The sequence below is a fragment of the Leptospira kanakyensis genome (assembly GCF_004769235.1).
Lineage (GTDB): Bacteria > Spirochaetota > Leptospiria > Leptospirales > Leptospiraceae > Leptospira_A > Leptospira_A kanakyensis.
The window spans coordinates 1,325,248-1,382,918 of record NZ_RQFG01000005.1 but is presented as its reverse complement, the minus strand read 5'-3'; the positions used below and the strand labels follow the sequence as shown (position 1 = coordinate 1,382,918).

Sequence of the window (57,671 nt, the reverse complement as noted above, 5' to 3'; positions counted from 1 at the left end):
CTGAATTGATATAGGTAGAAACTTCCGTATATCCCAAGGATTCAAAAAGTGTTCGAAGTTTTTTCATTTCGACCTTTCTGTTCCCTCCGACATTAATTCCTCTGAGCAGTGCGATGTATTTCATGGTGGTTTCCGAGCGAGGCTGTAAATATCGAAGCAACGCGACAGTATTTGATTGAGAGTATATCACAAGTTTATACTCTCAAATCTCTTAAATGATTCTATTTCATAGAATTTAATCCAATCAAATTTCCCTCGGAATCTTCACATAAGGTTACAAATCCGAAATTTCCTATTGAAAATTTTGGCCGAATGATTTTCCCTCCAACTTTTTCTATTTTGGATTCACTTAGTTCACAATCTTCCACACTGAAATAAACCAACGTTCCCCCTTTTCCCGGTTTATAATGATTGGATAGAACCAATGCACCCGAGGAACCATAAGTATTCATTTCACCTGTAAAAACTTTCATTTTTGTTTCGCCTGTAGGATCGATAAGATCCTCTAACTTCTGGTTACAAATTTCCTCATAAAATTTCGTTGCCCGATCTAAATGATCAACATAAATGTCGAACCATCCTATTGCATTTGGTTTTAACATAAACTCACTCTCCTTCTTTCAGGTATATACTGTACTGATAGAAAAATTCTAAACGATTATGGAGAGTGAGTATTGTATAAATCAGACATCAAAATTTTTAAAATACTCTTTTGGGGTGTATCCTGTAATTTTTTTGAAATTATGAATGAAATGAGATTGGTCTACGTACAAATCTAAATAATGATTTCTAAACGATTGTTGTAGTCTTAAGATTTTTAAGAAGTTATGAGGTGAAAAACCTGTAGTCTCTTTTAATTTTCTTTGTAATTGGCGCGCAGATAGATTAACCGATGCAGCCATGTCTTCTACTGATTCAATTGTTTCCAAATCCGATAAAATTTTTTCTGTAATTGAATTTTTTCGAACAAATTCTTTTGAAATTAAAAATCTGACAAGTTCAGAAAAAATTGGATTAAAGTCATGAAACTTTGAATTTTTAATTTTTTTAGCCGTTTCAATCAGAGGTAGATTCCCCAAGTAAGGAGAATCAACGAAACCGAAAATCACTTCATTAAAATCCCCATGCCACACACCAGGATACAATTGAATTCCTGTATAATGAAAAGATTTACCTAGGTTTAATGCTACGTAATCAGTATGTCGATAGGTAATGGCAGCAATATTTGTGTTTAGTAAATTGAATAAAATATTGATACAAGCATCAGGGATTACATGTAAAATAAAATCATCCTCTAGTTTCACATGAGTTTTTATTTCCCAGTAAGAATGAACGTATTCTTTTAAATCATCTGGCGGACTTTGTTCATTATAAGTTACGGATTGGTATTTTTTATTAATTCCATCTTTTATTGGATTATACATTTTACTTTTCCGAATTAAAATTATTATTGGTGGTTGCGCATAATGAACTAGTTTTACCAAAGCCCCGAATATATTTCACTTAATATGTGTTATTTGTACAATTTCCGCTTACTTTACTCTATTTCAATAGAAAACTATTTCGGTTTTTTTCTGTCTTTGAATTTTCGTTTACCCAAAATACTCTTAATTTAGGAATCCATTGATTAGTCTCTATTGAATCCGTTGCATTTTTGTTTGCGAGTAAAGCATAAAAAGAATCTTTAATTAGGATAAAATCTGGATAAATAAGATAATTTGGTATATTTATTAAAATTGAATACTCATTGCTTTTCAACTTATTAAAGATAAAAACTGAAAATCCATAATCAGATGGGTGTATTTTGTTTTGGATTTCAACAATTCTTATTTGGTTTTCAAAGATATATTTATTCGATTTTGAATCATAATATTTAGAATATCCTTTATCTTCAAGGTACCTACCAAAATAGCTCTCGATACAATTTCGGTATTTTCGATTGGGATAAATGATATCAATGAGCCGTTTTAATAAAAACATATTTAATGAATAGATACGACAGCCTAACCAAGACCATCGTATCCAAAATCTAACTAAAAATTCTTTCTTTACGGCCTTGGGCAAACCAGAAGAAAATCTTCAAACACTTGGGAAATCAAAAGTTTGTTTTTGAAAACAAGAGCGGTGCTACCTGCAGAAATTTCGGCACCTTCGTTGGCGTAGACTTCTGTAACTTCTTTGTTTTCTGGATTGATTTTGAAAACACGAGTGGGTGCTAGATTCGTTCGATTCATCACATGACGAATGAATTTATAAGTAGAATCGTGAGCCGCAAGCCATAACATTCCATTTTCATCTTCTAAAATATTATCAGGGCCTGCACCAATGGAAATAGAATCCAAATACTTTAGATTTATCTTTCCGCTAGTACGATCCACTTTGTACACCCGAATGGCTTTCTCTGAAAATACAGATCGGTATAAAAGTTCTTCATTACCTTTTTTACGAATGTAAATTCCATTCCCTAACATCACAGGAACATTTAGCGCTTGGAATGTTTTTCCGTCATAATAAGATATGTCAGCCCGACCACTACGAATGATCATATCCCAATACTTTCGGAAGGCATTACTCGTTCCATTGTCATTAGAAGAAAAAATTTCTCCGGCTTCGTTCATAAAAATATCATTTGGACTTGTGAGAGTGGAATCACTCAAAGTTTTTGTATGTGTCCATTTGCCTGATGCAGATCTTTCAAAAATTTCAATGGTATGTGGATTTTCATCGGCTAACGTATGGGAAATGACCGCCAATGTATCTACACCTTTCACTTTCGCATAACTAATCCCATGTGGACGAAAGTTTTCAGGATAATTGGTTTCAATCTTTTTGGCTTCCAATTTTCCATTCGGGTTGACCAAGGAAACTTCAAACAGTGCACCAATGTCTTTGAGCCCATTGCGACGTTCATGAGAAGAAACAATCACAGTGGAAGTATCACGGATGAGATCCAAATCTTCGGGACCAGGAGTTCCTGAAATTCGTTCACAGCCAGCGATTGGTTTTTCCTGAATTTGACCGCCACAATCCAAAACGAAGAAAACAAGGGCGGAAAGGGAAAGGAGAGTCCATAGGGTTTTTACGCGCATCCGACCAAAATCACTTAGGATTTCATATTCCTCCAGAAAAATCTTTCTAGACATTATTGTGCACTGCAAAATAATGGAAACATAAGGAGTAACATCCGATGAGCAATGTGGAAAACAAGCTGCAAGATATCGTAAATGCTGGAATTGGCGCGGTAAAGACTTCCAAAGAAGTCTGGGAAAAACTCGTCGTCGACCTAAACGAGAAAAAAAGCAAATTCGAAACCAACTTTCAAAAGTTAAAAGAACAAGGCGAAAGTGATACAAGTGACAATGCCTTAAAAGTAAAAATGGGTGTTGCTTGGGGAATCGTGCGTTTTGACGAATTGAAAGATAACGTAGTGAAGTATTTGGACAAAGTTAAAGAAGGAAACGAAAACAAACCTTCTTAAGTTTTTTAGTTTTTTTTGTATCTCACCATCCTGAATTTTCTTCCGGCAGGTTTTGTTCGCAAGGCCTGCTGGGTTTTTTAGATCTGAACTTCGGAGTGACCGGATTTGAACCGGCGACCCCTTGCCCCCCAGACAAGTGCGCTACCGCTGCGCTACACCCCGTGTTCTGGAATCCAAAAACCTGACGATCCAAAACGGGTCAAGTCTTACTAACAATTAGGAATTCAAATGCCAAGATTGTCTGGTGAAATCGCCCAGATAATTTGACCATGCGCAAATTTTTCCCGAGCCACATTGATCGCGATCGTAGAACCAGGTTGAAAAATTAAATTTTCAGCAGCACTTGAATTTCCCAAAAGTTTTGCCGCAAAATATGTGATGTCTGGATTATGACCAACTAACAAGACTGTATCGGAGTTTGTAAAATTTACTAAACAAGAGATAATATCGGTACAACCTTTGCCGGCAACAAGGTCGTCTGAGGCTAACATTTGGCAGCCATATTTTAATTCTTCGGATAGAATTTCTGCCGTGTGTTTGGTTCTTGTATAAGGACTATAATAAACTTGTTTGACTGCCAAAGAAGAGTTTTTAATAAACTTTCCGATTTTATGAATATCACTGACACCTTTGTCGGTTAGATCTCGTTGCGAATCAGAAATGGTTGGAGTTGCGTTTTCAGCCTCACCGTGACGAACCAAAATGATCTTCATAATACTTCCTAAGTCCAAGATTGGAACCTCGGACTAGCGGAGAAACAAAAAATTAAGGAATTTCTTGCGAAAATGGATGATAGAGACATTCTAAGGATTATGACAGACAAACCCTACCGCAAAAACGTAGGCATGGTGGTTTTTAACTCTTCTGGAAAAGTGATTGTCGGAGAAAGGGTTCAGTTCCCAGGTTCTTGGCAATTCCCACAAGGTGGGATAGATGAAGGTGAGGATTATTTAGAAGCCGCTAAACGAGAATTATATGAAGAAATTGGGGTCAAAAAAGCAACCTATGTAACGGAATATCCTGATTGGATTCCTTACGACTTTCCCAACTCCCTCGGACTCAATTCCCACCTCCAAAAATTTCGTGGCCAATTACAAAGATGGATTTTGTTCTATTGGGATGGGACTTTGGAAGAATGTGATTTGCTCCACCACGAACAAGAATTTTTAACCATCCAGTTTATGGAAATAGAAGATACCATCCAATCGGTTGTGGAATTCAAAAAAGAAGTGTATGCGAAGTTTGTTCCTCTTTTTAAATCTGCCATCCAAAATTACATTGCAGAGAATTCAAAATCCAAGTAAGTTCTAGAAAGGAGACTATCTTTGGGAAAATCAGAAGAAGCAAGAGCGAGAATATTAGTACGGGGATTTGTGCAAGGGGTCGGATTTCGTTACTATATCCTCCAAAAAGCCCAAGAGATGAGACTCAAAGGTTATACTCAAAACTTACCCAATGGGGAAGTGGAAGCAGTTGTAGAAGGTGACAAACTTTTTATCGAAGATTTGTACAGAGCCATGCAACGGGGGCCCACAAAAGCAAAAGTAAAGGATCATGTCATTGAATGGAGTGATCCAAAAAATCAGTTCAGAACTTTTTTAATTAAAAAATAACATGAAAAAACGAAGACTTGGTAAAACAGGAATGGTGGTATCCGAAATTTGTATGGGTACCATGACATTTGGCTCCTCGTGTAACGAAGATGAGGCATTTCGAATTTTGGATCGTGCTTATGATGCCGGAATCGATTTTTATGACACTGCAGAAATTTATCCAGTCCCTCCACAAAAATCATGGGTTCACAGAACCGAAGAAATTTTTGGAAAATGGATCAAAACAAAACCTAGGGATGGACTGATCATCGCAACAAAAGTGGCAGGTCCTGGCCATGGTTGGTTTAGCCCTCCTCTTCGCGAAGGAAAAACTGCATTAGACAAATACCATATCCGCCGTGCGATTGAAGGTTCCTTACAGAGATTAGGTGTTGAAACCATCGATTTGTACCAAACCCATTGGCCAGACCATGACATGCACTATGATGAAACCATGGAAGCACTCACCGAGCTGAAAGAGGAAGGAAAAATTAGATACGCTGGTTGTTCCAATGAAACATCTTTTGGGTTGATGAAAAGTCTTTGGACTTCCGACAAATACAATCTCATTCGGTATGATTCGATTCAAAATAATTTTTCCATTCTCAACCGTCGTTTTGAGGATGAGTTAGCGCAAGTTTGTCGAAAAGAAGGGGTGTCATTATTACCTTATTCGCCACTTGCTGGTGGTGTACTCACTGGTAAATACAATGGATCTGTTCCTCCAGAAGGTTCTAGATTTGTTCGTTATATGGCAGAGGGCGATAGACAAAAGCGAATGGCCTCTCGTTTCCTAAATGAAAACACTTTGGCTTCCACTGCAGAATTAATGAAAATTGCGGAAAAATATGGAATGAGTTCTACCGTTCTATCTGTTGCTTGGAGCAAACAACATGACTATGTTGCCTCTACCATCATTGGAGCCAATACGGTCGCTCAACTAGAAGAATCATTAAAAGCAACTGATGTCATTTTGTCTGAGGAAATTCTTTCAGAAATCAATCTTGTTTCTAAGAAGATCCAATACCCAATGGGTTAAGGTAAATAAAAACCAATGAGTTCTAATTCTTACGATGATCATTTAGAAAAAAAATCCGATGGCGAACCAAATCCATCAGAGAAAAAAATTTCCAAGTTCGAAAAGATCACTTCGGGAATTTTTCGAAAACTTTTGATTTTATTTTTAATTACCTATTTATTTCCAGAATGTTCCAGTTTTGGGCCCAAAAATGCACAAAGTAGTCTTATTATTGTTCATATGACAATTGTTAAAGATGAAATGATTTTAGATGAGCTCATTGATCCGAGATTTCAAAAGGTTACTCTTAGAAAGGGTGAAAAGTCTTTTGAATACAATGAAAGTTCGGAACACTACTATTACTTTCAAAATTTAAAAGAAGGTCAGTACGAAATTCATGATGCCGTACATCTTTTGAATCGTGGTGCATCCGACTTTGCCTTTGGAAGTACCAAACAACCAACAAAAATTGATATCGATTTTGATAGAAAGGATATTGAAAAATCGCGAGTGGATCTACAACCGGGAACTGTTGTGTTTCTTGGAAGTTTTCATGTGACTGTCGATTTTAAATTCCAAGAAGAACCAAAAATTACAGTTCGGCAAAGTAAAACTAACGAAGAAGAACTAGCTGCAATGGAACATTTATATAAAAATTTTCCAAGAACTGGTTGGGGACAAAAAGCAAAAAATAGAATGAAACTCCTTTCTTCTTTTGCTCAATAGTTATACTAAAGTCACTAAATCTGGGTCTTGTAAATGAGGTGTGTTATTCCAACTCACAGGTTCCCAATGACCATTTTCTCTTCTAAAAATACTGAGTGAAGAATTAGTAATCGATTTCATAAACACCGGGAACTCAACCGGTTGCATTTTACAAGATAGGCCCATCATAATTGCAATGGGTGTACTGGAAGAAACAACGAGTGTACTTTTTACATCTCCTGGAATCTCTTTGGGTCCAAAAGAAACCTTCTCCACATATTCTTGGAAAGTATATGGTTCCACAGGATCCCAAACTCCGTGAACCCAATCATTCAAAACAATTTGGATGAGTTCCTGGAAATAATCCCTTGTTTCCTCTTTTCCTTCTTCCCAAGCTTTTTTATAAGATTCATAAAGATTAGCAAAATTATCATTCGCATGACGAATCTTAGCTGCAAGACCAAGCCACATTTTGGAATCAAATTCATCCCAAGCAGAATTTACACCTGGTTCCGGAATACAAAACCGGTCGTTAGTGAAACTTTCGATGATTCCTTGTGCAGTTTGTTTTTGTCGGTTGAGTGTACCTGTATAAACTGAATCAAATTCGATTCGTTGGCTTTTGAAATACTCACCTAGTAATTTTGCTTGTTTCCAACCATGTTCTGTCAGTTGGTCGTAGTTTTTTCCGAGTCGATCGGCCTGTCCGTGGCGCACCAAATACAATAAAGACATTTATGTTTGGAACCTCGGATTGGAAACACTCAGTGTTTCTTTTAATTGGTTTTTTGCAAAATTCCAAACAGTACTTCCTGGTTTTAAATCCAAACCGGAATTGTTCTGAGATTGTCTTCGAATTTCTTTGGCAAATTCTTTATTCCAATCAAGTAAGAGGTTGTATTTTTCTTTCCTACTCAATCTAGAAAACTGAATTTCGTCCAAGTCGGTTTCTAATTTAGAAATTTTTAAGTTTAGATCTAAGATGTTGTATCTATCTCTTTCAAATTCGGAGGATTCGGTTTCTCTTGCAATGACACCCAACATATTCCAAGAAACTAATGTTTTGTATGATAACAAATCATCTCCTTCCAACTTAGGAAGCAGGTCTTTCATTAAAAAATCCTGAATGGCTGAAATGAGTTCCTTTGTTTCTGGTCTATATTGCACAATTTACTCCCATAACATTACTTAAGCGACTGCCTGTAACGTTCCATATTTGAATAAAAAACCTTGTCCTAAATCAAAACCCGTTTTGGTGGCAATTTCCAAATCTGCCTGAGTTTCGATTCCTTCCAAAATACATTGGATTTTTTGCAATTTTGCAAAGGCCAAAAATCCTTTTAAAATCTCAGAATAGTTTTTGTCGGTGCGAAGTAAAGACAACCAACGCCGATCAAACTTTAAATAACTCGCACCTTCTAAAAATTCAAAACAAAATAAATTGTTTTTCCCACCAATATCATCCAAAGCAAAAGGAATGTTCATTTCTTTGAGATGATTCATACAAAACTTTGAATCCTCAACTGAGGCATAGTCTGTATTTTCAATGAGTTCGCACACGATATTTTTTTCCTTCTTAAAAACAGATTCCCAATGGTCTGAATGAATTTCCTTACTATAAACATGGGCATCCATATTCAAAAACAATGGATATCCTTCAGGGCGATTTTGGATTTGAAAGTTCTTCAATTTTTTCTCAAAATCGAAAAAGAATCCAGGATCGTTGTGTAAAATTTGGAAGGCTCGGTCGGGTGCAATTTTTCCACCATTTGTATAAAACCGCGCCAGTGCTTCATAAGCCACTGTTTTCTTCTCCAAAATAGATACGATTGGTTGGTATTCCGAAGCAAAACTACCATTCCAATAGATGGTTTCCAAAGATTGATACTCTTCCCAGTACCTTGGCAATTGGAAGACATCCATTCCTAAATCCAAAGTTTGTTCCATAAAAACCCCCCACTCTTTCCAGAAAAGTGCAGGAGAAGTTAGAGTCAAGATAATTGAGACTAATTCTCAATACAGTGAATGGACATAATATACGGAAATTTCCGTTTAGCTTTGCAGAGATTCAATGAGTCGCATGGCTTCCCATTCCATCTCTGCGGTTCGTCGGCCAATGGCTGCGAGTTCTATCCCTTTGTCTTTACCAGAAAGATGTCTCTCTGTTTGTTGGGCACTTCCAATGGCCCAACGAACATTACCCATAATTTCCCAGAAAGTAACTTTGAAAGGATCCACTGGGATACCGGAAGTTTTTTGGTAAGCGTCGTAAAAATCTTTGCGATCTCCAAAACCACCGACTTCTTTATTTAGGCGACCAAACCTCCAGTCGCGCATACACAACCAAGCAATGTCTTCATGACGATCACCAAAGTGAGCAAATTCATAATCTAAAATTCCTTGGAGTCCCTCGGCATTCATCATAAAATTCCCCGTGCGAAAATCTCCATGTACAAGGACAATTTCATCAATCGAAGGGGCATTGGATTCCAACCATAACAAACACAATTCAATGGCTGGGTGAGCTTCAGGAAGTTCGTCTAACGACTGTCTTAGATCGGAAATAGCAATGGAGATATAATTTTCTTTGGTAACAATTTTTAGTTTTTGTTTTAGTTCTTCATCGGAAACAGAACTGGGTTTTACTGTATGAAGTTTGGCTAAGTTTTCTGCCAGATCCGTTACCATCTGTGTTTTACGATAGGAATCTAATTCTTTATCTTTGGTGATGTAACGGCCAGTGGCTTTGCCTCCAATTTTTTCCATAAGAAAAAAAGGGGAACCAATGACCTCGGGAGTTTCTTCCAGAAATACAGGAGTGGGAGTTTTGACACCGGCTTTGTAAACAAGTTCGGCCACTTTGAATTCATCTCGTTTGGACAATGAAGAAAGCAAACTGGCACCTTTGTCAGTTCTTAGAACTAACGATTGTTTACCGGATCTGGAAACCAAGTCCAATGAATAATTATCTTGGCAAGCCCCTCCACTTAGATGGTGGATCTGGGAGACTTTTACATCATCTTTCCAAACCCTTGATAAGTGAAGTTCCACTTTTTCCTGTAGTTCATTCATTTCCATGGTTTTCTAAAAGTCCCACTTCTCGGATACGTAGTTTCGACCAATGACCATTTTATGCACCTCAGATGGCCCATCAGCAATCCTTGCCGCCCGAGCATCGCGATAAAACAATTCAAGCGGTAGGTCTCGGGAATACCCTTTGCCCCCACAAATTTGAATTGCCATATCAATGGTATTACAGAGGGATTCACTGACTTTCCATTTTGCCATAGAAGTTTCTTGGCGGGCATCCTTTCCGGTTTTTAATAACCAAGCCGCTTTTAAAGTGAGAAGAAAAGCCATTTCAATTTCTGTGGCACGTTCCGCAAACATCCATTGGATTCCTTGGTGGTCTGCGATTCTTGAACTAAAAACTTGTCTTTCTTTCGCATAACTTCGTGCAATCGAAAGAGCCCTTCTTGCCATTCCCGTCCAACGCATACAATGAGTCAAACGAGCAGGACCTAGCCTCTCTTGGGATAATCGGAAACCCTCTCCGATACGACCAAGGATCATATCTTCTGGAACTTCAACATTTTCAAAATTGAGTTCACAGTGCCCGCCTGGTCCATGAGAGCCCATCAGTTCAATTTCTCGAACCATTGTATAACCTTTCGCATCGGTTGGCACAAGAAACATTGTAGTTTTGCGGAAACTTCCATTCACCTTTGCCATCACAATCAAATACTTAGATCCATTGGCTCCTGTGCAGTACCATTTGCGACCATTGAGGATGTATTTATCCCCTTGTTTTTCAGCATTAGTTTGTAAGGTGGTGGGATCGGAGCCGGCACCAGGCGCCGGTTCTGTCATCGCAAAACCAGTTCGTAATTCACCTTTGATGAGTGGATGGAGAATGAGTTCTTTTTGTTTTTCTGTGGCTGCCAAAGAAAGCAAATGCATATTACCTTCATCAGGAGCATCACAGTTAAATATATAAGGAGCTATCGGTGAACGACCCAGTTCACTAAAAATAATACAAGTGCCGATTAAATCTAAACCCAATCCACCTTCTGATTTAGGAAGATGAGGTGTCCAAAAACCAGCGGCTTTTACTTTAGCGCGCGCTTGTTGGTTGATATCTTCTGGCATTCGACCTTTTTCATAATCATAATGTTTTTCCAGAGGAATGATTTCATTTGTGATGAAGTCTTGGATGTTTTTGCGAAGTGTTTCCACTTCTTGGGAAATTTCAAAGTCCATTGATTCCCAGAATTACAAGAATCAATAACTAACGTAAAATCTTTTTTTAGTGAGATCGAAAAATAGGTCTTTCACGTTTTGAATTTCTTCTAATTTCAAAATGCAAATGTGAACCGGTCGCTCTACCTGTTTGTCCTACTTCCCCAATTTTTTGTCCCTTTTTTACTTTCTGACCAACGTTTATACTAAAATCAAAAAGATGTCCATAACGAGTTTCATAACCCAAACTATGTTTTAAGATGATTAAATTTCCATAACCACCTTGTTTGCCTTTAAAAACAACTTCACCATCCATAGAGGCAAATACGTCTGATCCTTGTTCGGCGGCCAAATCAATCCCACCATGGAAGGTTTCTTTTTTTGTAAATGGATCTAATCGTTTTCCAAAACCAGAAGAGATACGAGCTTCCGTTAATGGAAACTGAAATCCGAAACCATAGAAAAAAGATTTTTCAGATTTACCCATAGAAATTCCAGGTAAAAACCATTTTCCTCTTTCTGAATCAAATTGTAATTTATTGGAATCAAGATTATATTTTTCGGCTAACTTTAATTTGGTTTTTTCATCACCACTTCCTTCTTCAGGATGAAAGGTTCCTCGCATATTGGGAATTTCTAAAACCATACCTGGTGATAAATCATGAGGAGAACTTAATTCATTCACAGAAGATAGAGTTTCCAAATCCATTCCAGTGCGTGCCATGATCCTAAAAAAATTATCTTCTTTGCGCACCTTGTATTCGTAGTATTTCAGAGGGATGAGTTCCTCTCGTTTCACACCAGATTTCGAAATCCTTAAGTTTTCCTTGATTTCCGAACGAAGATTTTTAAGGGATGGGTTGGAATATTCTAGATTTGCCAGTGTGATGGGACTTGCCGCAAGAGATGAAAAAACAGAGAGAGTGCTTAGAAACAAGGCCCATTTTGGAAAATCTACGGTTTTAGACATAATCTTCTAATTTGAATATCGGCCATTTTCTAAAAAAACGATGACGATTCTTGCCGAAATTGAGGAACTGTAAGGCAGATGCAGAATCGTTTTTTTGAGATCTTTCGGCTCACTGCCTATTCTTTAGGTCTCGTATATGTATGTTCCTTCTTTTATTCCGTTATTTTTTTAGCCTTCGTCAACAATTCGGTGCTTGGTGATCGAATCCCCGAAGACCAACTTCTCCCCCTTTACGAAGAGTATTGGGAAGGCAAAATGGACTTTTCCACGATGCTTACCGAATACGAAAAAATTGTGACACCCATCAAGGAACAATTCCAGAAAGAAATTACTGAAAACCCGAGTTTGTTACTCTCACAATTTTACGATAAGGTATTTTCTGAAAAACCCCACTACCTACTCGGGCATTCCATTCCATGGTTTTTATGTTATGTGGGATTAGGTTATTTGCTTTATAAAAAAGTATTACAAATTCCTGTCACAAATCTTCAAGACGAATTGTCTGTACCTATTTTACTCCGAGGCATCGCCAACGGATTTTTATGTTTTATTGTAGTGGTTCTCTTTGGACTAGCCTTAGAAAAACTTTCCGTACCTGTAGAATCTGGAGTTTTTGCCAAAAAACTTTATGAAGCCATTCATGGAAATGCATACCTACTTGCATGGGGAATTTATGTTGTGGGAATCATTACGGGAATTTTGGAAGAAATTTTCTTTAGAGGTTTTTTGTTAAAGGCCTTTATCGATAAGGGTCTTGCTCAAGAAGGTTTGTTCATCGTTTCTCTTTTATTTGGATGGCTCCACTACGGTGAAGGAACATCCATTGCCATTCCATTTATTATTTGTGGTGTGGGTATGTTCTTTGGATATATCTATATCAAAACAGGAAATATATGGATCGCTATGGCTTGTCATGCCACATACAACTCGTTAGGTTTAATCAACGCTTACCTTCAACTTCCTGGAGTGCAGTCATGAATTTCATTTTAAAAGGATTCCTATCCTTTATTGTTTATTTTAGTTTTCTTCTATTGTTTTCGACCTCTGGTTTTAGTTCTCTTTTTGCAGGAGAAACAGTAGAAGTTCTGGGTGGCCCCGAAGATGTTAACCTTCGCTTGGTGGCACTTTTAAACAAATTAGATCCTGATTTTTATGCACACGAAAAAACACAAGGGTTTGTTTACAGATATAGAAATCGTTGGAAAAACCCATACGATTTTGATATCTATGTAGGGAAGGTTGGAAAAACATCTCCAGATTCGATCATTCGTATTGAGTCACCAAGGCGTGGTCAAGAGAGAATGTGGAAAGAAATTATGGAACAAGAGTTACTCCAAAAACCTCCCCATGAATCTGCAGTGCCTTTGTCGGAAAAATATCATGCCATTTCGCAAGGTCTGAATTTAATCACACCAATGGCTTCTGTTGGTTATAACTCTTGGAACTCTCCCCTCTTTTCAAATCGAGATACATTTGTGAGTATGGGTATTTATCTTTTATGTGATTTGATTTTGGCAGGTGGTGCCTATATGTATGCCCAAGACAAATTACCTAAAAAAAATATTTGGGATAATATGCTAAATACAAAGGGTCCAGGAAATGTTTGGGAATCACCGAATGCCGTGGGTGTATTTGCTGCCCTTGCTGTCTCGAGGGCCGTTCGAGCTTTTGATGCTTGGGAAGATACAGCAGCACATAACAAAACTGCACAGTTTGGTTGGTCGTTTAAATTTTAATTGTTCTAATCGACCAACCATTTCCAAATTTTTATTTATGATTTGAATAGATCTCTTGCGGCGTCGGCAGCACTGGATCTTTCAAAGTCTTCTCTTTCAATTAAAGTTAAATCCAAACCTTCTTTATCAATTCGACTTAGAATCTTTCCAATATCAGCCACCTTACTCAATTTAGTTGCTAAATATTTAAAAGTGACTCCACAATCAGGGCATTTTTTATCTTTTAGATAATTGAGTCCTAATTTTTTACAATTCCCACAAGTTCCGTAGAGATCATCGATATAGAGTAGTTGTTTTTTTACATCTTCCACATTGAGTTGTCGCCAAACTCTAACAAATTTAGTATTCTTTCCGGATGTATCTGAAGTCATAGGCAATAGGAAGTATCGATTATGAATCTTGTCAAGAAGCAATCCTCTGCGATTTTAATCCTAGCCATTTGTCTTTTCGGTTTTTTAGCTGTTGCCATTGGTGCATTCGGGGCACACGGACTTAAAAAAATAATATCCCCAGAACTTATGGTAATTTTTGAAACGGGAAATCGTTACCATTTTTATCATACACTGACTGCACTCATTTCATTTTTATTGTTACAACAATCACTCCAATCGGATGCACCAAGTAAAAGCAAAACATTGTTAACAGTTGCCACTTGGGCGTTTCTATTAGGAATTCTAATTTTTTCTTTTAGTTTGTATGCCCTGGCAATCACAGGGATTCGCGTTTTAGGAGCCATCACTCCTATAGGAGGAGTGAGTTTTTTAATAGGTTGGATTTGTTTAGGATTAGGATCTTTTTATCTCTTTGTTCCAAAGAAATAGTGACCTTGTTTACTAATTAAATTTCTAGAAATTAAGCCGTCTGCGATGAGTAACAACCCTTCTGCGGCGGCTTTTTTAGCTTCTTCTGGACTATCTTTTTGAAGAGCCATGAGTTCGTGTACATACTTTCGTTTTTGTACATCCAAAACTCCAAGCATGGAACCTGCGATTTTTTCATCCATTTGCATGAACGCCAAGGCAAGTGTTTGTGGAGGTGTTTCGATACATAAATAATACAAAGCTAAATTATCAAAATATGATAGTTGGCTTAGTTTTTCTAATACTTGTTCTGATCCTGACATAGAATTCCTTTGAATACTCTTTATTGATTTATTATTTTGTTACTTCTTTGATTTTTCCATTCAAATAGGAAATCAAATGTTTGGAATCTGCCGCTTCACCGGTAGCCTGTTTCATCAAGCTGTCCACGTCATAAATTTTACCTTTAGAGTGAATGTTTTTTCGGAGCCAACCCAGTAGGTCAGAAAAATCACCTTTCGTAGAGAATTTGTTATGCGAATCAGGGAATTCTTCTGTGAATTTTTTGAAAAATTGTGAACTGAAAATATTTCCTAATGTATACGTAGGGAAATATCCAAAAGCTCCCATCGACCAGTGGATATCTTGTAAAACACCTTCGGCATCATTCTCAATGGTTAGGCCGAAACTTTCTTTCATCTTGGTATTCCAAATTTCAGGTAGATCCTTTACTTGGATTTTTCCATTGATGAGATCTCTTTCAATTTCAAATCGCAAAATGATATGAAGGTTGTAAGTAACCTGGTCAGCTTCCACTCTTACTTTAGTTTTTTCAGTGCTATTGATGTATTGGTATAATTCTTTAAAAGGAAGTTCCTTATCTGACAAATCAAAATCGGATAACAAAATAGGATAAACAAATTCCCAAAATGGTAAGGAACGTCCCACCTGATTTTCCCACAATCGACTTTGAGATTCATGGATTCCCAAACTTAAAAATTCTGTTATCGGAGTGGGCCAATTTGGCATAGCTGACAATCCAGATTCGTAAAGAGAATGACCAGTTTCATGTAACACACCAAAGATGGAAGAAAGTGGATCAGTTTCTGAATATCTAGTTGTGATTCGTTTATCACCTTTTCCCAAACTTGTAGAAAACGGATGGTTACTTGTATCCAATCTCGATTCTTTTGTAGTGAGTCCAAGAAGTGATGGCAAACGATTACAAAATTTGGTTTGTTTCTCGATAGATATAGGTTCTGGAAATGGATTTTTGAATTTAGGTGCTGTGGACACGATAGGAACCAGGGATGCTTTCAAATCAGAAAACAAAGTTTGAATTTGACTGGCTTTGGCACCTTTTTCATAACTATCGAGCAGTGCATCATAAGGTTCGGTCGTATAACCAAAGTAATCTGCTTGTTTTTTAGATAATTGAACTAGTTCCTCTAATCGTTTTGCAAAGGATTGGAAGTTTTTTTCTTTTTTTGCTTCAGCCCATTCCGCATGTGCGAGGTTGGTTACTTTTGCAAATTCGGAAACAAACTCCGAGGGCAATTTATCAGCCTTCTCCTTTTCTTCCATCAGGACTTCCAATTCACGATTCCAAAGGGATCGTTCGGATTCAGGTAGTTCACCGATAGATTGTTTCGCAGATTGAATTTGGTTTAAAAAAGATTTATCAGTCATCCAATCGTGGGTGAGCTCTGCCACCGCAGCAATTTGAGCTGATCGGTATTCTCGCCCCTCTTCCGGCATCATCACTTCCGAGTCCCAATGGAGGACAGATGCTACGTCTTGGAATAATTTGATTTTACGATATTGTTTTCGGTAATTTTCGAGTGCTTGGGGCAGGGCCATAGTCTCATTTTCTTCCTCCCACACTTTCTGGAACCAAAAATCATTGACCCCTTACCCACAACCAAAACTATGTATTTACTGTCGCGGGTGTGGTGTAACGGTAGCACAGCAGCCTTCCAAGCTTCTGGCGAGGGTTCGAGCCCCTTCGCCCGCAAAAGACAGACTCCTTTTTCCAAAATCCAATCATCATCAAAGAATCTATCCGAAGGGATCGAACAGTGGCGCGAGCTGGTTTGTGAGTGACCCATAGGGAACGAACAAATCAGTAAGAAAGCCACGATGGCTTTCGACGAGCGGCACCGTGACTCGGAGCGTTGTGAGGACACGACGTCCGAACAGCGGAGAGGGCGAGCCCCTTCGCCCGCAAAAGACAGACTCCTTTTTTTCAAAATCCAATCATCATCAAAGAATCTATCCGAAGGAATCGAACAGTGACGCGAGCTGGTTTGTGAGTGACCCATAGGGAACGAACAAATCAGTAAGAAAGCCACGATGGCTTTCGACGAGCGGCACCGTGACTCGGAGCGTTGTGAGGACACGACGTCCGAACAGCGGAGAGGGCGAGCCCCTTCGCCCGCGCGTACAGGATGGGATATGAGTATCCCCGCCCGATTGGAGGGTGGGGAACTAGACCCGCCACCCAATGACTCCCTTCTATCACAATCCTCTCATTTACGAAATCCGAATCCCAAAACCCTGGAATTTATTTTGGGAAAGTTCGTATTATTACTTTTGCCTGCTTGGCTTTAGTATTAAGAAGCTCTTCCAATCTTCGTTGCTTCTTTGACTTCTACCAGTTTTCCCGTTTTAACATCATAATAGTATCCATAGACTGGAATGTCTTTGGGAATCAAAGGATGGTTTCGGATTCTTTTGACATCGTCGATCACACTTTGTTCTAAGTTTTCGAAGGTTAGAAAAGGGATGAACTTCGCTTCCTCGGAACCACCAGATTCCTCTACATTACGCCAGCCATTGGAATCAATGGTTGCCGTTTTTAAACTTTTGGAAAGGAGGTTACGAATGATCGGATCTGTGAATAACTCCATTCCACAGTCAGAGTGGTGGATCACAAAAAATTCTTTGGTTCCTAATAGTTTATAAGAAATCACCAAAGAACGAATCGCATCATCGCTCGCGCGGCCACCAGCGTTTCGAATCACATGGGCATCTCCTTCTGCAAGGCCGGCATATTTGGCAGGATCCAGTCTCGCATCCATACAGGTGAGGATGGTAAAACTTCTCGCAGGAGGTAGGGCAAGTTCGCCTTTTTTCCCAAATTCCGATGCATATTTTTCATTAGCACCAATGACTTCCTTATGGATTTTGCTTGTTTCTTGTTGGATGGGTGTGTTTGACATAGTGGATACAAAATTCACTATAACAGACATGCCAAGGAAAGAATTTGTTCGGGATGGATTTCCTCTCTGAATCTGTACATTGGATTTGGCAAATGACCAAGAGATTGGAGATGGATGGAAAAGGTAAAAATTTATATCGAGTTAGGTGCTCTCGGCCCGCGCCAGGGATACGGAAGGCATGGTCACCTGCGATCGTTAGATGGCAGGTGACGGGAGCGAACGCGCACCCTGGAGTAGCCCGTTCATTTTACCAAATGATTTTGGATTTGGTTTAAATTGAGGCGCCAAAAAAATAACACTTACCTTTAATCCGAAAGTGTTAACTATTGTTAGTTTGCCAGAGCGTAATCCGTATATCCTTTTTCACCAGGTGAATACAGAGTAGTTTGGTCAAAAGCCGCTAGTGCAATATTCTTTTGGAATCTTGTGACTAAGTCTGGATTGGCTAGAAATGGTTTTCCAAAAGCAACTAAGTCAGCATTGCCGGAGGACAAATCTTTTTCTGCACGTTCTGCATCGTAACCACCACTGAGGATGAGTGTTCCCTTAAAGGCTTTTCTGATGTTCTGAACTGTTTCTGGTTCTACCGTTGGAGCACCCATAGAAGAATGATCCACCAAATGGATGTAAACAATTCCCACTTGATTTAGTTTATCAGCTAACAATGAATATTCGTCATGAGTTTCTGGGAATGGGAAAAGGTCATTGTAAGCACCGTAAGGAGACAAACGGATAGCGGTTTTATCTTTTCCAATGGCTTCGCTCACAGCAGTTGCCACTTCGACAACAAATCGAATTCGATTTTCGATAGACCCGCCATATTCATCTGTACGTTGGTTGGATGATGGGTGTAAAAACTGTTCCAACAAATATCCATTGGCTGCATGTAATTCAACACCATCAAATCCCGCCTTTACTGCATTTTTAGCAGCATTTACAAATTCTTCTTTGGTTGTTAATAATTCTTGTTTGGATAATTCATGGGGAGTGGAATGATCTTTCATTCCATCGGCATCGGTCCAGATTTGGCCTTTGGCAAGAATCGGAGAAGGTCCAACTACTTTTGCACCTTTTGGTAAATTGAGTTCATGAGCAATACGACCTGTATGCATCAATTGAACAAAAATTCTACTGCCCTTCGCATGAACTTTGTCTGTTACTTTTTTCCAAGCAATCGTTTGTTCTTCAGAAAAGATTCCAGGGATTCTCGCATAACCAAGGCCATTCGGTGATGGAGATGTTCCTTCTGTCACGATGAGTCCAGCTTCAGCTCTTTGTTCATAGTAAGTGGCGACAATGTCGCCAGGAACATTTCCAAGGGAACGGGAACGGGTCATGGGAGCCATCACCACTTTATTTTTTAAGGTTAGATTTCCTAATTTCGCTTCTGAAAATAATGATTTCACAAGGTTCTCCAAATTTGATTGATAAAAAATAGACTACAACATCAAGTGATTTGATATTGTATTTATTTAATATTAAACTAATTTTAAAAAAAATTTACAAATCGATCCCGAGAATGGTTAAATCGTCCTGGCGATCCTGACCATTGAGAAAGATTTGTAGTGTTTTTAGAAGGTGGTCTTCGGCCGCATCCAAACTGAGATTCCTTGTAGATTGGAAAAGAGCGTAGGCTTTTTCCTCTCCAAACTCCTCTTCCTTTGGGTTGAAAGCTTCAAAAACACCGTCGGTAAACAAAAAGAGCCGATCCCCGGTTTCCCAATGAAGTTCCGATTGGCCGTAATGGGTTTGTTTTTTTAGGCCCATCATCCTACCGGTTTTTTCTAAAAGTTGAATTTCATTTTTTTTCAAAAGAACGGCGGCAGGATGTCCAGCCGAAGCAAACTGGATTGTTTTTTTATCTATATCGATATCTAAAATCAAAGCAGTTAAAAGACTATTGAGGGATACAAAGTTATCCATAAACTCTTCGTTAAAAATTTCCATTACCTTGGACGGCATCAATTCAAAGTTTTTGATATTATCATACAAACCTTTGATTGCCATAGTGATCATTGCTGCGTGGACTCCGTGACCAGTTGCATCAGCGATTAGAATTCTAAACTTGGTTTCATTCAATTGACAAACATCAAAAAAATCTCCTCCCACTTCTGATACAGGAAGATAACGATACACAAGATGTAATTGGTGAAATAACTTGGGATCGGTGATTAAAGAATTCTCTTGGATTTTTTTAGCAACAAAAAGATCTCTTCGCATGGCACTTAAAGTTTTGTTTAAAACATAAGTTCTTTCTTTGACCTTTTCTTCTAAGTCCAAATTGGATTTTTCTAAATTTGATTTTACAAGTGCTTCTGCGGTTTCCTTTTCTTTGATGATGGTATTGTAACGATCTGCAAGTGCAAAGGCAAGTAACAACATTTCGGCAGCAGATCCAAATTGTGGGCCGTCAATGGTAAATGAATTGGTAGGAATGAATCCTAAGGCTCGAAGTGTAGAAACAATCAAAGCAGAAAATAAAAATGCAAAAGCGAGTAAGAAAAAATAGGCAATTCTTTCTTTTTGGAACGAACAAATGATTGCATTAAATAATATCCAAAAGGCAGTAAAGGAATGACTTACCACCATAATTTTAATAAAGGAATCAAAAGATAAAATATAAAAAATAGGTAAAATGATTTGAACTACAATCAATACTTTACTAACAAAATCCAATTTTGGTACTAATTTTTTGGTATTTAATAAATTCCGCATAAAGACCAAAAACAATATCAATACAACGGAGATTAAAATGTTGATCAAATATTGATCCATCCAAGGTGAATTTTGCCATAGATATTCCGAAGCAATTCCGTTATGCGAAGCAATGGTCAATGCAGTCGAAAGAACCAACAAAACATATAAAAGATAATTAGAATCTTTAAGGATAAAAAATACGAATAAATTGAATATAGCCATGGCTAAAGCGATTCCAAAGTATATGGCTTGGATGACATGATCATCAATCTCGTGCCTATCGTAAGCAACTTTGTCCCAGAGTTGGATGGGCAAATTGATGGCATTAGGTGAATTTACTTTTAAATAAATGGTAACATTTGTATTTCCAGAAAATTGGATTGGAAAAACAAAAAACCGACTTTTGTAAGGACGAAGTGAAAGAGGAATCGTATAACCAGAATGAATTTGTTTGAATTCTTTTGTACTTTGAAAGAATAAATCCAAAGTTTTTAATCTGGGATAGGCAACTACAATCACGGTATCTTTAGGAATTGGATTTGGATTTTGTACTTGGATTCGCAGCCAATAAGTAGATTTTGAATAAGAAAAATTGAATGCTTCCTTGGATGAGGGAAGTTTGAGAAATTTGCCTGCGTATTCCGGGGACCGAATGGTTTCAAAATCCAATTGATTGTTTGGATCTTCTAATACTAACATAGAATTGGCGAGATAGATGGGAGAAGTTTCTAAATTTTTTAAATCTATCGTAGTTTCTTCCCCGAACACTTGCCCGTTTCCTAAAAAAAGAAAGAGGAACGAATAACGAATGATCTGTAACAATCGGTTTGTTAACCGTTTTTTTATTTCAGCAAAGTGATCCGCGAAATTTTCCTTCATCACTTTTGTTTTTCCTCAAACAAATCAATCGAGAAGAATTGATTGGCTTTGGCAAATACAGAAATCCCATCGAAACTCACAGCCATACCAGGAAGTGCTGGAAGAGTTTTTTCAGCAATCACATCTCCCGTGGGGGAAAATAGGAAAACTGCAACCTGATCATCATCAGTATAATCATCATGTTTTCTTAAGACGATGATTGGATGTTTTCCATCGAAGGTAAAAAGAGCTAATACTTCTGAGTCGATTTTTTTTTCTAAGATCAAATTTCCTAAAAAGTCGATCATATAAATTCCAGAATAGTCATTGGTGATGATGATACGGTCTTCTGTCACAAGGACTGGATTTTTTTCCAATCCGAAGGCATGGGGACCTATTGTGTCTGTCGTACTAAAAGGAAACTCTTTGATGATTTTCAATTGGGAATCTAAAAGATAGGATCCGTCCAAAGAAAACGGCAAATAAATTCCACCGGGAAATTCTGCTGGTTTGGAAGACAACTGCTGGAGTAAACTCACTCCAGATTCATATTTTTTTTTGAACTCAATTTTTTTTCCGGAATCAGCGGATTCAACTATTGAGTAATAATAAAACAAACGAAAACTAGAATCTATAAACACCGGATGAAACTTTGACGAGTAGTGAAAGGTTACTTGGTCTTCTGCATTCATTCCCACAATGCCTTTCAATGTATAAAATAACAATTGGCCAGATTCGGTTTCAAAAGCCCTTCCCGAAAAAACTTCCCATCCAGGGAGAGAGATGGTTTTTAATTGAGTGCCTGTTTTCAAATCATAAACATGAATTTTTGACTCGTAAGGAAGATACAGATTGTCCGAAATAATCGAAAAATTAAAGTTATGCGAAATTCGATTTTCGGATACGTCTCTTTCTTCCGTGGAAAGGATTTCGTAACATTGAAACCGGAGAGGAACAGATAAAATTTCCTTTCCGGATAAATCATAAATACATAGAGTTTCCGGGCGGTTGAGTTTGGAATAGTATTCAGAACCTTTCTGAAATCCTTGGTAATAACAAAGATATCCTGATTGGTAAAATAATATTGGAATTTCTAAACCTTCCAAAAAAGGCCTTTGGACATTTTTGGTCCAAAGAATTTGTTTTTTAGTTAAATCGTAAGATTGTAATTTCCAATCTTCTTCTTTATTTTTTGTGAGAAAAACAAATTGGTCTCTTGAAATAAATTCTGAAACAAAAACAGATTCAGTTTCTTCCAAACGAAGAAGTTCTTTGGAAAACGAAGGAAATCCTTTTTTTTGAATCTCTTCAAATTCCTTTGGATATTCTTTGGTGAACCAACGACGTAACCAGAGTTTTACAGACGTATGTACATTTTCTTCTCGTTTGAGGTAGAGTTCTTTTAACTTCTCCTTCTCTGATAAAACAACGATCTCCAAAATCTCTTCAAAAAAAGAATAAGGGAGTGCAGAATCTTTATGAGCGATGATTCCAACCACGGTGGGATTTCGAATCAGTTCTGAACGCTGGTCATCAATTCGTTCGGCAGTTTGTTCGTAAAACTCTGGATAGGTGGATCTTGGATCCCCCGTCCCTCTTGTTTTGATCCACCAAAGGCTATGGCAATCCTTACATTCATAAATTTCATAGAACTTACTGAGGGAATGCCCTACAATGTCATCCGTCGGAAAGGTAGGAGTCCGTGTTTCATCCCGGGCCGGTTCTGACCTAGAAAACTGGGAGGATCCTTTCTGACAAAAAAGACAGGCCATATCGGTTTTGGGAGTCTAGGTTTAACGATAAATTTGAATTTCGTCAAGCCCGATTCAATCCTTACGAAATAAACTACAACAGTCACTTAATTCTTGGCAATTTATTTCGTAGATTCTATTATACCAATAATCCATGTCGACCGTACCTAAGACATACGAAGTTTTATTAGCAGACCTCAAACGTTTGGAAGAAGAAAACCAAATGTTGAAACAAAGTTTGAAAAATGCTACCTCTAACCATTCCAATTTGATTGATGCATTACAATTTACTCAGTTTTCCATTGATACAATTTCAGAAGCAATTGTTTGGACAGACGAAGATGGAAATTACGTTTTTGTCAACGAAGCCACTTGTAGAAACTACGGGTATACAAAAGAAGAATTACTTTCTATGCAAATGTTTCAAGTAGACCCTTTGTTTACTATTGAAATGTGGAAAGCCCATTGGCAAGAAATCCTAGAACGAAAATCTTTTTCGATAGAAACTGTTAATCGAAGAAAAGATGGAACTTCTTTTCCCATTGAAGTGACTGTCAACTTGGTAGAGTATGGAGGAAAACAATACAACTGTGCTATCGTCCGAAATATTACAGAAAGAAAACTAGCTGAAAATAATTTAAAACAATCCGCCATTCGATTAGCAGAACTAAATTCCACTAAAGATAAATTTTTTTCAATCATCGCACACGACTTACGAGGCCCACTCGGAACCCAAAAAGAATTCATAAAAATCCTCAGCGAAAAAGATTCTTCCTTCAGTAATACAGAAAGAACCTCGTATCTAAAAATGTTGGAAGATTCCTCTGACTTAGTTTATTCCTTACTCGAAAATCTTTTGGATTGGGCACGTTCACAAACAGGTGCCATCCAATTCCAACCAAACCCCATCCTTTTTTATGATTTAGTACAACGTGTGATAGGACTGTTAAGTCTTTCCGCTAACAAAAAGATGGTGACCATTAATAATAAAATTCCGAAAGATTTAGAAATTGTAGCGGATTCCTTTATGATCGAAACTGTAATTCGTAATTTGGTTTCCAACGCCATCAAATACAGTAATGGTGGGAAAGAAGTGACAATCGGGATTGGTTCACCCGAGTCGGTTCCGACTATAGATTCTAAATTAATACGAAATCCGAATTTAAAAACAAAAATAGATCCAAAAACAATGACCTTCTTCGTAAAAGACGAAGGTGTGGGTATGAAAGAAGAACAAATTCAAAATCTCTTTCGTTTGGATCGAAAATCGTCCACACTTGGTACAAACCAAGAAGCAGGCACAGGACTTGGTCTCATCCTCTGTAAAGAATTTTTAGAAAGACATGATAGTAGCATTTGGATAGAAACAGAATTAGATTTAGGTTCCACTTTCTTTTTTCAATTAGTACAACACACAAAAAATAATTAAGATCATTCTAATCCTTGAATGAAAAGTAAGGCCTCCAAATTTTTTTTTCTGGATTATATATTTATAAAATATTTATTGATCAAGATGAAAAGATTAAGCAAAAAATTGATTCTACTTTTAGTACTATTGGTATCTCCTGTCTTTGCACAAAATAATTCCAATCCTCCAAAAACAAATACTGACGAACCTTCAAAATCCTCTTCTTTTTTAGGAACGGGATTAAAAGTCATCGAATTTGCTGGTGAATTTGCTCAAACTCCATCGGAAGGTGGTCCTCAATCAGTATCCAGTATCTTAAATTCAGCTCGAGTCGCTTCGAGTTTTGTCAACAGTAACTCTTCCAACAACCTTAACCCTCCAGGTATCATCACGGAAAGTTCTGAATCCAAACCAACTTCAACCATATCACCTCGAATCAAATACTCTCACCAATTCTCTGAGGATTTTTTTGTAGGATTCGTATATGCTAGAGGTGAACAATACAACGACACAAGAACTAGTTTTAGTACAAACGGACTTTATTTAAATGACCGAATCCATTCGGGAATCAATGAAATTGGATTTAAAATTGGATTTGGCCCATTAAATTATTTAACTTCATCAAGTTCATCGGAACTTAGTTTCAACTATTCAGAGTTATCTTCGAAAGGTCCATTCCAATCCTTTCAGTTAAAATTTCCATTTTTAAGAACGGGAGACCAAACTGTCACACAGGGATTAGCTTTCTCCACAGGAACTGTAGAATTCAGAACTAAAAATTATGGAATGGACTATGGGTTTGTCACTTCCATCACAGACTGGTTGAACTTCTATATGATCGGTGGTTTTACTGTTTTTTCTGGACAATTGAAACTTGCTTCTTATGGGATTGAAACTTCATCGACTGGTTCTTTAAATTCTAGTAACCAAGTTACATTTAGTTCGCCCGTTACCAGATCAGAATTAACAATGTTCCAATCCAAAGAAGGATTCGCAAAAGGCCTTGGCGGCGCAACGATGTCGTTAGAGTTAGGACTTGTTTGGAAAATTTTTGAAACATTGGGAGTGAAGTACGGTGGATTCTACCAAATTTCTTCCTTTAGTATCTCTGAGGTGACAGGTTATAACGTGGGAACGGGAAAAACTCCGGTGGAACTCAGTTCGGTTCCAGACCTCAATTCTTCACTCAGTGCAAAACAATATGGAGCTTTTGGAGTGAATGTTTCTATTGTGAAAAACTTTTGATTCTTATCTACTGTCTTATTAGTAACAATGTAAATTGCGAAAATAGGACTCCTAGATGAACCACAAATCAATATTATACGCCCAAAAACTCGACTTCCAATGGCCCACCTCGGATCCATTTTTATTTTGTGTTCACCACGAGGATTTTTATCCCAAAGGCAATGGAAAGTTTGGCCCAGATGCTTCCTTACAAGGAAGGCAAATTGGCCAAGACTTTGCCGGCAAAGATGGATGGAGGATGTACCACGGAGAAACCATTCCAGGATTTCCTGGCCACCCTCACCGCGGCTTTGAAACGGTAACGGTTGTCCAAAGAGGGCTCATTGATCATGCCGACTCTCAAGGCGCTGCTGGTAGATACGGAGATGGAGATGTACAATGGATGACTGCCGGTGCTGGAATCCAACATTCAGAAATGTTTCCTTTGGTGGATGAATCCGGTGATAACACTTTGGAACTCTTTCAGATTTGGTTGAACCTTCCTGCAAAAAATAAATTTGTCGATCCACATTTCAAAATGTTTTGGAACAAAGACATTCCTGTGAAAGTTATCACGGATGCCTCTGGGAAAAAAATAAAAATCAAAACTGTCGCAGGATCTTTGTTTGGCGAAAAACCACTAGATCCTCCACCAGATTCCTGGGCAGGTGATCCTAAAAATGAAGTGGGAATTTATATTTTAGATTTAGATCCCGAAGCCAGTTTTGTAATTCCAGGAAGTTCTGCCGGCAATAACAGAAACCTTTACTACTTCCGTGGCGAAGGTCTAGTTATGGATGGAGTGGTGGTTCCCGGCAAACATATGTACAATTTAAAATCGGATGTTTCTGTAGAACTCAAAAACGGATCAGAACCTGGACGCATTTTGATTTTGGAAGGAAAACCCATTGCCGAACCAGTGGTGCAGTATGGGCCTTTTGTGATGAACAAACAAGAGGAAATCCAACAAGCATTTGATGACTATCGCAAAACGCAGTTTGGTGGTTGGCCTTGGGATTCTTATGATCCAGTCCATGTTGGCAAAGGAAGATTTGCCAGACATGCGGACGGAAAGGAAGAAATTCCTACTTAAACGAGTAGGAATTTCCAAGATGCGCCTAACGGTCTGTTAGGCAACCAGTACTTGCATCTTTTACCATCTGGATGTATTTCCAAAGATATCCAGTGGTAATGCGGTATGGCGGTTTTTTCCAAGCAGCTCTTCTTTTTTCTAATTCCTCAGGTGAAATTTGTAATTCGAGTTTGTTTGTGCGGGCATCAATGAGGATGTTGTCTCCGTCTTTTACAAATGCCAACTCTCCCCCTTCCATTGCTTCTGGAGTGATATGACCCACAACAAATCCGTGGCTTCCCCCCGAAAACCTTCCATCAGTGATGAGAGCTACATTATCCCCAAGACCTGCTCCAATGATAGCAGAAGTCGGTTTTAACATTTCCGGCATTCCTGGGCCACCTTTCGGGCCTACGTAGCGAATCACAACCACATGGCCTGGTTTGACTTTCCCATCACGAATGCCTGTATTGGCTTCCACTTCGGAATCAAAACAAATGGCTTTTCCTTCGAACATTTCTCCTTCGTGACCAGTGATTTTTGCCACAGCCCCTTTTTTGGCGATATTGCCATAGAGTACTTGGATATGGCCTTCTTTTTTAATCGGGTTACTAACTGGTCGTAATAGATCTTGGTCACTCGGAAGATCAGGAAGGCCTTCCAAGTTTTCTGCAATGGTTTTTCCTGTGACAGTCAAACAAGATCCGTCAATCAAACCTTCGCGTAACATAAATTTCATGATGGCAGGTGTTCCTCCGATGGCATGTAGGTCTTCCATCAGATACTTTCCACTTGGTTTCATATCCGCAAGGAGCGGAGTTGTATCGGTTACTTTTTGAATTTGTTCCAAGTCCAGAGGAATGCCCATGGTTCTTGCAATGGCAATCATATGAAGGGCTGCATTTGTGGAACCACCGAGAATGGTGACAACACGAAGTGCATTCAAAATAGATTTAGGAGTGATGATATCAGAAGGTTTGATGTCCTTTTCTAAAAGATTGTACATATACTTTCCAATATTCATACATTCTTTCTTTTTCTCTTCACTGCGAGCCGGAGAAGAAGAACTATAAGGTAAACTCATTCCCATGACTTCAATGGCAGTGGCCATAGTATTGGCAGTATACATTCCACCACAAGCTCCAGGACCCGGGCAGGAATTTTTAATCACTTCTTTAAAATCATCTTCAGTGATTTTGCCGTTAATTTTTTTTCCATAAGCTTCAAAGGCAGAAACTATATTTAATTTTTCACCTTTGTAATGACCGCCATTGATGGTTCCACCGTATACCATAATGGATGGTCGGTTGAGTCTCGCCATTGCCATGATGGCACCTGGCATATTTTTATCACAACCTGCAGTAAAAAGAAGACCGTCATAATAATGGGCACCGGCAATGGTTTCAATGGAGTCGGCAATAATTTCTCGGGACGGTAAGGAAAATCGCATCCCATCATTTCCGTTGGTGATTCCGTCGCTCACACCAATCGTATTAAATAATAAACCAACCATTTCTTTTGTGTCTAAAACACTTTTCTTTTGTAAGGCAGAAAGAGTGGTTAGGTGCATGTTACATGGATTTCCATCAAATCCTGTACTTCCAATTCCTATGAATGGTTTGTTCAGATCTTCATAAGGAACTCCAGATCCAATGATCATTGCTTGAGAAGCAGGAAGGGATTCGTCTTGGGTAAGAGTGCGGCTGTATCGATTCAAAGTCATAAAATTCAATTTCCTTTGGATTAAAGACAAAATGTGGGATGGCAAGGTTAAGGAAAGCGGATTTTGAATTTATGGATGAACGATTTCGACCAGGATTTTATTTTCATTGTTTCCTTGTGCTAGGTCTTTTTCCCAATCCTTAAACTCTAAATTCAAACAGCTGTTAGCACGATCTCGATTGGCTTGAGGTAAAAAAGTATTGGCTGAGATGGCTTTTGCAGCCTTTGCGATTCTCCCACGAGTTGACTCTAACCACTGGATCTCTGTAAAGTTAGCAAATCTTGTTCCAGCAGACGTTTGGAATCCTTCTAATTCGCAAGTTTCTGCCACTCGGAACGAATATCTCGATTTTAGATTTTCAGTCTCAGTTACAGTAGTCGCTTTCAAACTTAAAATCCCTGATTGAACGATCGATTCTTGACAATCGGTGGTTCTATTTTGGATCGTTCTCATCTCATTCAAAAGCACATTCAATTCACTTTGAGTGAGGATGAGTTGGTTTACCGAACAAATCCCTAACGGACGCCGACTACAAAATTGATTGTTGGTGCTGAGATTTGTATCTGTTTTGATACAATTACCCGAGTCCCGAATCAAATACAAAGTGGTAAGGTAGAGGGTTTGTTTGTTTTCCTCTTCTTTTTGTTTCTCTCCCCCACTCTCAAAACAAGAGATCAAAAAAAGAAGCAAAACCAAACTAATGATGATTTTTTTCAAAATCTTACCTCAATACCAATATTGACTAAAGGAATGATCGCCATCTTTCCATTAGGTGTTTGGGAAACAATGTAGGGAGAATTAACTGTATCATAAGTAGGTGCAGGGTTTTGGTTTCTTTGGAAATTTTTTGTGTTATCAAATTCAAAACCGGCTTGGTTCCTGCGACCATAAAAATTCACAAATTCTATATAGGTATTGATATAACCCCAAGAATAATTTTCAATTCTATCGATCCGTAAGTCAAATTGGTGGAAAGGCAAAAATCGATCACTGTTATAATTTCCAGAATAGTTTGGGAAATATAAATTCAAACCAAAGGTGGCCGCTTGGTTTGCCCGTGTAGCACTTGTAATGGGAGTGTACGGAGTCCCCGAAAAATACCGAAACCTTCCTCCCACCATCCACTCTGGATTAAATTTATAACCAAATACAACATTCAAAATATGAGTTCTATCCAAATCATATAGTTGTTCTTTATCATTATTATAAATGATCTCTAAATTGTTATCATCATAATAATTGATATAGTTGGTTCCCATTTTGGCTTGGGCAAGTAGTGTTCTCGAATTATTGAGTAAGGTTCGGTTCCTGGTTTCGTCACTATTCAATCTGGACTGGTTATTGATTCGTTTGGTAATGGAATTTGTGTAGGAGATCCAACCAAAAAGTCCGGACTGTTCTCTTGGATCTTTTGTTTTTTTGATAAAAAATTCCACACCTTCCGAATGTCCATAACCTGCATTGGAATAATTTAGATTTTTAGGAGTGATGGGGTTTGCAAAAACTTTTGCCGTTTCATTCACAAAAACACGTGTATCATTATTGAGAGCATACGGATCCACAACATACGCATCCGGAACAATGATGTTTTGAAAGATATTCCGAAAACCTTCGATTTTGATTTGCCAGTTATTGGCAAATTCTTGGCTCACACCGATCGAATTGTGTTCGGCGCGTTCCATAAATAAATTTGGATTTCCTGACTTTGCAGACAATGCTTCCACGGAAACAGGCGCATTATAATGGATTCCGTGCCCCGCCATGATCCCAGTTTTTGTAGATTCAAATAAATAACCACCAGTGATCCTGGGTGCTAAATTGGTTTCATTACTTCCTGAATAATGATCCACTCGTGCACCTGGTGTTAGGCGAAATCCACCATATTTAAATGGGAGTTCAACATACGCAGATTTTTCTCGGTAACGAATTCGATCACCATCAATCACAGATCGGAAAGCTGCATTGGAATTCAAAAGATCATTAAAGATATTATAAAATAAACGATTATAGGAAGAGATATTTTCTCCCTTTAAAGTTGTCTCTCGAAACCGGCCTTGCACTCCAGCTTCCAGTTTGAGATGTTCCTCCCAAAGTTCCCATTCAAATGCATTTTGAACATAAGTGATTGTATCTGTGGTTCGGTTTTGTAACCCAAAGATGTTTTCCGCAGTCAATGGATTTGTAAATTTGAGTTCGAAAAATTCATTAAAGGATGTACGCGAATAAGAGATTGTATTTCGAAACGTTTTCCGTTTCCAAACGTAACGAATGGCATCAGTGCGAAACATTCGGTCGAGTCCTGTAGGTGGACGCGGGTCATCGCCCCCCCTTTCCAAATCCGCTTGGGCTTTGGTATAGGCCTGCCTATCGCGAGTTCCAAAAGTTTGGACTGTCAATCTATGTTCAGCATTGATATCCCAAATGAGTTTCCATTGGTAATCATTGTATTCAGCGTATTTCGCATCTTCTGGAATTCCTTGGGGGTAGGCTTGAAGCAAAACTACGTTAGGATAATTCTTACGCCCCGAACTAATCATGGCTAGGCCCGGAAGGATTTTGGATTGGTTATAGATATCTGACAAAAACAAATTGGTATTGATGACGGTTTTATTTTCATCCACACGATCCGTTCCCTCAATGGAGATAATTCCTCCAGTCGCATAACCATATTTAGCTGGAAATGCACCGGTAAACACATCAAAGGATTTGATTAAATTGTTATTTAAGACAGATGACTGGTTTCCCAAATGAAAGGGATAGGGAAGAGGAAATCCATCAAAGTAATATTGATTTTGTCTGGTGCCACCTCCGCGTAACGACAAGTCCCCTCTTTCACTATTGGAATAAGGATTTCCTGTCAGTAAATTGGAACCAATGTTTGTAAACACCGATGGTAAAATTCCCACTGGTGCTCCTATCACAACTCCGGGAATGGTTTGCAGTGCTTTTAGTGAATCACCAGACACTCCCGGTAGGCGTTTGATCTCATCCTGGACAAGTCCATACCGTGAAAGGGGAGTTTTATCTCTTTCTCCGCTGACAACGATGCCTGCTAAGTTAGCCTCGGATATGGTGACAAGGATGACTTGGCCTTTGAACCGAACTTCGCGAAATACAGATTCTTTTCTATCGGCCGTAGAAATTTTGACTTCATAGTATCCAGGTTCGGGAAATCGAAGTTTGGCGATTCCTTCCCCATCGGAAATTGCACTTGTTTTTGCTTTTTTAGAAATGACTACAGCATTGGTAACTGGTTTTCCCGAATTGGATTTTACAATTTGAAATTTTACCTCTAAATCTCCATCAGCAAATATGGGATGATACCAAATCAAACATAAGATCAGAATTAGGAGTCGGGTGATTTTCATTTAGGAGATGGGATCAAACTTTCCGCAATTCGGTATAATTCATCCAATGACCGTTTATCATCAAGCAAACGATACCCTTGCAGGACCCCTTCATAAACAAAAAATAAATGTTTGGCGAGCAGTCGACAATCTACTTTGGAAATTAAATGACCATTTCCTACCGCCTCTTCCAGATACTCCGCCAAACACTGGATGGTTCGATAGGCGATTTCTTCAATTTCTTTCTGAATTTCCAGTTCATGAGGTGCAATTTGTGCGCGGAAATTGGCCATTCCGCATCCAAAAAGTTGCGACAACCTTGCTTCACGGGAGAGAATGCGAACCCAAGCCTTTACAAAATCCAATGGTTTTGGATTTCGTTTCATCAAAGATTTGAGTAAGGTTAGATTTTCGTTGGAATAAATTCGAATCACTTCTTTACCCAACATTTCTTTGGAGGCAAAATGTTGGTACAAACTGGCCTTAACCGTTTTTGCTTCCTCCACGATTTGATTGAGACCTGTCTCTGAATAACCCTGCTTTAAAAATAGATTTCGACTGACTTGTAAAAGTCGGACTCGGGTTGGTTCTTTTTTCATATCCCATACATGTTCTCATTCTATGGAAACGAAGCAAACAATATACCAACCGGTATGTATAAAAAATGCTTGCCCAATACATACCGACTGGTATGTATATTGTTCAGGAGAAAATCCAAATGAACTCAAGTATGATATCCATCCATGAAATCGCAACCTCAGTTTCGGAAGCAATTGAAACGAGACATAGCATTCGGGAATACCTCCCCGACTCCGTCCCCGATGAAATTTTGCAGAAGGTATTTCACAAAGCTTTACGAACTCCCAGTTGGAAAAATTCACAACCTTGGAAGATACATATTGTGAGTGGGGAAAAACGGAACCAACTCTCGAAAGAATTAGTGAAAGCCGCATACGAATCGACCCCAAGACCAGAAACCAATTGGCCGGAGTCTTACCCGAGTGATGCGAAAAAACGAATGTTTGATTTAGGTATGAAAATTTATGAAATGGCAGGCATTGAAAGAAAAGACAAAGAGGCAAGAAATCAGTTTATGCTTCGCAACTTTGAATTTTTTGGTGCTCCTACTGCAGTCTTCATTACATCCAAATTTGATCTTAATTATTATGTGGGAATTGATTTAGGATGTTTTCTCCAATCAGTGTTACTTTTGGCAAGGGAAGAGGGGTTGGGAACTTGTGCACAAGCTGCCCTCAGTTCCTTTCCTGATGTGGTCAAAAATTCGTTAGGCCTTCCCACCGAAGAAAAAGTGATTCTGGGTTTGAGTATTGGGTATCCAAAACCGGATTCCAACCTAAACCGTTTCCACACTCCGCGAGAATCAGCTGAAGAATTAATTCGGTTTTATTGAAAAAGGATTTCTAGTCTCAGAACTTTGGTATAAAATAGAATCACTGATTCATTCAGAACAGAGGAGTCGTATGTATACCAAAAATTTCTGGAACGAACGTTATGCGAACGAAGAATATGTATATGGTAAAGAACCAAATGAATTTTTACGTTCACGACTTCCAAATTTAAAAAAAGGAAGGATACTTTTTCCTTGCGAAGGAGAAGGAAGAAACGCTGTATTTGCTGCCAGTCTCGGTTGGGAAGTATTTGCCTTTGACCAATCTGAATCAGGAAAAGAAAAAGCCATCGCCCTTGCCAATGAGAAGAATGTTTCCATTCATTATGAAATTTCGGATGTTTTAGGTTATCCTTATGCACCAGAACAAATGGATATGGTTGCCCTTATCTTTTCACATTTCCACAAATCCATACGCACAACAGTACATAGGAATTGTGTCCGCACCTTAAAACCAGGTGGAATTTTATTATTAGAAGCATTTTCACCAGACCAACTACAATACACATCCGGTGGCCCCAAAGATCCTGATATGCTTTGTCAATTGAAAGACTTACGAATGGATTTTTCGGAAATGAATGTTGAATATGAAGAAGCTCTTGAAACTGAACTGAATGAAAGTCCGTTCCATAAAGGAAAAGCAGCCATCGTCAGGTTGGTTCTAAGAAAAAATTGAACTAGTTTTTACTTTTAAGTTTTGAAATCCATGATTCTCTTTCTCTCACTGATTGTGGGAGAAAGGTCTATGAAGTTTAAGAAGTTATGGATTTCGATTCTAGTGATAGCGATATTCACTATACATTGTTCTTTTGGGCAAAAAGTAAAATATGCAGAACTAAAAAAAAACTATCCCAAAGTAAATTGGGAAAATCGTAAAGCCGAGGCTGTAAAACTTTTATCGGATCTATTAAAAATTCCTTCGGTTCGTGGTAATGAAATCCAGGTAGCCAAATACATACAAGCAGTCCTCACAAAAGAAGGAATTCCTTCGCGATTGGTTTTTGATCCCAAACATCCAACAAGACCCAATTTGATTGCGGAACTACAAGCAACTGTTCCCAACCCTGAACCGGGAATCATCCTCGCAAATCACTTGGATACAGTAGAATTCGATTCGAAAGAATGGAAAGTAAACCCTCTATCTGGAACGGTAAGTGAAGGCAGAGTTTGGGGGCGTGGGGCCATTGATATGAAAGGTATGGCCGTTATGGAGTTACTTGCCTTTTTAGAAATCAAACGTACTGGAATTCCAAGAACCAGAAAAATTATGTATTTAGCACTTGCTGATGAAGAATCTGGATCGGTGTTAGGTGGCAGATATATGACAACTGCCCAAAAACATTTACTCCAAGGTTATGAATATGCAATCAATGAAGGTGGAGTTGCCACAAGAGATATTGTGATTCCTGGATCTACCATCTTTAACATCCAATATGCGGAAAAAGGAAACATTTGGTTACGAGCCAAAATCACGGGAACGAGCGGCCATGGTTCATCTCCTCCCAACCAATACCCTGCTCTTTCCTTAATTCAATTTTTTAATGAAGTGAGAGAACTTGAATCTGACATTCGTATTACAGAAGAAACAGATGCATTCTTTTATCAACTAGGAACTATCAGTTCTTTTCCCAAATCGTTTTTTCTCAAAAATGCAAGAAATCCTTTAATCAAACCATTATTACACGGAACGATTCGGAGCAATCGCCACCTAACTGCCATGACAACTAATACTAAATCCATCACTGGATTTCGCACAACAGAAGGGGAAGGTGGAGAAAATGTCATTGCAGGAGAGGCTTCCGGAAGACTCGATATCCGAACTCTACCCGGTGTGGACATCCAAGACTTCGCCAATAAGGTAAAAACCATTGCCGAAAAGTATAAAGCGGAAGTGACATTTACAGATATCAATCCTACCGATGTATCTCCTATCAATACTCGTCTTTTCAGCACATTGGCTGCCGTTTCTGTAAATAAATTTCCGAATAGCACCGTGACTCCCTTCCTTTCTCCTGGGAAAACAGACAATTCGTACTTACGGCGAGTGGGAATTAACTCTTATGGATTGATTCCGGCAGTTCTCAAATCAGAAGACATTGATGGAATGCATGGGAAAAACGAAAACATGACGGTTGATAATTTGGAACTGGGGACTAAAATTCTATTTGAAACCTTAGTGGAAATGAATCAGTAGAGTAAAAAATATTTTGAACAATATATTCCTAAGAAGAAAAAAGAAGATCATCATTCAAAGGAAAAACAACCAACTTGAAGATGTCTATATTTCTACCTTATTAAAAAACGTTGAAAATTTAGGTTATACATTCTCTGCAGAAATCATTGAAATATTAAGAACTTATTCAGTCGATGAAATTGAAGAGTTCTATCGTGAGATTATAGGTAATTTAAAACAATTACTAGGAGATCATGTTAGTTTTAAACCCATGTATCCAAATTTCCCCAGACAGGTAATGGAGGCTAAAGAATCAGAATTATATCTAAATGCTTGGCTTCATTATTTTGGAGATTGGTTAGGAATTAGAATCTTACCTCAATATTTAAAAGAACCAAGACCTGATTTGCATTCCCTCTTTTGTATTCATATTTTTTAGGCCTTACTTTTAAAGCATTCAAAGTTTACGATTGCTAATACTGGATTTTAATAAGTATCCATCAATCTTTCCACTTCTAACTTTCACCCAAAGAATGTTATTGTAATTAATTTCAGTCATATTAATTCGATTTTCTAGAACTTGAATTGTACCATTACGATCAATGGTTTTTAGAATGCGTGAGTCGAGATTTTTATCCTGATATATATTTGCATGTCTATACTCATTAATTTGATAAAGTCCTTTTTGAATGATATCAATTTGATCGGAGCAACTATGATTACATTTAATGGGAAAAGAAGTTTTTTCAATCGTAGAATTGTTATTATAATTGAATTTAGTTCCACAATTTTCTGTAGAAACGTCAGATGAATTGGATTTGATTGTGTTACAAGTAAATGAATAAATTCTATTATCTTTGAAAGCAATATTAGGACCAGAATTCCACATAACAGTATTAAAAAACTCTCTCGGGTATAAAAGATCATTAGCTTCAAAACCATGATAGAGAAACATATTAAAATATACTTTAGTGACCCGTTTCCGATAGTTTTCTTTGTCTTCTAAATTTATTAAATCTTCAATATTTTCTGGAATGTAACCTTTTTTTAATAATTTAAATTTATAAAAAGTTTTTAAATTAGAAAGTATCGGATAACTGATAATGATTCTTTCTGTGAGATTGTTTACTAAAAAAGCTTCTAGGATAGGTGTCCCATCATTAAGCCAATGAGCTAAATAACCAGCATTAGAATCTTTTAAGAACCATTCTCCATTTTTAAATTGTTTTGCATAAATTGGAATATGCGAAGGTCTAGTTGTAATGATTGGATTTTTTTCTTCTTTATTCCCACAATGAATCAATAAAAATAAAATAGGAATTATATATTTATGGTATTTCATATTTGGAGTTTCCCGTTAATATTTTTCTTCAGAATTTAAAAAACATCCAGCTTCTTCATTTTTAATGTTTAACAGTCCACCTATGGACTTACTTAAAACATTTTCATTTTATACTCTGATTAAAATTTTCTTTTTACTAAATAAAGTTATTTATAAAATTAAGGTTCAATGACTATTTTGGATCCGTTTGGAATAATTTTAAATAGAATATCCATTTCCTCATTGTTAACTGCAATACATCCATGAGTCCAGTTTAAGTAGGTATGTAGGTGTCCAAACCAATTCCAATAGTATTTCATTCCATGAATGAGTATTCCGCTGCCAGGGTTTTTATTTATTTTTTTGGCAGCTTCCACTTGATCCTTAGTAGGATAAGAAATATGTAATGCTTTATAGTAATCCCATTCAGGAATTTGATAATCAATAATATATGTTCCTTCAGGAGTTTTACCATCACCTTCTTCTAATTTATGACCTTTTGGTTCAAATCCTAGAGAAATTGGGATTTCAAGTATTATTTTATCTTCTTTTACAACCTTAAGTATTTTTTCTGATTTATATACATAAATTGTTGGTTTGGATTCCGAATACAAATTCGCGACAAGTAAAAGGTTACTCAGTAGTGTTATAAAAATTAGTTTTGTTCCCACAATTTTTCCCAATGATTTTTTTTATTATTGTTATCTTTGAAAATAAAGTTAATTCATTTTTTAATATAATCCATATTCATTTGCAATAAATTGTTCTCAAATTCATAAAATATTAGTTCGATCTCGCATAACGAACTAGCGAAGGCGTTAGCGTCGGAGAGAAATATGTCGCAGATCGAGCAAGGCCGCAAGTACCGAAGCGATTCGCCGCTGTTATGCAGTAGCAAAATAATTTCGGTTGGTTTTTTGAGATTACCTTATATATTCCTGAAGCAATCTTTCTGAAATTTTTCATTTCTAATTTTTTTTGACTCTTAAATTATTTTTATTTAGTCGAAACCGAATAAGTAAGTTAATGGAGTTGTAACTAAGAAAAGATAAATCAAAACAGAAAGAGAGTTTGAAATTACAAAAATAAATATATAAATAAGATTTTTTGCAGTAAAGTATTTCCATACTAGAAGAACGTTTATTATTCCGGGAAGGCAAAGTTTTACTAGAAATTCATTTTTCCAAATGGGAATTAATTGGAGTATTACTAAGGAGCATAATGTTATTAAGGGTTTTGTGAAATTCTGCGAATAACTTACCGAATTGAATTGCTTTTCATACAAGAAATTTTGAAAAAGAAGGATTGAAAGTAAGTAATGAATTCCCAAAGCAAATATGCTAATGAGACTGCTCATTAATTCTAAAATTGCAAAACCTTCAAGAAAGTCTCTTCTTTCAGGTGTAGGAAAGAAAACGGAAAAAATTGCTAATATAACCAATAAGACTAAATTCGTTTTAAAAATAATTTTAAGATTAGTCATTCTATTTTTTGCAACCTCGCTTAACGAACTAAGGGCTACTCGTCGTTCTATTTTTTATCCAATATTTCCTTTACATCGGTTTTTATTACATTTCGGTTTAGATCAATTTCTTGTGTAGTAATTTTTGAGTAATTCGAATATTTGAAATCTTTTGAGCATTTGATGCAGTCTTCTGTAAACATATCGATTTCCTTTACACATTCAGTAATGGATGTGTAATTCTCAATTTTAAAGAATTTTTCACTTTCTGTATTAAACTCATGACTAGTTGAATTATAGGAGTAGTCGCAGCCCGCACCACAACCTGCTTCTATTAAGAAAATAAATTTTTCATCTTTTAAATCTTGGAGCATCCCAATTGAATTTGAGTTTATATCATGAAAAATCAACGAATTGTTTTTAAAAATTAGATTATAACAATTTGAATCACCATAGAATTCACATCCATTTATCTCAGGAGTAATTGATACAGCTCTAAATTCTTTGTAATGTAAATCCTTTACTATTTCGAAGTTTGTCACATATTTATTTTTATCTCTAGAATCTAAAGAAATTTGATATTTTGAATTAATTTTGAATCCAAGTGTATTTTCGATTTGATTCAAAATATCAATATCTGTTTGAAAATCTTTTGGATCTAACTTTTCTGTAAGAAATCCTGAAAATACAAATCCAGAATAATGAAGATATTTAACACGAGTCCATTTACCTGTTTTCCCGTCATGAGTTTCATCTTGTGAGACAATTCCATAGGTTTTGATTGTCGATCCATTCGGAATAACGATAAGAATAGTTCCATTTATATTTGGTGTTTCACGGAGTCTTAAGCCTCCATTGGCATGAATAAGCATTTCCTTAGGTGGAAAATCTAAAAGTTTTTCTTTTATTTCAGTAGTTTGATTTTTCTTACAGTTTAAAGACGAAACCAATAAAATTGTTATCATTAATGTTTTTTTCATGGTATTTATAGAATTTCGCATAACCAACAAAAGTCGGCAAAGTTTAAAAGTCACCGCTCAACTCCTAGTAATTGAAAAGTTACAGGAGTGACTTTTGTCAGCCTTGCAGTGATAATTACATCTTTTTTTTCGTTTATAAAATATGAGTAATAACGATAAAAAGTTATGAGTAAGTTTAAAGAAATTCCCTCTTTAGTTTTTACAGTAATAAATTCGTTACTTTGATTATCATATTCCAAATTCTCTACTGGTTCTTCTTTGATTTTTTTACCTTCAAACTGGAAAATCGAATTTATATCAGAATTGTTTAATTTGTTTAGAGATTTTTTTGAAATTTTCCAAGAAACAGATTCAGACAATGTAGTGATTTTGTTAATGGCGAGGTCGATAGCGTCTTCAAAGTTTCCATTTTTTAAGTAGGGAATCATTTCTTGAATAATGCTACCGGCAATTTTATCGCTGATTATCCATTCTAATCCACACCCGACATTGATTCTTATTTTTTTGTCATCCTTTGATAAGAAAATAAGAATCCCGTTATTTACGTGTTTTTGGCCAATTCCATTAGAATTAGCAATTTCATTGACAAAAGTATCTAAATCATTTTTTCCAATTGAATCAATAAACAAAACAACTATTTGAACGGATGTTTTCTTTTCAAAATCAGATAATTTCTGACCTGTTTTTTTAATGTAATCATCGGATAGTATATTTACCCTATCATCTACATTATTCTTGATCTTAATATCGTTTTTAACAGTTTCCGAACAGGAAAGTATTATTAGAATTAAACTTAGGGATATTATTTTTTTCATATATTGAGTTTCCATTTTTTTAAATTTCGCAGAGCGAGCGAGGCTACAAATGCAGAAGCGATTCATTTCCAGATAGTTATGCGTAACAATTTTTTTACATTCTGACGTTAAAGAAGTTATTTTCTAAATTTTTATTTGAGTTTAGAATAATAAATATTCCGTCTTTATTAATTACTTTGTAATAACTTAATGCACCATTCAGATCCGTTTCTAATGTGCAGATAACTATTCCATTTTTGAATTCGACATTTTCTTTTAATATAGTTTGACCATTGTTAGTCATCGTTTTTTTGAAATATGGATAAAAATGTTCCAGTCTTTGAGCCTCTGAATAGTGAGCATTAGTAGTCCGGGAGATAATTGCGTTGTAGTAAGCGTTTTCTGATTTGAATTGATATTGCGATACTGTAGGTTTTTTTTCAGTAAAATCTTTGCTTTCAATTTCACTTCCTGGGAATTCTATGGAAATATTTTTTTCTGTTTTTAATACTTCTTTATCAAACATAACGTTTACTTTTGCTAGCTTTTCAAAAGTAAAAAAGTTGCATGTTGTTAGAAAAAAAAATGAATAAACGAATATTTTGTAACGATTTAATTTACTAGATGTTACTTTTATGATTAATAAAGCTGAGAGTATAAGGAATAGTCCAACTGATATATTTTTAAAGAAATACTCCGTAAATAAACTTAGATTAATTAAATTTGAGAATGCTACTTTGTATCCATCATATTTCATTATAGATTCTAAGAGATTTAAAATAATTGCAATGGCAAATATCGCATTTTGTTTGTTTATATATTTTTTCATATGTTTTAAGGATTATTTAATATAATTATGCATAACGAACTTAACTAACCGACGTAGGCTGGCCCTGATTTGCGAAGTGAAGCTGTTAGTTGCTGTTATCCGAATTATAAATTAGTCAAAATCCAAGAGTTGAAACGTCAATGGATCTAAATTTATTAATCTGCCCGTTATTAATGGAAAATCATTAGTTTTTAGGAATTCTAATTGATATTGATTATGAATAGTCGTAAATATTCTGAATGAGTCATCCTTTTTAAATTCGAACATCAAGTGATATTTATTTTGGTTTTCATTTTCAATTTTTTCGCTTGTCAATTCCTCTGAAATGAATTTAGCCTTAAATTGAAAAACTTTATACAAATCATTTTTATTGAAACGATTTGCAGTTTTATTTTCAATTTTCCATGATACCTTGCTTGATTTTGAAATTATCTTTTCTATGGACAGTCTAATTCCTTTTTCATATTCTTTTATCCTAAGAAATGGAATCATTTCTTTTACAATCTCTTTCGAATAGTTATCACTGATAATCCATTCAAGTCCGGATCCAATTTCTATTCTAACTTTTCTATCATTGGGTGCGATAGTTATCAATGCCCCATTATTTAGATATTTCTGACCTACTTTGATCTGATTCGCAAAATTCAATGAATATTCCTCTAAGGATAAACCATTCAATGAATTCGTGGAGTGGACAACAATTTGAACGCCATGACTTTTTTCATGATTATCTAAAATATCTGAAATTTCTTTTTTGAATTCAGTTTGAAAAATATTTGATTCATCAAAAAAATATCCCTCTGGTTGAAGAATTTTAATTTGTTTTGTGGAACATTGTAATACCAATAAATGTATTAAAATTGTAATATAGGCTGTTAATTTCATTTTTTCCCTTTTTATTTTTTTGCATTACGCATAACGAACTAAAGTCGAACTTAATTAAATAGGAAATTTCTATTTAAGAGAACTTAGATACTTTAGTATGCCCTCTTCTCCTCGTTCTTCTGCAAGTTCCATAAGACTCACCCCACCCACAGTTTTGACCTTGGTTTCTGCACCGGCCTTCACCAAGAGTTTGACCAAATCCAAATTTCCGCGGTAAACGGCACGATAGAGTGCTGTTTCGCCGGTGGTATTGCGGAGGTTGACATTAGCTCCTCTTTCGATTAAAAACTTAGCCATTTCCAGTTCTTCATCATCCGCTGCTTTGATTAATGAAGAATTGCCTAAAGAGTCCTTGGCATTGACGGACACACCTTCTGCCAGAATTGTTTTTACTAATTCTAAGTTTCCCTTTTCGACTGCCTGGAACAGACGAAGCTCCCGACTCATAGGAGCCTTGACTACAGTTTCATCTTCCATGCAGGAAAAGATGGATCCAATCATTAATAAAAAAATGACAACAAATGAACTTTGGAATAAAAATCGACTGGATAGAAATTGTAACATCGGTTTTAGTCTAATGGTTTAACTATGAAACGTCGATCCATTTTTCCAGCCAGTTTCCAGTTCCTTTTCTTTTTGGGTGTGAGCCTTTTTTTTACATCGTGCCTCTCCATTATCAGTCCGGGTGAGGTGGGTCTGATGTGGCGGCCTTACAGCACGGGCCTTAGCCAAAAACCCTTAGAATCTCGAGTGCAAACCTATATGCCTTGGAACAGTGTTTATGTCTACTCCGTACAATGGAGCAGTTACCAAGAAAAAGTAGAAGTACTCACCCGTGACGATTTAACAATTACAGTCAGTGCGGCAATCATCATCCGACCGATCCAAAATGAAATTTATGAATTAGAAATGGAAATTGGACGAGGGTATTATGAAAAAGTTGTGAAACCACAATTTCGAACTGCGATTCGAAATATTTTGTCTGCTTATAACATGGTTTCTATTTCAAAAGAAACACCTAACGTTTCAGCACAGATTAAAAAATCTCTGAGTGAAAAGTTAAAGGACAAACACGTTGAGATTGATGATGTGATCATTGATGATGTAGAATACAGTCCTTCCATTTTAAAAGCGATTGAAAGTAAACTAACGAAACAACAAGAACAAGAACAAATGAAGTTCGAAATCAATATCGCCAAACGTGATGCAGAAATCCAACAAATCTCAGCTGATGGTAAAGCCAAAGCGGTTTTGATTGAGGCCGAAGCCCAAGCGAAAGCACAAAGGATGATTTCAGAATCTTTAACTCAGAAGTACATCCAATTGAAAGCTATGGAAAATCCGAATAATAAGTTGATCTTCGTTCCAAATGGAAAAGATGGATTGCCTATCATTGTGAATCCAGAGGGAAAATAAATTCTATATTATTTTCAATCTAAGAACAGAGAAGTCAGTTTTTACTTTACTGACTTCTCTGTTCGAAAACAAAGTTTGCGCTAAGAAATCAATTCATTGGTGTTCCTAAATTTTTTAGGTTTTGATTCAATTCAGCTGGTTCAATTTCTGCTCTGAGACTTCTGTTTTTTCCGATCGATGTTAATGGATTTTTTGGGTTTGGTGATTTTGAAAGAGACAAGGATCTAGACAGTGATTTTGTTAATGGTTGCAACAAAGCAACAATTTGATTATGGCCTCTCACTTCCGATAGCTGAAGTGCATTCCAACCATCCACAGAAAAATCAATATTGGCTTGGTGCGAAATGAGTGCCTTCACAGAATCAGTGCGCCCGAAATAAGCTGCATACAATAAAGCAGACCAACCTTCATAGATTGTATTGGGATCGGCTCCTTGGCTCAAAAGGGAAATGGCTTCTTCTTCCCTTCCTTCATAGATAGCAGCCACCATTGGTTTGCCAAGACTAGGATCAATCTTTACTTTTGTAGGTTGTGTTGTTGGACTATCATTCGATGAAACAACATTCGTTTCTTTTTGGAAAGGTGAGGCTAAAATAATTTCTAATTGGTCTGCCAATCCGGTGAGATCGTTGACCCAACCAAACCTACCATCAGGCAAATGAAAAAAACGAGCGGCTGCGCGAAAAGTAAATCCTTTACCAGAACCAAAACTTTGAGGTTTAGAAACGATGGTTCCATCTTTTTGAATCAAACATGTTTCCAAATTCATCTTTGTAATTTTTGGAAACCATTTGTCTTTTTCTGTACCATCTTCTGCCATCCACATAACAAACAAATGATCCTTTCCATATGGAACTATTCGTGGAATCCTTTCTCTTTGTTTGGTTGTACTTGTTAAATAGATTGGTTCTGAAAGGCCATCATTTACTTTGATGATAAGTCCAATATCATAAGAAGATCGATTTAGATTGGAATCAAAAGTAATCCAGGTTGTGCCGTCCTTTGCATATAAATCACCAGTGGAAATTGGTACATATTGGTAGGTTTCATTTGCTCCAGCTTTCGGCACAACAATAGGTAACTCACGTTTCCGAGAAGGAAAACTATCCACCACCAAACCTCTTGGATAAGCATCACCGACTGTGACCATCACCAATTGTTTTCCATCATTAATAAATCTAGGTCGAAAACTATGACTCACATTCCATGTAAATCCTTCTGGTGTTTTGCCATCAGATTTAAAAATTCGTTTACCGGCATTGTCAAACAAAGCTAAATATTCACTTTGGTGTGTGACTCCGTCATCCCATTTACGATAAGTAGAAAAATAAGTCGCATAATTATTGTCAGCTGTCTTAGTGAGAGTTAAAGTTCCAAATGTAGTATCGATTCCCTGGTCACCAACATTTTTGTATTCTTTGGTACCTACAATCTTAGTACTAAAGTTTAATTTTCCGGAAGTAGAGTATTGATTGATATAAGCCGTATGAAAATTTTTAGTTTCGTAATTACCTTTTTTTTCAATCTCAAAGGCAGATAATAAAACTGTCAGTCCGTTAGAATCGGCGATGGTATCTTCTATACGAAAGTTTTTAAGGCTTACCAGTTCTTTTATAATTTTGAAATTAGAATCTAAACTTACAATTTTGCCGTTTGAGCCACCATCATTATATGATAGATAGTATTCTCCTGATTTAACATATACCAACTTTGGTGCCGGACTACCATCAGACATTGCATTCGTATAGGAAATGGAAGTAGTGGTTAGATAAGAATGATCTGTTGGTATTTTTATTGAAATCCGCTCTGTGGATTCGGCAATTTTACCAGTATCTAAAATGATATCGGATTCCGCAAAAAGATAGGTGGTAAGAGGGAATAGAAGGCATAAAAAAAGGAGAAAGATATTTTTTAGAATCTTGATGTTCCTAGGAATACAACTCACGTTCATACTTTTTTTCATTTCAGAATTTTGTATGATAGGAATTAGAAAAACAAGAAAGAAATTTTTGGGATGATAGGTTGAATTTTGATAAGTGAATGTTGTTCAATTAACTATTGTCGATTAATTCTTAGGATTTAAACTATTCGTCTAATTTAGTCTAAGTCGATATGATAAAGTAGAACCTTCCATTCCCACAACAATACCACCTAACTTACTATAGAATGATTTTGCTTTTTCATTAAAATTACTAGCAACCCAATCTATATGAGAGGCATTCATAGATATTGCAATCTCTATCAGTTTTTCCATTAGGTCTTTACCTAAACCACTTCCTCTAAACGATTCAAATATAAATAAATCATCCAACCAAATTGATGGTAACCCACTAAATGAGGAATATCTAGTATGACAAAGAGCAATACCGATTGGTTTATCTTGACTATTAACAGCAACAATTGCCCAAGCAAAACGATTAACACCAAACATTGTTTTTTTGATTAATTCAACATTGGTTGTTACATTACCGAGAGAATCGCCTAAACTACGATCAAATTCAGCCTTTTTCTTAATTAGATTAAATATATCTTCTGCGTCGCCTTGGTGTGCGTCTCTGATAAACATGTTGATTCCATTAGTTTCAATTTTTCTTTACTATTTCCTTTTCTGATCTAGCAATGGTGTCAATAATTTATGAATTTCACCGGAACAATAGTTTGATTCTCAATCTGAATGAAAGAGATCAAAGCATTTCTCCGGTTTTTTGTAAAGTACCAGTGCAAACTTTTTGAAGTTGGCGGGTTTTCCGATTTTTATTGTTGCCAAATATGACAATTGAGCAACGATTGAGTTACAAAAAAGGCCCCTGTTGCAAAGGAGCCTTTTGATAAAAAAGTCTTTAGTTTAAACTTTTAATTTGCTGGGAAGGAAGTCCAACCATCCCACCATTTTGTTCCACCAGTGTTGATGGCACCACGGTAATTGGTGTCGTCAAAAAATGCTTGGTTCATTTGAGCACTACCAACCGTCTTTAAGTTTCCAGAAGCAGTGATAGTTCCAGCAGTCGGAGTCCAATCCGGAGCTGTTACGTTTATGTTTGTCAATGTAACTGCGTCACTTGCTGAGTTTGCACCCAAAGCAGTACCACCAGTACAAGTGCCAATCGCACTAGAAGCAACAATATCACCGTATCTAGTAGGAGCAGTACAGTTCAATGGACCTACAGTTCCTAAAATGGCAGCATGACTAATTGAACCTACGAGCGCAGTTCCGTCAGATCTTCTAACATACCAACCGTTTCCGATATTTGTTCCAGAAGTTGCTACTGCATTACCGTTGGAAGCAACACAAGTTAAATTGGCAAACCAAGGATCTGCACAGTTACCACCTGTTCTTGCGGAAGCGGAACAAGAGTTTGAAGTATTTCCATCCCCTTCTACACAACGAGAAGTATCATCATTTGATGAAGATGCAGCAGTGTCTAAGTGAGCAATTGCGTATTGAACTTTTCCAATGTAACCATCAGTAAAGTCGAGTTGGTCATCACGGTTTGCAGTAGAAACTATGTATTTATGGTTAACAGCTCCACCCCACCACTCAAATCCGTCATCAAAACCTCTATGGCATTGTACGTAATCGATTGTTGTTCCAGATCCTACACCCATAAGTGATAAACAGTTTCTTTCATTTCCTGGAGAGAATGGTGCACCAGCAAATTCAATTCGAACATAACGAAGAGTTCCAGAAGAATCGGCATTGTTATTTCCACCGAAAGTTCCAACGTCCCCTTCACCAATTGCCGTACCTCCGATACTACCAAAGGTTTGAATTCCATTTCCTTGGAGGATGATTCCTTGCCAGTCACCCGGTTGTCTTTGTCCGACAGCTTTTTCAGATGAGAACACAACTGGATTGGTTGCAGTTCCAATGGCTTCTAATTTTCCACCTTGTTTGACAAGTAGTGCACCACCAGGAGATACCGAACCATAAACCTTTGCACCTTCACCAATCGATAGAGTGACTCCGTTTGGAACAATCACTGTTCCTTGAAGAATGACTTGTTCATTAGCTCCGATGAATACGTTTGATGCTAATGTTCCTTCTAAAGTTCTGATTGGTCGTGGGTATTCAACTTCAACGACTAAGTTAAAGATGGAAAACGCATATTTAGATGCTACTTGTTCCGTTGGAGTTGTGTTGTTACCTAAAATGATATCAGATTGGGTAAGTAAACTGGAAGTTCCTGAACGAGCCACACGAAGTCTTCTATTTCTTGCTGCACCATCAACTTCGACAGTATACGTATTTCCAGTGTTTGGGATTACAAATTTTTGAGATACAAAAGCTCCGTTTGAGTCTGTTGTGAATTGAGCCACAACTTCACCTGCTGCTACTAGCGACTCAGCAATTCCTGCAGTCGATGCTTCGGCAGGAAGAGTCGATGTATCACAAATCAACTGGCGGTCACCAAGAATGGCAGCTTGTGTTGCACCATAAAGTGCAAAAACTGCTGATCCACACTGAGAAGAAATTTTAGAATCACCATCAGCATAACGTGTTTCAAATGGAGTAGCAGAAAGAACATTTTTATAATATCCTCTGTTTGCCGCAGTTCCAGTTCTAACTACTGTTGGTGTTTCATTTCTACCTTTTATAGTAACAGTTTTGTTTGCCATAGGTTCATTGTTTTCATCAACAAGAACCCCCGAAATATATACTCCTGGCGCTCTTCCTTGGCTAAGGTAAAGAATTGCGGCAAGAATTAAACTATTGTCCTCTTTCTTTTCCTTACATTGAGTTAGTGCACCTAACATCATTGTAATTCCGAGTAAGATTACTCCAAATTTTTTAGTTTTAGTCTTCATTTTTTGTCCTATTAATTTTTTAATCAAAATTATATGTTGCAGACATTGTGATCGTAGGTCCTGTTCGATAACTATAAACAGTCTCTTCCCTACCTAAAACAGGATTCTCTTGTACGATCTTAACCCTTGCATCGTTTAAATTTCTAGCTGCAACTTTAAATATTAGTTTTTCATCATATTTCAGACTATAAACTGCATCGAAAACACCAACAGGAGATTCATAAGTATCAGGAATACCTAAACCACCAACGGAGTTGATCCTTCTTCCAAATTCGTTAAATAGAAATGTAATAGTGTGGTTCGCTTGTTTATCAAAACGATAACGTAGGTTAAAGTTATAAACATACGGAGATTGTCCTTGTAACGGTCTAGACAAACTAGTAGGCCTGTTTACATCGTTAATCACGCCCATTTGTGCTAGTTGGTAATATGCCCAATCGTTTAACTGAACTTCCGATTTGATAAAGAAGGTGTTTATCCCAAGTGACCATCTTTCAAGATATTCTGAAATAAAACCCAATCCTTTACGAGCTTCAATTTCAGCACCTTGAATATAAGCTTGTTTCGCATTCACAAAAGAATATCTGAATTGGTTATCAACCTGAACCACTCTTTCGATTGGATCGATCATGTTCTTTCGAAAGACACCAACTGCAAAAAAGTCTTCACCACCAGGGAAGGTTTCATAACGCAAATCATAGTTGTGGATGTAAGTTTGTTTTAAGTCTGGATTACCTTTAACCGGTGGTCCTCCGAGGATGTCAGTAAACTCAAAAGGTGACAATTCTCTGAAGTCTGGTCGAGTTAGAGTTTGTGTGTATGCAAACCTAATATTCGTAATATCATTTAAGGAATATACAAAGTTGGCAGAAGGTAAAACATTTCTATTAGCTAATTTTGCATTAGTTTGGCGATAGTTCGGATCCACTAAGTTTCTTAGGAAAGGATCAAGTTCGCTACGATAATCAAATCTTGCAAAAAAATCATCACGAGGGCTAAAAGGGTTAAACGTTCTAACTGCTTGGTAGTTATCTTCATATCTTGCCCCACCAATAAAACGAAGGTCTTTGATTATTGGTAAATCAAATTGTCCATAATAAGAATGGATTTTTTGTTGAGCCATATACTTATCCGTTGGTCTTGTGAACTCACGAATTTGGTAACCATTCGCACCACGGTTAAATGGATTCAAAATTGCTTCGGGTGGTAATGGATAAAAACGAGATCCTAGTGATTGATTCGCTAAACCACGACCTGCGTCTCCGTTTTGATTTACGAATGAGAAAAATTCAGCTTCAAAATTTCTCTCTCTATCAACAGCAGAATACCCAGTTTTAAATTTACTTTCAAATCCTGACCATTGTTTGAATGGTATCTCATAATTTACACCGACATATCGACTGATATCTTTTGATTCTGAAAAAAATCGACTCGAGTATCCAATATTAGGTGAACTTAAAAGAGGAGCACCATTTGTTCCTGCTGTTCCCGGCGTGGTTGCATAAGTTGTATCACGCATATCGGGTTGATTTCTGTTTGCCTCAGAATAGGAAGCAACCCAATCAAATTTTGTCACAGTTTCACCTATTGGAAGTCTATGATCTCCACCAATAGATGAGTTGAATATGTTTCTCATCACATAGTTGAGTTTCGTTGATTGGAGTTCAAAAGGGATATTGTTATTGATACCTTCATATTCACGGACTTGTTTATCGTTATTCACTGAGAAAAAATTCTTCCAATACACTCGTTGGCCTTTACCAAAATCAAGAGTGTTGTTAAACATTGTTCCCCAAGAAACAGTTTCTTCATAAATGCGTGATCGATAATTTAGAACCGGTAGTAAAACTCTGTTTTTTCCATCTCTTGGTAAATCGGGAGAAACTGAACCTACCAAATTAAATCTGTCGATTTCTTGTTTGAATTGATTGTCACGGTTATAAGTGACAGCAAATAGAGTTCCCCATTTTACTGATTCACTAAACTTAAAAACATTACCAGTTGATATATCCAATCCTTTGTTCCAAGGAGCGTCTGTTTGTTTTGGTGACCATTGGTTATTGAATGACAAAGACCCTGCAGTAATAATCTCCCTAGGATATCCACCTGTTAATCTTCCACCTTCCACAAATTGTGCATTAGGGAGAGTATCAACAATGGAAGGTTTCTTTCGATTTCCTTCATCGATACCTAACCAGTCTTGGCCACCACCAGAATAGGTTTTCCAGTTTTGATTGGTAGTATTTGCATTATAACCGAGTTTTAAACCAAACTTGAAGAAATATTTATCCGGATATTCCTTGGTTTCAATTTTAACAGTTCCACCTGAAAATTCAGCGCTGTCTTCTGGAATGAATGTTTTGGAAACAACAATGTTTTTAATCATCGCCGCAGGAAATAAGTCTAGAGGAACAACCCTTTTGTCTGGTTCTGGTGAAGGGAGTGGAACCCCATTAAACATTGTATTCGAATATCGTTCACCTAACCCGCGTACAAACACATACTTTCCGCCAACCAACGTTATACCAGTGACACGTCGCATAACGTCACCAGCACTCGAATCGGGTGTTTTCGCAATTGCCTCGGCAGATATACCATCAGAAACTGCTGCTGCTTTTTTCTGATATTTTAATAGAGAAGCTTCCGTATCGTTCATCGCGCGATCTTGGACAAGAACTTCATCTAATTTTTTGGCACCCATTACCAAGTTAACTTTTTCAGTCTTACCTGCTTGTACGGAAACGGACTTCTTCACTGTCTCCATCCCAATCATTACAAATTCGAGTGTATGTGTTCCTTCGGGAACTCCGACTAATTCATACTTTCCATCTAAATCTGTTTTTGCAAACTTCTGTGGATTTCTAATTAGTACAGTTACACCAAACATCGGCTCTGCGGTAGATGCATCTAGAACCTCACCTCTAATGGATCCTTGCTGTGCATAAGCAACGGAAGGTATCCCAACAAAGAGAATGAGAAAAAATATTGTTTTGAATCTATTCATTTTTTTTACTTACCTTTATTGAACCAATTCTATGTTACAATTTCATTACAAGGGAGTGAAGATTATGAAACTTATCAAGTGGCTCTGTTTCGGATGCCTTGCAATCGTTCTACTTTTCTGCAATAAACAATACCAGCTAGAGAACAGCAAAACCTCGAAGGAAGATGTGATACTGGACACAATGTCAGCAATTCGGAGAGATAATCTGAATGATTTTAATAAAATCCTACTCAGTCGACAGGAACATAATGAATATTTTTGGCCTAATATTGGAGAAAAATTTCATGCAGATAAAGGTATCAACGCAGACATCGCTTACGATATGATGTTGGCCGAAACGAATATGCGTTTAAATGTATTACTTAGTTTTTATAAAGGAAAGGTTTTTGAGATTAAAAATATTCAATGTTCTCGACCAGTAGAGAACTACGGGCCATTTTCGTTGTATTTAGGTTGTAACTTTGATGTAATACTTTTAAACGGCGAAGTGCTTAAAGAAAGAACGTTAAATGGAGTGATTTGTCTGAATAAACAGTGCAAATTGTATCATTTAAAAGATTAGATCATTAAAATTATAAAGATGGGTTATCTTCTTTAATGAGAGAGTAACCCTTATCTAATTATCTTTTGATTTTTGTTAGAATCTTTACTAGGTTACTTTTGATCCGGCGGATCTGGTCAGGAGTCAACGGAAGTTCTCCCTTTTCCGCTTTTTCTATCACAAGTTCTGCTTTGGTCACAAAGGTGATGGCTTCTTCGTCGATAACTTCTTTTCGCTTTTGTTTCTCTCGGTAGGCTTCTAAGGCTTTTTGTACATCCAAAAGTTCTTTGGAAATCCCACCGATCGCAATATTCAATTCAACGATATTTTCATCCATAGATGGTTGATTTTAGAAAAGTTTCATTACCAATGATCTAATTTTGGTATTGCATTTGTTATTGATACAAAACATCTATGAACTTCTTTTTTGCTTCCAAATGTTCTTTGAATGTCGCGGAAAAATAATGGGAGCCATCTGGTTTTAACAAAAAGAATAATTTATCAGATTTCATTGGTTTAAAGGAAGCTTCTAACGCAGGTAAACCGGGATTAGAAATTGGTCCAGGAGGCCATCCACCGTTAATATAAGTATTGTAAGGTGAAACTATTTTAAGATCTGATTCAAATAGTCTTTTTTTGGGTTTATCAAATAAGTATTGGATGGTGGCACAGGATTCCAAATTGATATTTTTTTCAATCCTAGTTAAAAATACACCTGCCATCATCGGCCTTTCTTCTTTTCTAACAGCTTCTCTTTCGACAATCGAAGCCAAAACCACACGAAAATGAAGGTCAGCAGGTTTGATATCTTTTGCTTCTGGTATCGATTCTAATTTTTTATAGAATCTTTTGATCATCATTTCCGTAATTCTTTCTAAAGGATAGTTTAGCGGAACAGAATATGTTTCTGGAAATAAATAACCTTCTAAAGTTTTTGCGGGGATATTGTATTTGGTAAGAAGTGCGGGACTTTGGGTTACTTTTAAAAACTCTTCGCGTGAGATGGCAAGTTTTTTAGAAACTAACAAATCTCCGATCTGGCGATTGTTATATCCTTCTGGAACCGTAAAATTGACTAATTTTACTTTTCCTGAAATGATTACATCCAGAATTTTACGAGAACTCATACCGTCGTTGATGTCGTATACACCTTGTTTAATTTTGTTTCCTGCCCTTGTAAACTTCATCAAATAGTTAAAGTATACGGAAGATTTGATCATTCCTGCAGCAGCTAACTCTCGCACTACACTTGATGATGGTTCTCCTGAATCAATGATGAGTTCATATTTATTTTGACCATCACCAACAGCTCCACCTTTGATTTCATCAATAACGAAAAAACCAATCAGAGCTAAAACCAATAATAAGGAAACACCAAGTCCTGAAAGAATCAGGTATTTTTTAAGTTTCGAGTTCATTCCATCCCCATTCTCATTGTTATATCGACAATTACCAAATCTTTTTTATGGCCGAACAACCGGTTCCATTTCCAATCGAACAAAAAATTTATCAAATACGGTTTGTCTGACTGATTCCGCCATTTCCAAAAGCGCGGTTGTAGTTCCCGCTATATTAATTAGACCCAAACAATGGTTCTCTGAGATCCCAACTCCCCCAGGATATTTGGTTCCTTTTTGGATTCCTGAGTTTTCAATGAGCCAGGCTGCGGAAATTTTTTTGAATCCTTGCGACTCGGGATAAACGGGTGGATTTTGGAATCCATGTTTTTTTGCAGTTTCTATAAACCTTTCCGTTTCCTGATCCGATAGGATGGGGTTTGTAAAAAAAGAACCTGCCGATCGGGTATTGGGATCCGCTAGATCTAAAACCATGGATTTTTTCTTCCGTAGTTGGATCACCAAATTTCTGAGTGTCTCCATTTCTTTTACTCTCGAATCAAAGTTAGTTGTCTCTTGTTTCGAAATGATACTTTCGTTGGTATGATAGTTTTCCCAAACTTTTTTTACTTCTGGATAACGTAAACAAAGGGGATTTACTTTGGACAATTGGAAAGTGACTGAAACAACAATCCAATCTTTATAGATACCCGATTTGAATTCACTATTACGATATTTAAACTTACAATTTTCGTTAGAAAGATTGATTATCTCTCCCGCTGGATTCATACATTCTACTTTTAAAATAGAATCTTTTACTTCCTGGCCATAAGCTCCAATATTTTGGATGGGGGATGCACCCACAGAACCTGGAATTCCTGAAAGGCACTCAATACCAGCTAATCCTTGTTTTACTGTGTATTCAACAAATTGATCCCAAGGAACACCGGCACCTACTTGAAAAATGGTATGGTCGTCATTTGTATCCATACAACGAATTCCAGGGATTAACATCTGGAGGACAACACCAGGAAAACCAGAATCTCGGAACACAGTATTGGATCCACCGCCTAAAATGAAAAAAGGTTGGTTTTCTTTTTTACAAAAATCGAGAGCCCGGCTTAAGTCTTCCGTTGTTTTGATAACGATGAGATATTTTGCCTCACCTCCCAACTGGAATGTTGTGAGTGGGGCCAAGGGGAAATCGTTTTGAACCAACATAGTTCCAATAAAAAGTTTCCGCAAAAATCGTAAGTAAGAAAATCAGTTCTATGAGTCGTTCCAATCCCAAAGTTTACGAATATTCAGGTTGTAGTACCTGCCGCAATGCTCTGAAATTTCTAAAATCAAAAAAAGTTGAATTCCAACAAATTCCCATCCGCGAAACTGCTCCCTCTGTTGCCGAATTAAAAAAAGCAAAACAATACTTAGGTGATATAAAAAAACTGTTTAATACATCAGGAAAAGATTACCGCGAAGGCAATTGGAAGGAAAAATTAGGAACTCTTTCGGAAGAACAAATTTATAAAGAACTAGCTGCCAATGGAAACTTGGTTAAGAGACCCTTTGTTGTGGGGGATGGTTGGTTTTTGGTAGGGTTTAAGGAAGAGGAGTGGAAGGGGAAGTTGGGGTAATGCTGGGTGCGGGTGGGAATATAATATCCCCGCCCGACCGTAGGGTGGGGAACTAGACCCGCCGCCCAATGACTACCTCTTATCACAGTTTCACCGGAAACACAATCACTCCTAACAAAAGCCAATTTTTTTAAACCAAAAGTTCATACTTCCAACAACTTGAAAGCGGATAATCTACTTACGCTTTTGGTTCTTTGGAGTTGCTAACGGTGGCTCTGGTTCGTCACCATCCTCACCTATGTCTATCTGAATGAGTTTGGAACTTCGACTGATTCGATTTTCTTCCTTTACCAATTTTCTTTTTTCATCCAACTTCAAAAGCGATTCCATAACAAACGGTAGAACCAATCTTGAAAGCGCCGTAGCAACTAACACACCAAAGATGACTACTGTCGCAAGAGGTCTTTGAACTTCTGCTCCTGCCATTGTTGATAGTGCCATTGGCAAAAATCCAATCGCTGCAATAAACTCTGTAGTGAGAACAGGACGTAAGGATAAAATTCCAGCGGAGACAACCGCTTTATCAATACCAACGCCAGATTTAATTTCATCTTTCAAAGTCGAAGCATAAACAACTCCGTTCAAAACAGCAATCCCACTCACTGCAATAAATCCAACGGCAGCTGGAATACTAAATGGTAGTCCACGAATTAACAAACCGAGTATACCTCCTGCTGCAGCAAGAGGAACTACGGAAAAAACACCGACGGCATAATACACACTTTCAAATGCAGCGATTAACATAAAAAATATAATTGCAAGGGCGACGGGAACGACAAGAACCAATCGGTCTCTCGCACGAACAAAGTTATCAAACTGCCCTCCCCATTCAATTTCATATCCTTCGGGCAAAGCGTTTTGAATGAATTCCGTTTTCTTTTTGGCTTCATTGATATAACCAACGAGATCCCTTCCACGAATGTTCACTTCTACAAAAATTCTTCGTTTTAATCCTTCTCGATAAATCGCTGAAGCAGAATCAAGGATATCAATGTCTGCCACTTGAGCAAGTGGAACCGTGGTTCCTCGAGATGTCATGATGGGTATATTTCGAACTGAATCGATATCTTTGGCTTGTAAATCTAATCTTAATACTAAATCATATCTTCTCGCACCTTCAAATATTTTACCTGCGGTAGAACCAACTCTCATCATCTCTACAGTCCGCAAAATTTCCGATGCAGTAACTCCATAACGAGCCATATGATCATAATTTGTATTAATCTGTAACATAGGCAGACCTAACAAACGTTGAACGCGTAAATCACCTGTTCCTTCTATTTTTGTCAGAACCGCTGCAACTTTGTCTGCTTGTGTTTTTAATGTTTGTAAATCATCACCATAAATTTTAAGAACCACATCAGCCTTAGAACCAGTAAGCAGTGCATTCACTCGGTTTTCAATAGGTTGGGACATACTAAAGTAAGTGGAAGGAATTGCTGAATTTAATTTTTCCTTTAGAACATTCATTAGTTCTTCTCTTGAATTAGCATTCACCCAATTTTTTTTTGGTGATAGTTTCACCATAACAGAAGTTTCTTCAGTACCTAATGGTTCTGCAGCAGATTCACCACGCCCCACTCGCGAAACAACACTAGAAATTTCTGGAAACGGCTTTAATATTTTTTCTATATCTTTATTTAGATCTTTGGAATAATCAATTGCAGTCGAAGGTAATCGTTTCGCATCAATTTCGATTTCCCCTTCATCTATCCTAGGTAAAAATTCTGATCCCAAATAAGAACCGAGAAAAAAAGAAACGATTACTAAAAGTAATGAGAAAGATAAAATTTTCTTTTTTCTTTTGCTTCCCCAGTTTAAAAGTAGAACGTAATATTCTTCAATTTTTTCCCAAGCATGAGCTTTATGAATAAAAGGTCTTTTATAAAAAATAGCAAGGCTTGCTGGAAATACTGTAATAGAAAATACAAGGGCACTTGCAAGAGCTAAGGCTACAGTGATTGCCATTGGACGGAACATTCGTCCTTCCACTCCCTCTAAAACCATCAGAGGTAAATACACTAACATAATGATAGCAACTGAAAATGCTGCTGCCTTACCGACTTTTTGGCATCTTTCTAAAATGATACCTTCGGTAATATTTTTGATTTCATCTTCATTCATTGGACGGTTAAACTTTTTTCTACCCACATAGAAGCCAGCTAACACAGATTCTAACATCACAATGGAACCATCCACTAACAAACCAAAATCCAGAGCCCCCAAAGACATTAAATTCCCTACTACCCCGATATATTTCATAAATATAACGGCAACTAACATAGAAACTGGAATTGCTAATGCAACGAGTATCCCACCTTTGGCAGTACCAAGAGTAAATATCAAAGCAAAAAATACTAAAATAGCACCCTCTGTAAGATTGATAAAAACTGTTTTTAAGGCACGATTGATAAACTCAGACCTATCATAAAACGGTTCAATTTTCATTCCTTGAGGAAGTGTAGCACGAATCTCATCGATTCTTTGTTTTACATCTCCTACTACTTCGCGGGAGTTTTCGCCGAGAAGCATAATGACAGTGGCAGCAACCACTTCCTTTCCATTTTTAGTTGCAATTCCAAAACGTAATGCTGGCCCTTCTTTTACCGTTGCAATTTGACCCAATAACAGCGGAATTCCATCGTTTGCAGTTCTTACCGCGACTCTTTTGATTTCGTCAATTCCTTCAAACTGACCTTCACCTCTAATGACAAGTTGTTCATAATCTTTTTGAACATATCCACCACCTGTATTAAAGTTAGCTGTTTTTAAGTTATCTAAAATTTCTGAAATTGTTAGATTATGAACCTGCAATCTTCTAGGATCGATTAATATTTGATATTGTTTAAGAGATCCACCTAAAGTATTTACCTCGATGACTCCAGGAACACTTTTAATTTTTTTGGAAAGATCCCAATCGATATAACTACGTAATTCTGTTTCGTTATGATTTTCTGATGTTAATATAAATTCATAAATATCACCTAAAGCTGTGGCAACCGGTGCTAATTCCGGTTTACCATATTCAGGAGGAATTTCTGCATCAACTAACTTCAATCGTTCATTCACGATCTGTCTTGCGAACCAAATATCTGTTCCATCTTCAAAGATCACAGATACAGAACTCACTCCGGCACGAGAAATGGATCTTATTTCCGTAGCACCAGGGATTCCATTTAACTTTAATTCAATAGGGTAAGTTATGAATTGTTCTACTTCAAATGGAGTGAGTGCAGGAGACG

Annotated in this window: 56 protein-coding genes, 2 tRNA genes and 1 pseudogene (2 of these 59 only partly in view); 20 read left to right on the top strand and 39 right to left on the bottom strand. The window is 37.1% G+C overall.

Annotated elements, in window-relative coordinates; genetic code table 11:
• From EHQ16_RS07205 to EHQ16_RS07185, 5 genes are all read right to left on the bottom strand, one after another.
• Positions 1–124, bottom strand: the beginning of a protein-coding gene (locus EHQ16_RS07205) for a DUF1697 domain-containing protein (RefSeq protein WP_135634326.1). It extends 407 nt beyond the left edge of the window; the window shows 124 of its 531 coding nt (coding positions 1–124); its start codon is at positions 122–124; the stop codon falls past the left edge of the window.
• A gap of 97 nt (positions 125–221) precedes the next feature.
• Positions 222–602: a VOC family protein gene (locus EHQ16_RS07200; protein WP_135634328.1), complete on the bottom strand. Its 381-nt coding sequence runs from the start codon at positions 600–602 to the stop codon at positions 222–224.
• Positions 603–683: 81 nt separating this feature from the next.
• Positions 684–1,424 (bottom strand): helix-turn-helix domain-containing protein, encoded by a 741-nt coding sequence (locus tag EHQ16_RS07195; protein WP_135634330.1) that lies wholly within the window; start codon positions 1,422–1,424, stop codon positions 684–686.
• Positions 1,425–1,542: 118 nt separating this feature from the next.
• On the bottom strand, positions 1,543–2,064 hold the full coding sequence (locus EHQ16_RS07190; RefSeq protein WP_135634332.1) for a hypothetical protein: 522 nt from the start codon (positions 2,062–2,064) through the stop codon (positions 1,543–1,545).
• Positions 2,049–3,143 carry an arylesterase gene (locus tag EHQ16_RS07185; RefSeq protein ID WP_244241965.1) on the bottom strand — a complete coding sequence of 365 codons (1,095 nt, stop codon included), beginning with the start codon at positions 3,141–3,143 and terminating at the stop codon, positions 2,049–2,051. Before EHQ16_RS07185 ends, EHQ16_RS07190 begins: the two co-directional genes overlap by 16 nt.
• A 44-nt stretch (positions 3,144–3,187) precedes the next feature.
• Here EHQ16_RS07185 and EHQ16_RS07180 point away from each other — a divergent pair, with 44 nt between their 5' ends.
• On the top strand, positions 3,188–3,478 hold the full coding sequence (locus tag EHQ16_RS07180) for an LIMLP_16025 family protein (RefSeq protein ID WP_135634334.1): 291 nt from the start codon (positions 3,188–3,190) through the stop codon (positions 3,476–3,478).
• Positions 3,479–3,568: 90 nt separating this feature from the next.
• Here the strand turns inward: EHQ16_RS07180 and EHQ16_RS07175 are convergent.
• Both EHQ16_RS07175 and sixA read right to left on the bottom strand, forming a co-directional pair.
• Positions 3,569–3,640 (bottom strand) — tRNA-Pro (locus tag EHQ16_RS07175).
• Positions 3,641–3,702: 62 nt separating this feature from the next.
• On the bottom strand, positions 3,703–4,191 hold the full coding sequence (gene sixA / locus EHQ16_RS07170; protein ID WP_135634336.1) for a phosphohistidine phosphatase SixA: 489 nt from the start codon (positions 4,189–4,191) through the stop codon (positions 3,703–3,705).
• A 72-nt stretch (positions 4,192–4,263) separates the two neighbouring features.
• Here sixA and EHQ16_RS07165 point away from each other — a divergent pair, with 72 nt between their 5' ends.
• From EHQ16_RS07165 to EHQ16_RS07150, 4 genes are read left to right on the top strand one after another with little or no spacing between them, the layout of a single operon-like run.
• Positions 4,264–4,782 carry an RNA pyrophosphohydrolase gene (locus EHQ16_RS07165; RefSeq protein ID WP_135634338.1) on the top strand — a complete coding sequence of 173 codons (519 nt, stop codon included), beginning with the start codon at positions 4,264–4,266 and terminating at the stop codon, positions 4,780–4,782.
• A 21-nt stretch (positions 4,783–4,803) separates the two neighbouring features.
• Positions 4,804–5,091 carry an acylphosphatase gene (locus EHQ16_RS07160; RefSeq protein WP_135579934.1) on the top strand — a complete coding sequence of 96 codons (288 nt, stop codon included), beginning with the start codon at positions 4,804–4,806 and terminating at the stop codon, positions 5,089–5,091.
• 1 nt (position 5,092) lies between these two features.
• Entirely contained in the window at positions 5,093–6,109 is a 1,017-nt protein-coding gene (locus tag EHQ16_RS07155) for an aldo/keto reductase (RefSeq protein WP_135634339.1), read from the top strand.
• 15 nt (positions 6,110–6,124) lie between these two features.
• Positions 6,125–6,814 (top strand): hypothetical protein, encoded by a 690-nt coding sequence (locus tag EHQ16_RS07150; protein ID WP_135634341.1) that lies wholly within the window; start codon positions 6,125–6,127, stop codon positions 6,812–6,814.
• On the opposite strand, the gene EHQ16_RS07145 is transcribed toward EHQ16_RS07150, so the two are convergent.
• From EHQ16_RS07145 to EHQ16_RS07120, 6 genes are all read right to left on the bottom strand, one after another.
• On the bottom strand, positions 6,815–7,528 hold the full coding sequence (locus EHQ16_RS07145) for a histidine phosphatase family protein (protein WP_135634343.1): 714 nt from the start codon (positions 7,526–7,528) through the stop codon (positions 6,815–6,817).
• Positions 7,529–7,960: a hypothetical protein gene (locus tag EHQ16_RS07140; protein ID WP_135634345.1), complete on the bottom strand. Its 432-nt coding sequence runs from the start codon at positions 7,958–7,960 to the stop codon at positions 7,529–7,531.
• 21 nt (positions 7,961–7,981) lie between these two features.
• A complete protein-coding gene (locus EHQ16_RS07135) occupies positions 7,982–8,740 on the bottom strand; it encodes an EAL domain-containing protein (RefSeq protein WP_135634347.1) in 759 nt (252 codons plus the stop codon).
• Positions 8,741–8,845: 105 nt separating this feature from the next.
• Entirely contained in the window at positions 8,846–9,871 is a 1,026-nt protein-coding gene (locus EHQ16_RS07130) for a phosphotransferase family protein (protein WP_135634348.1), read from the bottom strand.
• Positions 9,872–9,877: 6 nt separating this feature from the next.
• A complete protein-coding gene (locus tag EHQ16_RS07125) occupies positions 9,878–11,053 on the bottom strand; it encodes an acyl-CoA dehydrogenase family protein (RefSeq protein ID WP_135588202.1) in 1,176 nt (391 codons plus the stop codon).
• 46 nt (positions 11,054–11,099) lie between these two features.
• The gene (locus EHQ16_RS07120; RefSeq protein WP_135634350.1) at positions 11,100–12,002 is read right to left on the bottom strand and encodes a LysM peptidoglycan-binding domain-containing M23 family metallopeptidase; all 903 of its coding nucleotides are present in this window, start codon (positions 12,000–12,002) and stop codon (positions 11,100–11,102) included.
• Positions 12,003–12,080: 78 nt separating this feature from the next.
• Here EHQ16_RS07120 and EHQ16_RS07115 point away from each other — a divergent pair, with 78 nt between their 5' ends.
• Both EHQ16_RS07115 and EHQ16_RS07110 read left to right on the top strand, forming a co-directional pair.
• Positions 12,081–12,980, top strand: a complete 900-nt coding sequence (locus EHQ16_RS07115; RefSeq protein WP_135634352.1) for a CPBP family intramembrane glutamic endopeptidase — start codon at positions 12,081–12,083, stop codon at positions 12,978–12,980.
• Complete coding sequence (locus EHQ16_RS07110) at positions 12,977–13,738, top strand: hypothetical protein (protein WP_135634354.1); 762 nt, start codon at positions 12,977–12,979, stop codon at positions 13,736–13,738. The genes EHQ16_RS07115 and EHQ16_RS07110 overlap by 4 nt, the downstream gene beginning before the upstream one ends.
• A 35-nt stretch (positions 13,739–13,773) precedes the next feature.
• On the opposite strand, the gene EHQ16_RS07105 is transcribed toward EHQ16_RS07110, so the two are convergent.
• On the bottom strand, positions 13,774–14,109 hold the full coding sequence (locus tag EHQ16_RS07105; RefSeq protein WP_135579957.1) for a hypothetical protein: 336 nt from the start codon (positions 14,107–14,109) through the stop codon (positions 13,774–13,776).
• A gap of 21 nt (positions 14,110–14,130) precedes the next feature.
• On the opposite strand from EHQ16_RS07105, the gene EHQ16_RS07100 reads away from it, so the two are divergent.
• Entirely contained in the window at positions 14,131–14,559 is a 429-nt protein-coding gene (locus tag EHQ16_RS07100) for a DUF423 domain-containing protein (RefSeq protein ID WP_135634357.1), read from the top strand.
• Here the strand turns inward: EHQ16_RS07100 and EHQ16_RS07095 are convergent.
• Together EHQ16_RS07095 and EHQ16_RS07090 are read right to left on the bottom strand one after the other, a co-directional pair.
• Entirely contained in the window at positions 14,535–14,861 is a 327-nt protein-coding gene (locus tag EHQ16_RS07095) for a hypothetical protein (protein ID WP_135588190.1), read from the bottom strand. The two genes, EHQ16_RS07100 and EHQ16_RS07095, sit on opposite strands and share 25 nt — an antisense overlap.
• Positions 14,862–14,892: 31 nt before the next feature.
• Entirely contained in the window at positions 14,893–16,398 is a 1,506-nt protein-coding gene (locus EHQ16_RS07090; protein ID WP_135634359.1) for a carboxypeptidase M32, read from the bottom strand.
• Positions 16,399–16,481: 83 nt separating this feature from the next.
• Between EHQ16_RS07090 and EHQ16_RS07085 the strand changes: the two genes are divergently transcribed.
• Both EHQ16_RS07085 and EHQ16_RS19485 read left to right on the top strand, forming a co-directional pair.
• Positions 16,482–16,552: transfer RNA gene (locus EHQ16_RS07085), tRNA-Gly, on the top strand.
• Positions 16,553–16,992: 440 nt separating this feature from the next.
• Complete coding sequence (locus EHQ16_RS19485) at positions 16,993–17,148, top strand: hypothetical protein (RefSeq protein ID WP_167482640.1); 156 nt, start codon at positions 16,993–16,995, stop codon at positions 17,146–17,148.
• A 2-nt stretch (positions 17,149–17,150) separates the two neighbouring features.
• Here the strand turns inward: EHQ16_RS19485 and EHQ16_RS07080 are convergent, their stop codons facing one another.
• The 4 genes from EHQ16_RS07080 to EHQ16_RS07065 all read right to left on the bottom strand — a co-directional run bounded on the left by EHQ16_RS07080 (position 17,151) and on the right by EHQ16_RS07065 (position 23,086).
• Entirely contained in the window at positions 17,151–17,759 is a 609-nt protein-coding gene (locus EHQ16_RS07080; protein ID WP_135634361.1) for a beta-class carbonic anhydrase, read from the bottom strand.
• A 329-nt stretch (positions 17,760–18,088) separates the two neighbouring features.
• Complete coding sequence (locus EHQ16_RS07075; protein ID WP_135634363.1) at positions 18,089–19,165, bottom strand: alkene reductase; 1,077 nt, start codon at positions 19,163–19,165, stop codon at positions 18,089–18,091.
• 94 nt (positions 19,166–19,259) lie between these two features.
• Entirely contained in the window at positions 19,260–21,335 is a 2,076-nt protein-coding gene (locus tag EHQ16_RS07070) for a 7TM diverse intracellular signaling domain-containing protein (RefSeq protein WP_135634365.1), read from the bottom strand.
• Positions 21,335–23,086: a hypothetical protein gene (locus EHQ16_RS07065; RefSeq protein WP_208742245.1), complete on the bottom strand. Its 1,752-nt coding sequence runs from the start codon at positions 23,084–23,086 to the stop codon at positions 21,335–21,337. Before EHQ16_RS07065 ends, EHQ16_RS07070 begins: the two co-directional genes overlap by 1 nt.
• Positions 23,087–23,219: 133 nt before the next feature.
• Here EHQ16_RS07065 and EHQ16_RS07060 point away from each other — a divergent pair, with 133 nt between their 5' ends.
• From EHQ16_RS07060 to EHQ16_RS07050, 3 genes are all read left to right on the top strand, one after another.
• Positions 23,220–24,494: a PAS domain-containing sensor histidine kinase gene (locus tag EHQ16_RS07060; RefSeq protein ID WP_135634367.1), complete on the top strand. Its 1,275-nt coding sequence runs from the start codon at positions 23,220–23,222 to the stop codon at positions 24,492–24,494.
• Positions 24,495–24,599: 105 nt separating this feature from the next.
• The gene (locus EHQ16_RS07055; RefSeq protein WP_244241964.1) at positions 24,600–25,718 is read left to right on the top strand and encodes a hypothetical protein; all 1,119 of its coding nucleotides are present in this window, start codon (positions 24,600–24,602) and stop codon (positions 25,716–25,718) included.
• Positions 25,719–25,773: 55 nt separating this feature from the next.
• A complete protein-coding gene (locus EHQ16_RS07050; protein WP_135634371.1) occupies positions 25,774–26,790 on the top strand; it encodes a pirin family protein in 1,017 nt (338 codons plus the stop codon).
• A gap of 25 nt (positions 26,791–26,815) precedes the next feature.
• Here the strand turns inward: EHQ16_RS07050 and ilvD are convergent, their stop codons facing one another.
• From ilvD to EHQ16_RS07030, 4 genes are all read right to left on the bottom strand, one after another.
• On the bottom strand, positions 26,816–28,492 hold the full coding sequence (gene ilvD / locus EHQ16_RS07045; RefSeq protein ID WP_135634373.1) for a dihydroxy-acid dehydratase: 1,677 nt from the start codon (positions 28,490–28,492) through the stop codon (positions 26,816–26,818).
• 69 nt (positions 28,493–28,561) lie between these two features.
• Complete coding sequence (locus EHQ16_RS07040; protein WP_135634375.1) at positions 28,562–29,209, bottom strand: hypothetical protein; 648 nt, start codon at positions 29,207–29,209, stop codon at positions 28,562–28,564.
• Positions 29,206–31,860 (bottom strand): TonB-dependent receptor plug domain-containing protein, encoded by a 2,655-nt coding sequence (locus tag EHQ16_RS07035; RefSeq protein ID WP_135634377.1) that lies wholly within the window; start codon positions 31,858–31,860, stop codon positions 29,206–29,208. The genes EHQ16_RS07040 and EHQ16_RS07035 overlap by 4 nt, the downstream gene beginning before the upstream one ends.
• Positions 31,857–32,438 carry a TetR/AcrR family transcriptional regulator gene (locus EHQ16_RS07030; RefSeq protein WP_135634379.1) on the bottom strand — a complete coding sequence of 194 codons (582 nt, stop codon included), beginning with the start codon at positions 32,436–32,438 and terminating at the stop codon, positions 31,857–31,859. Before EHQ16_RS07030 ends, EHQ16_RS07035 begins: the two co-directional genes overlap by 4 nt.
• A 119-nt stretch (positions 32,439–32,557) precedes the next feature.
• Here EHQ16_RS07030 and EHQ16_RS07025 point away from each other — a divergent pair, with 119 nt between their 5' ends.
• From EHQ16_RS07025 to EHQ16_RS07010, 4 genes are all read left to right on the top strand, one after another.
• On the top strand, positions 32,558–33,250 hold the full coding sequence (locus EHQ16_RS07025; protein ID WP_135634381.1) for a nitroreductase: 693 nt from the start codon (positions 32,558–32,560) through the stop codon (positions 33,248–33,250).
• 70 nt (positions 33,251–33,320) lie between these two features.
• On the top strand, positions 33,321–33,923 hold the full coding sequence (locus tag EHQ16_RS07020; RefSeq protein WP_135634383.1) for a class I SAM-dependent methyltransferase: 603 nt from the start codon (positions 33,321–33,323) through the stop codon (positions 33,921–33,923).
• A gap of 69 nt (positions 33,924–33,992) precedes the next feature.
• Entirely contained in the window at positions 33,993–35,441 is a 1,449-nt protein-coding gene (locus EHQ16_RS07015) for a M20/M25/M40 family metallo-hydrolase (protein ID WP_135634385.1), read from the top strand.
• Positions 35,442–35,454: 13 nt separating this feature from the next.
• On the top strand, positions 35,455–35,859 hold the full coding sequence (locus EHQ16_RS07010) for a hypothetical protein (RefSeq protein WP_135634387.1): 405 nt from the start codon (positions 35,455–35,457) through the stop codon (positions 35,857–35,859).
• Positions 35,860–35,877: 18 nt separating this feature from the next.
• Here EHQ16_RS07010 and EHQ16_RS07005 read toward each other — a convergent pair whose 3' ends face one another.
• The 7 genes from EHQ16_RS07005 to EHQ16_RS06975 all read right to left on the bottom strand — a co-directional run bounded on the left by EHQ16_RS07005 (position 35,878) and on the right by EHQ16_RS06975 (position 42,255).
• Positions 35,878–36,762: a hypothetical protein gene (locus EHQ16_RS07005; protein ID WP_135634389.1), complete on the bottom strand. Its 885-nt coding sequence runs from the start codon at positions 36,760–36,762 to the stop codon at positions 35,878–35,880.
• A 158-nt stretch (positions 36,763–36,920) separates the two neighbouring features.
• Positions 36,921–37,412, bottom strand: a complete 492-nt coding sequence (locus EHQ16_RS07000) for a L,D-transpeptidase family protein (protein ID WP_208742244.1) — start codon at positions 37,410–37,412, stop codon at positions 36,921–36,923.
• A gap of 859 nt (positions 37,413–38,271) precedes the next feature.
• Positions 38,272–39,183 carry an SH3 domain-containing protein gene (locus EHQ16_RS06995; RefSeq protein WP_135634391.1) on the bottom strand — a complete coding sequence of 304 codons (912 nt, stop codon included), beginning with the start codon at positions 39,181–39,183 and terminating at the stop codon, positions 38,272–38,274.
• Between the two features lie 50 nt (positions 39,184–39,233).
• Positions 39,234–39,998 carry a TPM domain-containing protein gene (locus EHQ16_RS06990; protein ID WP_167482639.1) on the bottom strand — a complete coding sequence of 255 codons (765 nt, stop codon included), beginning with the start codon at positions 39,996–39,998 and terminating at the stop codon, positions 39,234–39,236.
• Between the two features lie 94 nt (positions 39,999–40,092).
• The gene (locus EHQ16_RS06985; RefSeq protein ID WP_135634395.1) at positions 40,093–40,806 is read right to left on the bottom strand and encodes a hypothetical protein; all 714 of its coding nucleotides are present in this window, start codon (positions 40,804–40,806) and stop codon (positions 40,093–40,095) included.
• Between the two features lie 111 nt (positions 40,807–40,917).
• On the bottom strand, positions 40,918–41,691 hold the full coding sequence (locus EHQ16_RS06980) for a TPM domain-containing protein (RefSeq protein ID WP_135638850.1): 774 nt from the start codon (positions 41,689–41,691) through the stop codon (positions 40,918–40,920).
• Between the two features lie 69 nt (positions 41,692–41,760).
• A complete protein-coding gene (locus EHQ16_RS06975; RefSeq protein WP_208742243.1) occupies positions 41,761–42,255 on the bottom strand; it encodes an ankyrin repeat domain-containing protein in 495 nt (164 codons plus the stop codon).
• Positions 42,256–42,279: 24 nt separating this feature from the next.
• On the opposite strand from EHQ16_RS06975, the gene EHQ16_RS06970 reads away from it, so the two are divergent.
• Positions 42,280–43,107 (top strand): prohibitin family protein, encoded by an 828-nt coding sequence (locus tag EHQ16_RS06970; protein WP_135634399.1) that lies wholly within the window; start codon positions 42,280–42,282, stop codon positions 43,105–43,107.
• Between the two features lie 88 nt (positions 43,108–43,195).
• On the opposite strand, the gene EHQ16_RS06965 is transcribed toward EHQ16_RS06970, so the two are convergent.
• The 4 genes from EHQ16_RS06965 to EHQ16_RS06950 all read right to left on the bottom strand — a co-directional run bounded on the left by EHQ16_RS06965 (position 43,196) and on the right by EHQ16_RS06950 (position 50,917).
• A complete protein-coding gene (locus EHQ16_RS06965) occupies positions 43,196–45,070 on the bottom strand; it encodes an ankyrin repeat domain-containing protein (protein ID WP_244241963.1) in 1,875 nt (624 codons plus the stop codon).
• 129 nt (positions 45,071–45,199) lie between these two features.
• On the bottom strand, positions 45,200–45,673 hold the full coding sequence (locus EHQ16_RS06960) for a GNAT family N-acetyltransferase (RefSeq protein ID WP_135634403.1): 474 nt from the start codon (positions 45,671–45,673) through the stop codon (positions 45,200–45,202).
• Positions 45,674–45,960: 287 nt separating this feature from the next.
• The gene (locus EHQ16_RS06955) at positions 45,961–47,913 is read right to left on the bottom strand and encodes a hypothetical protein (protein ID WP_135634405.1); all 1,953 of its coding nucleotides are present in this window, start codon (positions 47,911–47,913) and stop codon (positions 45,961–45,963) included.
• Between the two features lie 19 nt (positions 47,914–47,932).
• Positions 47,933–50,917 (bottom strand): TonB-dependent receptor, encoded by a 2,985-nt coding sequence (locus EHQ16_RS06950; RefSeq protein WP_135634407.1) that lies wholly within the window; start codon positions 50,915–50,917, stop codon positions 47,933–47,935.
• A 181-nt stretch (positions 50,918–51,098) separates the two neighbouring features.
• On the opposite strand from EHQ16_RS06950, the gene EHQ16_RS06945 reads away from it, so the two are divergent.
• Positions 51,099–51,479, top strand: a complete 381-nt coding sequence (locus tag EHQ16_RS06945; protein ID WP_135638847.1) for a hypothetical protein — start codon at positions 51,099–51,101, stop codon at positions 51,477–51,479.
• Positions 51,480–51,537: 58 nt separating this feature from the next.
• Here the strand turns inward: EHQ16_RS06945 and EHQ16_RS06940 are convergent, their stop codons facing one another.
• From EHQ16_RS06940 to EHQ16_RS06930, 3 genes are read right to left on the bottom strand one after another with little or no spacing between them, the layout of a single operon-like run.
• Positions 51,538–51,795, bottom strand: a complete 258-nt coding sequence (locus EHQ16_RS06940) for a hypothetical protein (RefSeq protein ID WP_135634411.1) — start codon at positions 51,793–51,795, stop codon at positions 51,538–51,540.
• Between the two features lie 58 nt (positions 51,796–51,853).
• Positions 51,854–52,876 carry an endolytic transglycosylase MltG gene (mltG, locus tag EHQ16_RS06935; protein ID WP_135634413.1) on the bottom strand — a complete coding sequence of 341 codons (1,023 nt, stop codon included), beginning with the start codon at positions 52,874–52,876 and terminating at the stop codon, positions 51,854–51,856.
• A 45-nt stretch (positions 52,877–52,921) separates the two neighbouring features.
• Complete coding sequence (locus EHQ16_RS06930; RefSeq protein WP_135635519.1) at positions 52,922–54,016, bottom strand: UDP-N-acetylmuramate dehydrogenase; 1,095 nt, start codon at positions 54,014–54,016, stop codon at positions 52,922–52,924.
• A gap of 50 nt (positions 54,017–54,066) precedes the next feature.
• Between EHQ16_RS06930 and EHQ16_RS06925 the strand changes: the two genes are divergently transcribed.
• Positions 54,067–54,429 carry an arsenate reductase family protein gene (locus EHQ16_RS06925; RefSeq protein WP_135634415.1) on the top strand — a complete coding sequence of 121 codons (363 nt, stop codon included), beginning with the start codon at positions 54,067–54,069 and terminating at the stop codon, positions 54,427–54,429.
• A 273-nt stretch (positions 54,430–54,702) separates the two neighbouring features.
• Here the strand turns inward: EHQ16_RS06925 and EHQ16_RS06920 are convergent.
• Positions 54,703–57,671 (bottom strand): annotated as a pseudogene (locus EHQ16_RS06920) (efflux RND transporter permease subunit) (its annotated part continues 154 nt past the right edge of the window); the annotation flags it as partial.

Bases quoted from the DNA above. Each gene is read 5' to 3' on its own strand.
- EHQ16_RS07200 (WP_135634328.1), bottom strand. From the start codon at position 602: ATGTTAAAACCAAATGCAATAGGATGGTTCGACATTTATGTTGATCAT.
- EHQ16_RS07195 (WP_135634330.1), bottom strand. From the start codon at position 1,424: ATGTATAATCCAATAAAAGATGGAATTAATAAAAAATACCAATCCGTA.
- EHQ16_RS07185 (WP_244241965.1), bottom strand. From the start codon at position 3,143: ATGTCTAGAAAGATTTTTCTGGAGGAATATGAAATCCTAAGTGATTTT.
- EHQ16_RS07180 (WP_135634334.1), top strand. From the start codon at position 3,188: ATGAGCAATGTGGAAAACAAGCTGCAAGATATCGTAAATGCTGGAATT.
- sixA (WP_135634336.1), bottom strand. From the start codon at position 4,191: ATGAAGATCATTTTGGTTCGTCACGGTGAGGCTGAAAACGCAACTCCA.
- EHQ16_RS07165 (WP_135634338.1), top strand. From the start codon at position 4,264: ATGGATGATAGAGACATTCTAAGGATTATGACAGACAAACCCTACCGC.
- EHQ16_RS07155 (WP_135634339.1), top strand. From the start codon at position 5,093: ATGAAAAAACGAAGACTTGGTAAAACAGGAATGGTGGTATCCGAAATT.
- EHQ16_RS07150 (WP_135634341.1), top strand. From the start codon at position 6,125: ATGAGTTCTAATTCTTACGATGATCATTTAGAAAAAAAATCCGATGGC.
- EHQ16_RS07145 (WP_135634343.1), bottom strand. From the start codon at position 7,528: ATGTCTTTATTGTATTTGGTGCGCCACGGACAGGCCGATCGACTCGGA.
- EHQ16_RS07135 (WP_135634347.1), bottom strand. From the start codon at position 8,740: ATGGAACAAACTTTGGATTTAGGAATGGATGTCTTCCAATTGCCAAGG.
- EHQ16_RS07130 (WP_135634348.1), bottom strand. From the start codon at position 9,871: ATGGAAATGAATGAACTACAGGAAAAAGTGGAACTTCACTTATCAAGG.
- EHQ16_RS07125 (WP_135588202.1), bottom strand. From the start codon at position 11,053: ATGGACTTTGAAATTTCCCAAGAAGTGGAAACACTTCGCAAAAACATC.
- EHQ16_RS07120 (WP_135634350.1), bottom strand. From the start codon at position 12,002: ATGTCTAAAACCGTAGATTTTCCAAAATGGGCCTTGTTTCTAAGCACT.
- EHQ16_RS07115 (WP_135634352.1), top strand. From the start codon at position 12,081: ATGCAGAATCGTTTTTTTGAGATCTTTCGGCTCACTGCCTATTCTTTA.
- EHQ16_RS07110 (WP_135634354.1), top strand. From the start codon at position 12,977: ATGAATTTCATTTTAAAAGGATTCCTATCCTTTATTGTTTATTTTAGT.
- EHQ16_RS07105 (WP_135579957.1), bottom strand. From the start codon at position 14,109: ATGACTTCAGATACATCCGGAAAGAATACTAAATTTGTTAGAGTTTGG.
- EHQ16_RS07100 (WP_135634357.1), top strand. From the start codon at position 14,131: ATGAATCTTGTCAAGAAGCAATCCTCTGCGATTTTAATCCTAGCCATT.
- EHQ16_RS07095 (WP_135588190.1), bottom strand. From the start codon at position 14,861: ATGTCAGGATCAGAACAAGTATTAGAAAAACTAAGCCAACTATCATAT.
- EHQ16_RS07090 (WP_135634359.1), bottom strand. From the start codon at position 16,398: ATGGCCCTGCCCCAAGCACTCGAAAATTACCGAAAACAATATCGTAAA.
- EHQ16_RS19485 (WP_167482640.1), top strand. From the start codon at position 16,993: ATGAGTATCCCCGCCCGATTGGAGGGTGGGGAACTAGACCCGCCACCC.
- EHQ16_RS07080 (WP_135634361.1), bottom strand. From the start codon at position 17,759: ATGTCAAACACACCCATCCAACAAGAAACAAGCAAAATCCATAAGGAA.
- EHQ16_RS07070 (WP_135634365.1), bottom strand. From the start codon at position 21,335: ATGAAGGAAAATTTCGCGGATCACTTTGCTGAAATAAAAAAACGGTTA.
- EHQ16_RS07065 (WP_208742245.1), bottom strand. From the start codon at position 23,086: ATGGCCTGTCTTTTTTGTCAGAAAGGATCCTCCCAGTTTTCTAGGTCA.
- EHQ16_RS07060 (WP_135634367.1), top strand. From the start codon at position 23,220: ATGTCGACCGTACCTAAGACATACGAAGTTTTATTAGCAGACCTCAAA.
- EHQ16_RS07050 (WP_135634371.1), top strand. From the start codon at position 25,774: ATGAACCACAAATCAATATTATACGCCCAAAAACTCGACTTCCAATGG.
- ilvD (WP_135634373.1), bottom strand. From the start codon at position 28,492: ATGACTTTGAATCGATACAGCCGCACTCTTACCCAAGACGAATCCCTT.
- EHQ16_RS07035 (WP_135634377.1), bottom strand. From the start codon at position 31,860: ATGAAAATCACCCGACTCCTAATTCTGATCTTATGTTTGATTTGGTAT.
- EHQ16_RS07030 (WP_135634379.1), bottom strand. From the start codon at position 32,438: ATGAAAAAAGAACCAACCCGAGTCCGACTTTTACAAGTCAGTCGAAAT.
- EHQ16_RS07025 (WP_135634381.1), top strand. From the start codon at position 32,558: ATGAACTCAAGTATGATATCCATCCATGAAATCGCAACCTCAGTTTCG.
- EHQ16_RS07020 (WP_135634383.1), top strand. From the start codon at position 33,321: ATGTATACCAAAAATTTCTGGAACGAACGTTATGCGAACGAAGAATAT.
- EHQ16_RS07015 (WP_135634385.1), top strand. From the start codon at position 33,993: ATGAAGTTTAAGAAGTTATGGATTTCGATTCTAGTGATAGCGATATTC.
- EHQ16_RS07005 (WP_135634389.1), bottom strand. From the start codon at position 36,762: ATGAAATACCATAAATATATAATTCCTATTTTATTTTTATTGATTCAT.
- EHQ16_RS06995 (WP_135634391.1), bottom strand. From the start codon at position 39,183: ATGAAAAAAACATTAATGATAACAATTTTATTGGTTTCGTCTTTAAAC.
- EHQ16_RS06990 (WP_167482639.1), bottom strand. From the start codon at position 39,998: ATGAAAAAAATAATATCCCTAAGTTTAATTCTAATAATACTTTCCTGT.
- EHQ16_RS06985 (WP_135634395.1), bottom strand. From the start codon at position 40,806: ATGAAAAAATATATAAACAAACAAAATGCGATATTTGCCATTGCAATT.
- EHQ16_RS06980 (WP_135638850.1), bottom strand. From the start codon at position 41,691: ATGAAATTAACAGCCTATATTACAATTTTAATACATTTATTGGTATTA.
- EHQ16_RS06975 (WP_208742243.1), bottom strand. From the start codon at position 42,255: ATGTTACAATTTCTATCCAGTCGATTTTTATTCCAAAGTTCATTTGTT.
- EHQ16_RS06970 (WP_135634399.1), top strand. From the start codon at position 42,280: ATGAAACGTCGATCCATTTTTCCAGCCAGTTTCCAGTTCCTTTTCTTT.
- EHQ16_RS06965 (WP_244241963.1), bottom strand. From the start codon at position 45,070: ATGAAAAAAAGTATGAACGTGAGTTGTATTCCTAGGAACATCAAGATT.
- EHQ16_RS06960 (WP_135634403.1), bottom strand. From the start codon at position 45,673: ATGTTTATCAGAGACGCACACCAAGGCGACGCAGAAGATATATTTAAT.
- EHQ16_RS06955 (WP_135634405.1), bottom strand. From the start codon at position 47,913: ATGAAGACTAAAACTAAAAAATTTGGAGTAATCTTACTCGGAATTACA.
- EHQ16_RS06950 (WP_135634407.1), bottom strand. From the start codon at position 50,917: ATGAATAGATTCAAAACAATATTTTTTCTCATTCTCTTTGTTGGGATA.
- EHQ16_RS06945 (WP_135638847.1), top strand. From the start codon at position 51,099: ATGTCAGCAATTCGGAGAGATAATCTGAATGATTTTAATAAAATCCTA.
- EHQ16_RS06940 (WP_135634411.1), bottom strand. From the start codon at position 51,795: ATGGATGAAAATATCGTTGAATTGAATATTGCGATCGGTGGGATTTCC.
- mltG (WP_135634413.1), bottom strand. From the start codon at position 52,876: ATGAACTCGAAACTTAAAAAATACCTGATTCTTTCAGGACTTGGTGTT.
- EHQ16_RS06930 (WP_135635519.1), bottom strand. From the start codon at position 54,016: ATGTTGGTTCAAAACGATTTCCCCTTGGCCCCACTCACAACATTCCAG.
- EHQ16_RS06925 (WP_135634415.1), top strand. From the start codon at position 54,067: ATGAGTCGTTCCAATCCCAAAGTTTACGAATATTCAGGTTGTAGTACC.